The 57671-nt window shown below is 56.2% G+C and carries 51 protein-coding genes (1 of these 51 running past the window's edge); 26 read left to right on the top strand and 25 right to left on the bottom strand.

Annotated elements, in window-relative coordinates:
• Together AC4GMC_RS00255 and AC4GMC_RS00250 are read right to left on the bottom strand one after the other, a co-directional pair.
• On the bottom strand, nt 1-165 hold the beginning of the coding sequence (locus AC4GMC_RS00255; RefSeq protein ID WP_487875900.1) for a carbohydrate ABC transporter permease. The gene continues 708 nt to the left of window position 1, outside the view; only the first 165 of its 873 coding nucleotides appear in the window; it begins with the start codon at nt 163-165; the stop codon falls past the left edge of the window.
• Nucleotides 166-224: 59 nt separating this feature from the next.
• Complete coding sequence (locus AC4GMC_RS00250) at nt 225-1475, bottom strand: ABC transporter substrate-binding protein (protein WP_487876965.1); 1251 nt, start codon at nt 1473-1475, stop codon at nt 225-227.
• A 241-nt stretch (nt 1476-1716) separates the two neighbouring features.
• Here AC4GMC_RS00250 and AC4GMC_RS00245 point away from each other — a divergent pair, with 241 nt between their 5' ends.
• Nucleotides 1717-2454: a response regulator transcription factor gene (locus AC4GMC_RS00245; protein WP_487876964.1), complete on the top strand. Its 738-nt coding sequence runs from the start codon at nt 1717-1719 to the stop codon at nt 2452-2454.
• Entirely contained in the window at nt 2451-3902 is a 1452-nt protein-coding gene (locus AC4GMC_RS00240; protein ID WP_487876963.1) for a sensor histidine kinase, read from the top strand. Before AC4GMC_RS00245 ends, AC4GMC_RS00240 begins: the two co-directional genes overlap by 4 nt.
• Here AC4GMC_RS00240 and AC4GMC_RS00235 read toward each other — a convergent pair.
• Together AC4GMC_RS00235 and AC4GMC_RS00230 are read right to left on the bottom strand one after the other, a co-directional pair.
• On the bottom strand, nt 3882-4079 hold the full coding sequence (locus AC4GMC_RS00235) for a hypothetical protein (RefSeq protein ID WP_487876962.1): 198 nt from the start codon (nt 4077-4079) through the stop codon (nt 3882-3884). The two genes, AC4GMC_RS00240 and AC4GMC_RS00235, sit on opposite strands and share 21 nt — an antisense overlap.
• A 315-nt stretch (nt 4080-4394) precedes the next feature.
• The gene (locus AC4GMC_RS00230; protein WP_487876961.1) at nt 4395-6371 is read right to left on the bottom strand and encodes a DEAD/DEAH box helicase; all 1977 of its coding nucleotides are present in this window, start codon (nt 6369-6371) and stop codon (nt 4395-4397) included.
• Between the two features lie 353 nt (nt 6372-6724).
• On the opposite strand from AC4GMC_RS00230, the gene AC4GMC_RS00225 reads away from it, so the two are divergent.
• The 4 genes from AC4GMC_RS00225 to AC4GMC_RS00210 all read left to right on the top strand — a co-directional run bounded on the left by AC4GMC_RS00225 (nt 6725) and on the right by AC4GMC_RS00210 (nt 9463).
• Nucleotides 6725-7264 (top strand): Arm DNA-binding domain-containing protein, encoded by a 540-nt coding sequence (locus tag AC4GMC_RS00225; protein ID WP_487876960.1) that lies wholly within the window; start codon nt 6725-6727, stop codon nt 7262-7264.
• Between the two features lie 14 nt (nt 7265-7278).
• Nucleotides 7279-8001 (top strand): IS21-like element helper ATPase IstB, encoded by a 723-nt coding sequence (gene istB / locus AC4GMC_RS00220; RefSeq protein WP_487876959.1) that lies wholly within the window; start codon nt 7279-7281, stop codon nt 7999-8001.
• A 264-nt stretch (nt 8002-8265) separates the two neighbouring features.
• Nucleotides 8266-8508: a hypothetical protein gene (locus tag AC4GMC_RS00215; protein ID WP_487876958.1), complete on the top strand. Its 243-nt coding sequence runs from the start codon at nt 8266-8268 to the stop codon at nt 8506-8508.
• Between the two features lie 361 nt (nt 8509-8869).
• On the top strand, nt 8870-9463 hold the full coding sequence (locus AC4GMC_RS00210) for a LabA-like NYN domain-containing protein (protein ID WP_487876957.1): 594 nt from the start codon (nt 8870-8872) through the stop codon (nt 9461-9463).
• Between the two features lie 160 nt (nt 9464-9623).
• On the opposite strand, the gene AC4GMC_RS00205 is transcribed toward AC4GMC_RS00210, so the two are convergent.
• The 3 genes from AC4GMC_RS00205 to rpoN all read right to left on the bottom strand — a co-directional run bounded on the left by AC4GMC_RS00205 (nt 9624) and on the right by rpoN (nt 11719).
• Nucleotides 9624-9761, bottom strand: a complete 138-nt coding sequence (locus tag AC4GMC_RS00205) for a hypothetical protein (RefSeq protein WP_487876956.1) — start codon at nt 9759-9761, stop codon at nt 9624-9626.
• A gap of 43 nt (nt 9762-9804) precedes the next feature.
• Nucleotides 9805-10251, bottom strand: coding sequence for a hypothetical protein (locus AC4GMC_RS00200; RefSeq protein WP_487876955.1), 447 nt, complete (start codon nt 10249-10251; stop codon nt 9805-9807).
• Between the two features lie 124 nt (nt 10252-10375).
• Nucleotides 10376-11719, bottom strand: coding sequence for an RNA polymerase factor sigma-54 (gene rpoN, locus AC4GMC_RS00195; protein ID WP_487876954.1), 1344 nt, complete (start codon nt 11717-11719; stop codon nt 10376-10378).
• A 166-nt stretch (nt 11720-11885) separates the two neighbouring features.
• Here rpoN and AC4GMC_RS00190 point away from each other — a divergent pair, with 166 nt between their 5' ends.
• A complete protein-coding gene (locus AC4GMC_RS00190) occupies nt 11886-12113 on the top strand; it encodes a hypothetical protein (protein ID WP_487876953.1) in 228 nt (75 codons plus the stop codon).
• A gap of 9 nt (nt 12114-12122) precedes the next feature.
• On the opposite strand, the gene AC4GMC_RS00185 is transcribed toward AC4GMC_RS00190, so the two are convergent.
• Nucleotides 12123-12614 (bottom strand): Lcl C-terminal domain-containing protein, encoded by a 492-nt coding sequence (locus tag AC4GMC_RS00185; RefSeq protein WP_487878909.1) that lies wholly within the window; start codon nt 12612-12614, stop codon nt 12123-12125.
• Nucleotides 12615-12718: 104 nt separating this feature from the next.
• Here AC4GMC_RS00185 and AC4GMC_RS00180 point away from each other — a divergent pair, with 104 nt between their 5' ends.
• The 5 genes from AC4GMC_RS00180 to AC4GMC_RS00160 all read left to right on the top strand — a co-directional run bounded on the left by AC4GMC_RS00180 (nt 12719) and on the right by AC4GMC_RS00160 (nt 20902).
• Entirely contained in the window at nt 12719-13480 is a 762-nt protein-coding gene (locus tag AC4GMC_RS00180) for a motility protein A (protein ID WP_487876951.1), read from the top strand.
• Nucleotides 13481-13508: 28 nt separating this feature from the next.
• Nucleotides 13509-14747, top strand: coding sequence for a flagellar motor protein MotB (locus AC4GMC_RS00175; protein ID WP_487878910.1), 1239 nt, complete (start codon nt 13509-13511; stop codon nt 14745-14747).
• A gap of 179 nt (nt 14748-14926) precedes the next feature.
• Nucleotides 14927-16657, top strand: coding sequence for a type I secretion system permease/ATPase (locus tag AC4GMC_RS00170; protein ID WP_487878621.1), 1731 nt, complete (start codon nt 14927-14929; stop codon nt 16655-16657).
• Nucleotides 16654-17967 (top strand): HlyD family type I secretion periplasmic adaptor subunit, encoded by a 1314-nt coding sequence (locus AC4GMC_RS00165; RefSeq protein WP_487878911.1) that lies wholly within the window; start codon nt 16654-16656, stop codon nt 17965-17967. Before AC4GMC_RS00170 ends, AC4GMC_RS00165 begins: the two co-directional genes overlap by 4 nt.
• 196 nt (nt 17968-18163) lie before the next feature.
• Nucleotides 18164-20902: a hypothetical protein gene (locus tag AC4GMC_RS00160; protein ID WP_487875861.1), complete on the top strand. Its 2739-nt coding sequence runs from the start codon at nt 18164-18166 to the stop codon at nt 20900-20902.
• A 72-nt stretch (nt 20903-20974) separates the two neighbouring features.
• Here AC4GMC_RS00160 and AC4GMC_RS00155 read toward each other — a convergent pair whose 3' ends face one another.
• The 8 genes from AC4GMC_RS00155 to AC4GMC_RS00120 all read right to left on the bottom strand — a co-directional run bounded on the left by AC4GMC_RS00155 (nt 20975) and on the right by AC4GMC_RS00120 (nt 31816).
• Nucleotides 20975-22690 (bottom strand): ABC transporter ATP-binding protein, encoded by a 1716-nt coding sequence (locus AC4GMC_RS00155; RefSeq protein WP_487875860.1) that lies wholly within the window; start codon nt 22688-22690, stop codon nt 20975-20977.
• Nucleotides 22687-23592: an ABC transporter permease gene (locus AC4GMC_RS00150; RefSeq protein WP_487875859.1), complete on the bottom strand. Its 906-nt coding sequence runs from the start codon at nt 23590-23592 to the stop codon at nt 22687-22689. The genes AC4GMC_RS00155 and AC4GMC_RS00150 overlap by 4 nt, the downstream gene beginning before the upstream one ends.
• The gene (locus AC4GMC_RS00145) at nt 23589-24557 is read right to left on the bottom strand and encodes an ABC transporter permease (RefSeq protein WP_487875858.1); all 969 of its coding nucleotides are present in this window, start codon (nt 24555-24557) and stop codon (nt 23589-23591) included. Before AC4GMC_RS00145 ends, AC4GMC_RS00150 begins: the two co-directional genes overlap by 4 nt.
• A gap of 54 nt (nt 24558-24611) precedes the next feature.
• Entirely contained in the window at nt 24612-26162 is a 1551-nt protein-coding gene (locus AC4GMC_RS00140; RefSeq protein WP_487875857.1) for an ABC transporter substrate-binding protein, read from the bottom strand.
• 74 nt (nt 26163-26236) lie between these two features.
• Entirely contained in the window at nt 26237-27817 is a 1581-nt protein-coding gene (locus tag AC4GMC_RS00135) for an ABC transporter substrate-binding protein (protein WP_487875856.1), read from the bottom strand.
• Nucleotides 27818-28147: 330 nt separating this feature from the next.
• Nucleotides 28148-28930 carry an FAD binding domain-containing protein gene (locus AC4GMC_RS00130; RefSeq protein ID WP_487875855.1) on the bottom strand — a complete coding sequence of 261 codons (783 nt, stop codon included), beginning with the start codon at nt 28928-28930 and terminating at the stop codon, nt 28148-28150.
• Nucleotides 28931-28945: 15 nt separating this feature from the next.
• Nucleotides 28946-31318, bottom strand: a complete 2373-nt coding sequence (locus AC4GMC_RS00125; protein ID WP_487875854.1) for a xanthine dehydrogenase family protein molybdopterin-binding subunit — start codon at nt 31316-31318, stop codon at nt 28946-28948.
• A 12-nt stretch (nt 31319-31330) separates the two neighbouring features.
• Nucleotides 31331-31816 (bottom strand): (2Fe-2S)-binding protein, encoded by a 486-nt coding sequence (locus AC4GMC_RS00120; RefSeq protein WP_487875853.1) that lies wholly within the window; start codon nt 31814-31816, stop codon nt 31331-31333.
• 25 nt (nt 31817-31841) lie between these two features.
• Between AC4GMC_RS00120 and AC4GMC_RS00115 the strand changes: the two genes are divergently transcribed.
• Nucleotides 31842-32120 (top strand): hypothetical protein, encoded by a 279-nt coding sequence (locus AC4GMC_RS00115; protein ID WP_487875852.1) that lies wholly within the window; start codon nt 31842-31844, stop codon nt 32118-32120.
• 131 nt (nt 32121-32251) lie between these two features.
• On the opposite strand, the gene AC4GMC_RS00110 is transcribed toward AC4GMC_RS00115, so the two are convergent.
• Nucleotides 32252-32965 (bottom strand): TetR/AcrR family transcriptional regulator, encoded by a 714-nt coding sequence (locus AC4GMC_RS00110; RefSeq protein ID WP_487875851.1) that lies wholly within the window; start codon nt 32963-32965, stop codon nt 32252-32254.
• A gap of 185 nt (nt 32966-33150) precedes the next feature.
• Between AC4GMC_RS00110 and AC4GMC_RS00105 the strand changes: the two genes are divergently transcribed.
• The 3 genes from AC4GMC_RS00105 to AC4GMC_RS00095 all read left to right on the top strand — a co-directional run bounded on the left by AC4GMC_RS00105 (nt 33151) and on the right by AC4GMC_RS00095 (nt 36308).
• A complete protein-coding gene (locus AC4GMC_RS00105; RefSeq protein WP_487878912.1) occupies nt 33151-33924 on the top strand; it encodes an SDR family NAD(P)-dependent oxidoreductase in 774 nt (257 codons plus the stop codon).
• Between the two features lie 10 nt (nt 33925-33934).
• Nucleotides 33935-35143, top strand: a complete 1209-nt coding sequence (locus AC4GMC_RS00100) for an acyl-CoA dehydrogenase family protein (protein ID WP_487875849.1) — start codon at nt 33935-33937, stop codon at nt 35141-35143.
• Between the two features lie 133 nt (nt 35144-35276).
• Complete coding sequence (locus AC4GMC_RS00095; RefSeq protein ID WP_487875848.1) at nt 35277-36308, top strand: phosphotransferase family protein; 1032 nt, start codon at nt 35277-35279, stop codon at nt 36306-36308.
• 93 nt (nt 36309-36401) lie between these two features.
• Here AC4GMC_RS00095 and AC4GMC_RS00090 read toward each other — a convergent pair whose 3' ends face one another.
• Nucleotides 36402-37094, bottom strand: a complete 693-nt coding sequence (locus AC4GMC_RS00090) for a GntR family transcriptional regulator (protein ID WP_487875847.1) — start codon at nt 37092-37094, stop codon at nt 36402-36404.
• A 333-nt stretch (nt 37095-37427) separates the two neighbouring features.
• On the opposite strand from AC4GMC_RS00090, the gene AC4GMC_RS00085 reads away from it, so the two are divergent.
• The 4 genes from AC4GMC_RS00085 (at nt 37428) to AC4GMC_RS00070 (ending at nt 41096) form a co-directional block, all read left to right on the top strand.
• Nucleotides 37428-38171 carry an SDR family NAD(P)-dependent oxidoreductase gene (locus tag AC4GMC_RS00085; RefSeq protein ID WP_487875846.1) on the top strand — a complete coding sequence of 248 codons (744 nt, stop codon included), beginning with the start codon at nt 37428-37430 and terminating at the stop codon, nt 38169-38171.
• A 9-nt stretch (nt 38172-38180) separates the two neighbouring features.
• Nucleotides 38181-38492 (top strand): cupin domain-containing protein, encoded by a 312-nt coding sequence (locus AC4GMC_RS00080; protein WP_487875845.1) that lies wholly within the window; start codon nt 38181-38183, stop codon nt 38490-38492.
• A 500-nt stretch (nt 38493-38992) separates the two neighbouring features.
• Nucleotides 38993-40144 (top strand): mannonate dehydratase, encoded by a 1152-nt coding sequence (gene uxuA / locus AC4GMC_RS00075; protein ID WP_487875844.1) that lies wholly within the window; start codon nt 38993-38995, stop codon nt 40142-40144.
• Nucleotides 40145-40217: 73 nt separating this feature from the next.
• Entirely contained in the window at nt 40218-41096 is an 879-nt protein-coding gene (locus AC4GMC_RS00070; RefSeq protein WP_487875843.1) for an NAD(P)-dependent oxidoreductase, read from the top strand.
• Here AC4GMC_RS00070 and AC4GMC_RS00065 read toward each other — a convergent pair.
• The 3 genes from AC4GMC_RS00065 to uxaC are packed head-to-tail and all read right to left on the bottom strand — an operon-like array spanning nt 41093 to nt 44377.
• On the bottom strand, nt 41093-41518 hold the full coding sequence (locus AC4GMC_RS00065; RefSeq protein WP_487875842.1) for a GlcG/HbpS family heme-binding protein: 426 nt from the start codon (nt 41516-41518) through the stop codon (nt 41093-41095). The genes AC4GMC_RS00070 and AC4GMC_RS00065 overlap by 4 nt on opposite strands.
• Nucleotides 41490-42974 (bottom strand): mannitol dehydrogenase family protein, encoded by a 1485-nt coding sequence (locus AC4GMC_RS00060; protein WP_487875841.1) that lies wholly within the window; start codon nt 42972-42974, stop codon nt 41490-41492. Before AC4GMC_RS00060 ends, AC4GMC_RS00065 begins: the two co-directional genes overlap by 29 nt.
• Entirely contained in the window at nt 42971-44377 is a 1407-nt protein-coding gene (uxaC, locus tag AC4GMC_RS00055) for a glucuronate isomerase (RefSeq protein WP_487875840.1), read from the bottom strand. The genes AC4GMC_RS00060 and uxaC overlap by 4 nt, the downstream gene beginning before the upstream one ends.
• Nucleotides 44378-44794: 417 nt before the next feature.
• On the opposite strand from uxaC, the gene AC4GMC_RS00050 reads away from it, so the two are divergent.
• From AC4GMC_RS00050 to AC4GMC_RS00040, 3 genes are all read left to right on the top strand, one after another.
• Nucleotides 44795-45778 (top strand): TRAP transporter substrate-binding protein, encoded by a 984-nt coding sequence (locus tag AC4GMC_RS00050; protein WP_487875839.1) that lies wholly within the window; start codon nt 44795-44797, stop codon nt 45776-45778.
• A gap of 88 nt (nt 45779-45866) precedes the next feature.
• A complete protein-coding gene (locus AC4GMC_RS00045; RefSeq protein WP_487875838.1) occupies nt 45867-46397 on the top strand; it encodes a TRAP transporter small permease in 531 nt (176 codons plus the stop codon).
• Between the two features lies 1 nt (nt 46398).
• Nucleotides 46399-47676 carry a TRAP transporter large permease gene (locus AC4GMC_RS00040; RefSeq protein ID WP_487875837.1) on the top strand — a complete coding sequence of 426 codons (1278 nt, stop codon included), beginning with the start codon at nt 46399-46401 and terminating at the stop codon, nt 47674-47676.
• 160 nt (nt 47677-47836) lie between these two features.
• Here AC4GMC_RS00040 and AC4GMC_RS00035 read toward each other — a convergent pair whose 3' ends face one another.
• From AC4GMC_RS00035 to AC4GMC_RS00020, 4 genes are all read right to left on the bottom strand, one after another.
• Nucleotides 47837-48271, bottom strand: coding sequence for a universal stress protein (locus AC4GMC_RS00035; RefSeq protein ID WP_487875836.1), 435 nt, complete (start codon nt 48269-48271; stop codon nt 47837-47839).
• Nucleotides 48268-50865 carry a TRAP transporter permease gene (locus AC4GMC_RS00030; RefSeq protein ID WP_487875835.1) on the bottom strand — a complete coding sequence of 866 codons (2598 nt, stop codon included), beginning with the start codon at nt 50863-50865 and terminating at the stop codon, nt 48268-48270. The genes AC4GMC_RS00035 and AC4GMC_RS00030 overlap by 4 nt, the downstream gene beginning before the upstream one ends.
• 83 nt (nt 50866-50948) lie before the next feature.
• On the bottom strand, nt 50949-51917 hold the full coding sequence (locus tag AC4GMC_RS00025) for a TAXI family TRAP transporter solute-binding subunit (protein WP_487875834.1): 969 nt from the start codon (nt 51915-51917) through the stop codon (nt 50949-50951).
• Between the two features lie 96 nt (nt 51918-52013).
• Nucleotides 52014-52901 carry a MurR/RpiR family transcriptional regulator gene (locus tag AC4GMC_RS00020; protein ID WP_487875833.1) on the bottom strand — a complete coding sequence of 296 codons (888 nt, stop codon included), beginning with the start codon at nt 52899-52901 and terminating at the stop codon, nt 52014-52016.
• A gap of 108 nt (nt 52902-53009) precedes the next feature.
• On the opposite strand from AC4GMC_RS00020, the gene AC4GMC_RS00015 reads away from it, so the two are divergent.
• Genes AC4GMC_RS00015 through AC4GMC_RS00005 form a run of 3 tightly spaced genes read left to right on the top strand, consistent with a single transcriptional unit; the run spans nt 53010 to nt 57557 of the window.
• On the top strand, nt 53010-55421 hold the full coding sequence (locus AC4GMC_RS00015; RefSeq protein ID WP_487875832.1) for a GcvT family protein: 2412 nt from the start codon (nt 53010-53012) through the stop codon (nt 55419-55421).
• Between the two features lie 2 nt (nt 55422-55423).
• Entirely contained in the window at nt 55424-56188 is a 765-nt protein-coding gene (locus tag AC4GMC_RS00010; protein WP_487875831.1) for a beta-keto acid cleavage family enzyme, read from the top strand.
• Nucleotides 56189-56231: 43 nt separating this feature from the next.
• Nucleotides 56232-57557: an aspartate aminotransferase family protein gene (locus AC4GMC_RS00005; RefSeq protein WP_487875830.1), complete on the top strand. Its 1326-nt coding sequence runs from the start codon at nt 56232-56234 to the stop codon at nt 57555-57557.
• Nucleotides 57558-57671 lie beyond the last annotated feature (114 nt).

The following is a 57671-nucleotide window of genomic DNA, read 5'->3' as shown; positions in this document are numbered from 1 at the left end:
GTCATACTGGATGAACCCTTCAATCTCATATCTTGGCAAAAGCCGCGACCGCGTCAAAGACACCCAAGCCGTCCAAGCGATAAAGCCATAGACGAAGATCAGGACGACGATGAACGAGGGGGCCAAAACCAATTTAGGCATGTGTTCTTCAAGCCACTTGGTCATTGGAATATCCTTAAAGGGCCCTCCCCCACGCGGACGTGGGAGAGGACGGGAGGAGACTTTTACATGCTGTTCGCGATTGCGTCAGCCAACATCTGAACAGCGTCCGCAGAGGCCATATCAGAATTGAAGTGTGCCGTCACAGTATCGGTAATTGCACCCGCCTGTGCACCACGAAGCGCCATGCCGTGGGCATAAGATGGCAAAAGCGACCCACCTTCGTTGCTTGCGGCCATGTCGTCGGCGGACAGAACAGCACAGCTGTCAAAGTTATCCAGTGCAACGTCTGTGCGCACGGGAATAGAACCCTTGTTCAGGTTGAACACTTCCTGAAAGCTTTCACCAACCACTAGTTCGGCCAACAGGGCCTGACCCGCTTGTTTGTCGTCACCATCAACGGCGAACATTGCAAAGCTATCCACGTTGTAAAGAAAGCCTTCGCCCGGTGTGGATAGGCACAGGAAATCTTCGCCAGGCACTTTGCCAGCCGCCATGAATTCGCCCTTGGCCCAGTCACCCATAATCTGGAACGCTGCTTCTCCGTTCATGACCATTGCCGTAGCCAGGTTCCAGTCACGACCAGAGAAATTTTCGTCAACGTAGCCGCGCATGGTGCGCATCTGGTCAAAGACGGCAACCATCTCGTCCGACTTGATTGTGTCCATGTCCAGCTCAACAAACGCCTTGCGGAAACCGTCCGCACCCAGAATGCCCAGAGCAACAGCTTCGAAGACAGTCGCGTCCTGCCAAGCTTGGCCACCGTGTGCGAGTGGAATGGTGCCAGCAGCCAAAAGCGTTTCGGCGGCTGCGTTGAATTCGTCCCATGTTGTTGGCATTTCAATGCCGTTTGCTGCCAGAACTTCGGCGTTTGCCCAGATCCAGTCAACGCGGTGCACGTTTACAGGCGCCGCACACCAAGTGCCCTCACACTGCATGTGGCCCGCGATGGCCTCAGGCAGAATTTTGGACCAGTTGTTAGCCTCAGCAACCGCCGAGATGTCTGCCAAAACACCTTCTTCGAACCATTCTTGAATGGCAGGGCCTTTGATCTGCGCCGCTGTCGGTGCGTTGCCCGCCAACACGCGGGCGCGCAGGGCTGTGCCCGCTGCATCGCCGCCGCCACCAGCAACTGGCATATCCGTCCATGTGCCGCCGTTTGCAGCGAACTCTTCTTGCAGAACCGCGACCGACTTCGCTTCGCCGCCGGATGTCCAGTAATGCAGGACTTCGGCCTCGGGCGACGCGTGACCATCAGCAAATGCGGCAGTCGATGCAACGATTGCCATACCAGAAACTGCGCTTAGGAATTTCATAGTCATTGTTTGATTTCCTCCCAGAAATTTTGTGCCCCGCCTTGAGGCAGACAAGCAAAACACTGGAGAGCGTCGCAGAGCAATGCAATCAGCGCAGAGCAGGTATTCAGGTCCGTCAGCGCATTAATCTGCAATTTTGTTACACGTTGTTACGCAACGCTCGATTTTGTTGCACAGTGTTACATATGGGGCGTTAACTGCTCCACCAGCCTAAAAGTTAAGCATCCGAGAAAGGCATATCATGGGTATCCCGCGGCTCCTTGTCGTTGATGATGATTCCGACATGCGCCAAATGATGACGCAGTTTCTACGTCAGAACGGAATGATTGCATTGCCCGCCTCAAGCGAACGCGAGGTGCAGGCGCATCTAAATGATGGGCGCGTGGATCTGATCTTGTTGGACGTGATGCTAGGGGATGAAAACGGCCTCGAAATCTGTGGCCGCTTGCGCGATGAACAAGACGTGCCAGTGATTATGGTGTCCGCCCTATCGGCCGATCATCAGCGCATGAAGGGCTATGCAGTGGGCGCGGATGACTACATCGCCAAACCGTTTAATCCCGACTTGTTGCTGGCCCGGGTCAAGGCCGTACTGTCACGCGCACGGCGCTCTTCCTCTCTGGTGCACCGTCGCAATACCAAGACCTTTTCCTTTGCGGGCTGGACCTATCACGCCAAAACCGAAGAGGTTTTATCGCCCGACAATGTCCAAGTGGCCCTGTCGCGCCGTGAAACCGCCCTTTTGCAAACCTTGCTGGCCAACCCGCATATTCCACTGACCCGCGCCGAAATTGCGACCGCATTGGATGTTACGGGCACGTCATCACAATCCCCCGAAGCCATAGGCCGGGCCATCGACGTTCTCGTGGGCCGCTTGCGCGGCAAAATCGAAGCAAACCCTAAGGCCCCCCTCATTCTCAAGACCGAGCGCGGTGTCGGCTACGTTTTTTCTGTTGATGTTACGGACCAAGACGGTTGATCGGCACCATCTCTAGCTTGCGCACGATCGGTCTGATCCTTGTGAGTGCTGCCTTTCTGACGGGTGGGCTTTCTGTCTGGCTTTGGACCCAATCGACCGCCAACTGGCGCCATCATCAAAGTACGGCATATATCGCAGGCGTAACGCTCTATGATGCCCTGCAAAACGGGACTGCACCGCCAGCGGGGGTAACACTTCGGGCGCTATCCCATGAAGATCAAGCCTTTGCGACAACAGGCCAGTTCCGCCAAATCACAGGCACCACGTCCGCGTCGCGCCTCACGATTATTCCCATTTCAGCCGATGTCACGCCCCAGCGGGTTGGGGCGCCCTTAACACTTGCCATTCTATCCCCTGACATCACCTACAACATTGCCGATCTGCCCAACCGTGACGGCCAGACAGCGGCGGAAACAACCGGCGCCGTTACGCGCAAGTTCGCATCCTTTTGCAGCGACCCAGTAGTCATCGCAAAATTGGGCGACGCACCTTGGGTTGGCGTCGACGGCTCACAGGCCTGGGGCTGCGAGGCGAGCCCGGCTGACAGACGGCTCTGGGCGGTTTTTCTGGCGGTTGTGTCGATGGTCACGATGATCACCCTGACCCTGAACCTGTCGTCAGACTTTACGGCATTCGCCCATCAATTGCGCAACCGCCGCCGCCTCGGCGGTCCGACACGGTATGATGCAACAGGCCCCCAAGAACTGCGCGAGATTGTGACTGCAGTGAACAGCTACCTAGAGGTGGAACGTGAACAATTGGCCAGCCGCGCCGCGGTCCTGTCGGGTGTTAGCCATGACCTTGGCACGCCTGCGACGCGCCTGCGTTTGCGGGCCGCACTGATCCCCGACAAGGAACTGCGCCAAAAATTCGAAAACGACATTGATAGCATGACAAACATCATCGAAAGCGTGCTGACCTACACCAACGCTGAAATGAATGCAGAAGCTCCCCGCAAGCTTTCACTCACCTCACTCGTGGATGCGATTGTCGCGGATTACCAAGACGTCGGGCGGCCCGTCATGTTGCAACAGGCCGAAGAAGTCATCGTGCAGGGCGGCCGGTCCATCTTTATGTCACGCCAAGGCCAAGGCGTTGTGCCCTCTGAAACAGACATCATTGTCTTTGCCCGCCCTGTATCACTGCAACGCGCCATCACGAACCTGATCGAGAACGCCCTAAAATACGGCCGCCGTGCGCATGTATCGGTCAAGGCAAACGCTCTGACAGCCACCATAGTGATCGAGGACGAAGGCACCCAGACGTCCGCCCAAGACATCGAAGCCCTGATGGCCCCGTTCCAGCGCGGGGAAGACACCGCTACCATTGACGGACACGGCTTGGGCCTGACGATTGTTGCAACAATTGCCAAGCTGCACGGCGGGTCGTTGGTGTTTGAGGACGTTTCTCGTGGCGTGGCTGCAAAGCTAGAAATCCAGCGCAACTGATCCCGTTGTGGGGTTGTCAGGAACTGCCATATCGACGTCTGACAAACGCACAAGGTTCATGTAAACCAATTCGCCTGCACCATCCAGAACGCGCCAAGTGACTACGATCGTAACGGCGGGCCAAGATGCCCCGCCAATCGCCTCGGCAGAGGGCATGGTTAGAGATGGCGAAAACATATCGCCCTATTAACCGGCTGCGCCAACAGTCCATGCAACAGTAGATCTCTTTATCGAAATGCGGAACGCAGTGCCTTACCCCGATGCAAGCCGATCTATCGAAACCCGCCCAAGAAAAATGAGGCGCGTGGACGTGTTTGTAGGGAAGCGAGGCATCTAGGAACCGGCGCATCCGATCAAACTAAGAGCTTTCCGAAACCGGGATCACAGAGCCACTCATGTTAGTGTCCCGACCTCAGCCAAACACGCATCAAAAAAACCGCCCCAAGAAACCTTGGAGCGGCATTTGCAATCGTCACAAACGTCAGTGAAAAATCATTTGCGCTTCGGCGCGGCTTTTCCACCTTTGGCGGCTTTTGCCTCGGCCGTACGGACGCGGTTCTTTTTGCTGTTGGACTTGCCCTTAGGCGGTGGTGGGCCTTTAGGTCCATCGCCGCGCGGCTTGTAGCCACCAGCCTTTTCGCCATCATCACCCGACTTTGGCTTTCCCTTGAAATCACCAGCCGGCTTGTTGGCACGCGCTTTCCACGGGGCATCTGATGGCTCACCTTTAGGCTTCGCTCCATAGGGCGGCTTGGCGGGCTTACGATCTTCGGGCTTGGGCCTGCGCTTGCGTGGCTCGGGCGCGTCGTTCCAATCAACGGGCCGGGTGTCGCCTTTACGATGAGCCGGCTTTGACTTGGGCGCGCGATCTGGGCGTCCACCTTTGAAATCAGGCACATTTGGAGCTTGATCCAGACGTGTGATCACCTTGGTGCCCTCAACCTTCATGCTTGGCCCAATCGACGCAAGGAAACCGTCAACACTGGCCTGACGGATTTCGACGTATGACTCGTTATCCGCGATGCGAATTGCGCCGATGTCGTCTTTGCTCACGCCGCCAGCCTTGCAGATCATCGGCAAAAGATGGCGCGGTGATGCATTATCATTGCGCCCTTCCGACACCGAGAACCACACGCTGGGCCCGAACGGCGCGCGCGGTTTACGCTCTTCGTGTTGGACTGCGCCAATATCTTCGGGTGCGGAATGGCGCGTCTGGTACTGGCGCATGTAGGCCGCAGCGATCTGCTCGGCCGAGAATTGGGCAACCAATTTATCGACGGACGGGCGTTCACCTTCGGTGATCTCCTGCTGCCAATCATCCGCTGCAAGCATCCGCACTTCGTCCCGCTCATAGACTTCTGCAGCCGACGGTGCCGACCCCCAGTTCGCATTCAACTTGGCCATCTTCAAAAGCCGTTCGGACTTCTTCCGAGTGGAGGGCACAACAACCAGTGCGCTGACCCCTTTGCGCCCTGCCCGACCCGTCCGGCCGGAGCGGTGCAACAGCGTCTCATGGTTGTTGGGCAGCTCCGCATGGACGACCAAATCCAGCTTAGGCAGGTCGATCCCGCGTGCGGCGACATCCGTGGCCACACACACCCGCGCACGCCCGTCGCGCATGGATTGCAGCGCGTTGGACCGCTCACTTTGAGTCAGCTCACCTGATAGGGCCACCACAGCAAAGCCACGGTTGGACAAGCGCGCCGTCAGACGCGACACCATTGCGCGCGTGTTGCAGAACACAATCGCATTGGGGGCCTCATAATACCGCAAGACGTTGATCACCGCGTTCTCAGCATCACGCGGCGACACGGACATGGCACGGTATTCAATATCGGTGTGCTGCTTTTGCTCACCCACGGTGGAAATCCGTTGCGCATCGTTCTGATAGGTCGCGGCCAAACCAAGGATCGATTTGGGCACGGTTGCTGAGAATAGAAGCGTCTGACGCTCAGACGGGGTTTGCTCTAGAATAAACTCAAGGTCTTCGCGAAAACCAAGATCCAACATTTCGTCAGCTTCGTCCAAGACCACAGATCGCACAGTCGTCAGATCAATTGATCCGCGCATAATGTGGTCGCGCAGACGTCCGGGCGTAGCCACAACGATATGCGCGCCACGCGCCAACGCGCGCCGTTCGTCGCGCATGTCCATGCCGCCCACACAGGATGCAAGCGATGCACCAGCATCCGCATATAGCCACCCCAACTCACGCTTGACCTGCATCGCCAGTTCGCGCGTCGGTGCGATCACGAGTGCGAGCGGCGTTTCCGCTTGACCGAATGTATCGTCTTCACCCAGCAGTGTCGGCGCGATCGCCAAGCCAAACCCAATTGTTTTGCCCGACCCGGTTTGGGCCGAAACCAATAGATCCCGACCTTGCATATCCGGCTGGGTGACCGCCTCCTGGACAGGGGTCAAGGTATCGTAGCCCTTGCGGGCCAGCACGTCTGCGATCGTTTTTTTCAAGTCGGAAGCTCTTTATATAGGGCAAGTGGTATGCGCCGCTGTGTTCACAGGCATTGCGTCATCCATGGGTGAAGGCCCGGCTCTACCTAATGGGGCGTCTTTTGTATAGGGCTGGTCTTGGGTCCAAATGCCGCGTGACGGGGTTATTTCGCGGATTTTGACCTTCTGGACGGGCAAATAGCACCCAAGGGGCGCTAAATTTCACGCCAACCTGCCGTTACCACATACGCGGCCGCATCACTCTCACTCGAGCCACTGGGACAAAAAGACAGACGCGGCCTAGATCCCGGCACGAAATTTGCTGTGCTACCACACCCAGTTGCTGAACAAACCTCACGAGCTGCCGACACCAGATGCCACTTTCCCTTCAGAAAAAAACGAACTGGCGCCCCGGGGTTTCTTTGCGTCCCGACATATCGGGTGGCCGTATCTGGGTTCAGAACATCAAGATCGATAATAAGCCACGCATCGTTGAACTGGGCCGTTTCCCTGAGGTTGGATTGCCCGAGGCGCGCGCCCGTGCGGAACAGAATAGTCAAAAAGTTGCCTCTGGCGTCAATATTTTATCCACCCTGCGTCGCAGTCATGAACAGTATCTTAAACAGCAGATCGCAGAGTTGAATGCGCGTCTCAAACATGATGAACCTACGCCAGACACTGCAATCAACACCAATGCCAGCCTACCTCAAAAAGAGGCACTCGACACCGCGCCCATATCGCATCCCGCAATAGTGCGCCGTAGTCCCAAGCCCGATAGCTCTGCGCCAGCTATGGTCGAAGCCTCAGCCGCGCACGACGCCCCCCCTCCTCATCCGCCGCTCCGCAGTGCGCCCAAAGACGACGCTCCAACACTTCCGCACAAGAATATCCGCGGTCGAGACTATTTTAGTTAAAAGGAAGATAAGCAATGTCACTCACCGCGACACATGACGCTCTACGTGCCCTCAAACTAGACGGCATGGCCGAGATGTTCAGCGAATTGGCCGAGAACGAAGTCAATCGTCAGGCTGACCCGGTGGAGTGGATACGCCTGATGGCTGAACAAGAGCGGCAGAACCGCGGCGAACGTCGACTGCAGTCACGCTTGCGGGCAGCCAAACTGCGCGATGACACCGCGCGGGTCGACATGATCGACTATGCGACGAAACGAAACTTGGACCAGACGCAGCTTAACTCCCTCGCGCAGGGACAATGGATCGCGGAACATCGAACCGTTTTGATCACCGGCCCCTGTGGCGTGGGCAAATCCTATATCGCCTGCGCCTTAGGTCACGAGGCCTGCCGGCAAGACAAAGCGGTACTTTATTTCCGCATGCCACAGCTGTTGGCCGAACTCGACAGCGCCCATAAGGCCGAACAATTTGACCGGGTATTCAGCAAGGTCGTCCGCGCTGATGTGCTGATCCTTGATGATTGGGGGCCAGACATCATGACGCCCGCCCAACGCCGCGACTTGATGGAGATGGTCGACGCCCGATATGAACGCAAAGCCACCATCGTGACCAGTCAGCTTCCCGTCGACAAATGGTACGACATGATTGCCGACCCAACGCTTGCGGATGCGATTTTGGATCGCTTGGTACACCGCGCGCACCGGATCGCGATGGACGGCCCATCGATGCGCAAATAACAGTGCCCCAAAAAGCGGCGCGCTTTATGCTCTTTGGATAGCACGCCGTTTTCACAATGCGTTCTCAACCAATCTCAACCATTTGTTAACCAACAACTTGTTAGTTGAGCTGTATGCAACGCATTGAAACAGCACGGCTTCTGCACCCTACGACCAACGCTGTGTTCACAAGGCCACAGTTAACCTCAACTATCTTTTGCAAAGTACTGTTCGCAAAGGAAAACCGATATCTTGGCGTCAGTACACAAAGGGTGGCAACACATCATGGCATATCACACCAAGAACGGAAGTGAGTTCGTAGGTCTGCGGGTCAAACACGGCGGACGCATGCAAGTTATCTATGATGCGATCAAAGGACAGCGTTTGATCCTCAACATCACGAGCAAACAGCCCAAAGAGAGCGTGATCCACGAAGCGCTCCGCGAGGGTATCGGGTCGAAAAACGTCCTGCACGGCGTGATGAGCGCGCTGAACGCACGCTCCATTGATGTCGATTTCGCAAGTTAACTCACTTTAGAGAGCGGCTAACTACGGCACTGCATCTCTTTATTACTGAGTGACCCTTGGTGAGCTATCGTTTCACAATATTATCCGCTCATTTATCTAATCCAAATCGAGTGAGCTCACTGCGGATAGATATGTCAGCGCTAACACTGCAGGCGAAATTTCACACCGGCGCGCCCCAATGAGCAAAAGAATGATGACGCTGTGATTAAGATCACATTTAGCGCATTCGTTGCAAAAAACTAGACTATTGCGCCAAACCCTCACCCAAAGCGCAATATCTAACTGTTCTCCACGCAGAGTATATTGTCCGACGAAACGGAACTCATTCACCACGAGTTCCCCTTAGGAATTAGGACAACAAATGTTTTACAAAGGCGAACGCATCGCAGTCTTCATCGACGGCGCCAACTTCTTCTCAGCGGCCAAAGCCCTTAACTTTGAGATCGACTACCGTCTTCTGCGCGAAGAATTCATGCGCCGCGGCAAATTGGTCCGGATGTCTTACCACATCGCTCTGCTCGAAAACGACGAATTCACAACCCTCCGCCCACTTGTGGACTGGCTATGCTACAACGGCTACTCGGTCGCCTCCAAGACAGCGCGTGAATACACGGACCCCCAGGGCCGCCGGAAAGTCAAAAGCAACGTCGCAATCGACATCGCGGTAGCCTCGCTCGAACTATCTCCTCACGTGGACCACATTGTCCTGTTCTCGGGGGATGGTGATCTTCGTCCGTTGGTTGAGGCGATCAAACGCACCGGCGTCCGCGTGTCCATCGTATCCACGATCCGCAGCCAGCCCTCGATGATTTCGGACGAGCTGCGCCGTACTGCGGACAACTTCATCGAACTGGATCAGCTTAAGGCCGTTATCTCGCGGCCCGCGCGCCAGCAGACAGCCGCCGAACATGACGAAACTGAAAGCGACCTCCCTGAGGTAGCCGCTGCGTCATAAACACATAACAATAATCCTATAAAACTGGGGCCCTCGCATTCTGCTGGGGCCCCTTTTTTTTGCTCCGCCATCTACGGCAACCTTCATTGGGCGCACGACACAAAAAAGGGCTCGTAGCCACGTCGGCCGAGCCCATTTTCATCTTGTTACCGAAGTATGATTAAAAGAACACGCCCCAGATGAACAGCGCCCACATCATGATCCCCGTGACCATTGAAAACGCGAACATGCGTGCAACTTTGACGTCATGTTGCGCATCACATTCAAAGTCTTGGCTGGCGAAGGAAGCTTCATGCATCTTAATAACTTTCTTTTGACGTCTGGTAAAATTAGTTTGTAAATCAGGCTGCAATATTTTCGCGATAATGGACGACGCTGTCGCACCATTTGCGGTTGTTCTCGATGGACTCGAACAGAGCGGTCTCAAGCGAGGCGTGCAGAACAGGGCTGCGAAGCGATACATCACCCAGCAGGCGACGCGTCGTATCGAAATCGTTGGTCTCAAAGTCGCCGGAAACCAGGATAACTGGCACAAACGGGAACTCAGTCCGAAGCCGCGCCAGCGTATTGAAGATTTTGACCACCCCGCCAAGACCGTCGATATCAACGAACAGGAAGTCATAGGTAGCTGCTGCCTTGGGTGTCTGACGCGAGAAAGCCTCAAACGACATTTCATCCTGCAGTGGAATACCACTGACGGCTAGCATTTCTTGCATACGAAGGAAGAGACGGTTGCGTGGGCCGATAAAGCCACACTTGACCTGAATGTCTTTCAAAGCTTTGACCACAATAATCTCCAACGCTTGTTGTTAGACTCACATTAGGAATACCTACGATTCGCGTCTCACTAGCTTTTGGTATCAATTTGTATCTTAGGATATCGGCGCATGCTTTCGTGCAATCACTTAGACACTACAAAACCGATGCAATCTTGGCATGACGCCTGCGTTCCGACGACGAAGGAATGCGATCCATCTTGCGGTATTTCGCGACCGTACGCCGCGCAATGCGAAAGCCCTCACCAGTCAGAAGTTGCGTGATCCGATCATCGCTCAGGGGACGCGTGGGCGTCTCACCCCCCACCATTTCACGGATTTTTTCCCGCACCACCCGGGCCGAGGCACCTTCATCGGATTGATCTGTATTGATCGCCGTGCTGAAGAACACCTTTAGCGGAAAACACCCCTGTGGCGTTTGCATCATCATGGACGATGTCACGCGACTAATCGTGCTTTCGTGCACCCCGACAGCGTCTGCAATCGCCTTTAGCTTGAGAGGCCGCATGTGCTGCATCCCATTCTCAAGAAACGCTTTTTGATACCGAACGATTTCTGCGGCAACCTTGATGCTCGTCTCGTTGCGCTGCGCAATCGCGCGGCTCAACCAACGCGCAGTCCCAAGCGATGTACGCACAAATTCACGGTCAGCGTCTTCCATCGTCAGTTTGCGCACACGGCGCCCTAACGCCTCATCAACCTTGATCACGGGCAATGTCGCGTTATTCAACTCAGCCACCCAATCGCCATTCGCATCTTGGTACGCGCGCAAGTCCGGCGCACGCACCGGCATCACATCTGCCCCGCCAAGACCTAAGCCTGGCTTGGGGTCCAACCCGCGCAATTGACGTAACGCTTGGCCCAGCTCATCTTGGGTGCAATCCAACTTGCGGCGTAACGCGCTTAACTCGCCCGCTTGGATCAATGTGAGATTATCAATCAAGGTATGGAGCCGCGCAGCCTCTGCCGCAGGACCACGCACCTGTAGCTTCAGGCACTCTGTCAGATTGCGCGCGAACAACCCAGCCGGCTCTGCCTTTTGCAACTGCATCAAGACCTGCTCGGCACGCGCCCAATCGACACCCATGTTGTCAGCGATGGCATCCAACGGTTCCGTGATCCAGCCGGTTGGCTCAAGATGAGAGGCCAATGCATACCCAATGGCCCGCGACGCCGCATCCGGTAACAAATCCTCCACCTGACGGAAAATTTGCGCCTGAAACGACTGATCAGACGTGTCGGCAATGTGCGCAATCGGGTCATAGTCACCGTTATCCGCCTGCCCGCCGCCCATCGCCAAACGCGGCATCGCCTTGGGCTTTTCCACTTCCACAAACGGATTTTCCTCGGCGACCTTCTCCGCATAGCTCGACAACTCAAAGTTGTTGAGCAGTAGCAATTTGATCGCCTGCTGAAGCTGCGGCGTAAAAACAAGTGATTGGCGCTGCGTAATCTGCGCCTGCATGGATAAATGTAACATCAAAAACCCCTAATCGTGGTTAACGCTAGGGTAACAACGCCAAGGCATTGATTGTTTGTATCTTTTGAGAAAATTAACTGTCTTGAGTTACGCTAAGTCAGTTCACGCATATTAATTGCATGCATCAGCTCAATGGCAATTTTTTAGCCACTCAGGATTTTGCAGCATGAAAAAAATTGACGATCAGACACCACCCTGTCGGCGCTGCATCGCAATCAGGTTCTTTATAGGCGCGGTGGTCGGAACTGCCCTACTCAACCTGCTCAGCCCACAAACATTCGAACTGCTCCAAGGGCAATCGACCCTGACGTTGTCGCTTGGATTTGTCGGCGTGCTAGCCGTTTGTGCGATTGGCAAAGCACTGCTTGAACGACGTGATACACGCGCCCGATAACCTCCTGGCCTAGCGATCCCGCACCAAACGAAACGCAAGCGGCTGCCGCGGCAATGCCCGCGCATAGGCGTGACCTGTGTTAAAGTTTACAACCCAATGGTTACCCCAAAGCAGCCGGTTACGGTTCGATGTCCAATAACTGCCACGATAGGTCCCCGGGAAGTGGGTCTCGTTGATCATAGGCGGTGTGTCATTCATTTCCGCAAGTCGCGTTAACTCTTTGCGCGTGGGCAGGCGCCAGCCATCCCCCGAACTGCGGGATGCCCGCAGAATTACGTCATCCGCGGCTTCCAACGGAGCCTTCAAAACAGTGCCACGGCATCCGCCCCCGGACCAAACCTGCCCCACGCTGCACCGCATCCATTCCAAGCCTTCCAGCAGATCGATCACAATCGGACCTTTCGCCATCCGCCCTGAATTCTCTTGCCCCACTGCCCCTTGCGCATGAACCATGACCCCCAAGGCAAGGCATCCCCCCTTGACCCACTGGCGAAGGCGCATTCTTTGCTTCGTCTCCATCAAATAATCTCTCCCGGACGACATATTCGATTTGGCACTGCGCTTGCATATTCCATGCCGAAACCGTCCATCGCAGGAGAAGCCCCATGGATATCGCATCGATCGTCGGACTAATCGGCGCCTTCGCCATGATCGGCGGTGCTATGATCGTGGGCGGCGGCCTGGCACCCTTCTTTGATGTACCATCAGTGCTGATCGTTATCGGCGGTACGTTCTTCGCCGCGATGTACACCACCCCCATTGGCACGTTTTTCGGCAGTTTTGGCGCGATGGCCAAGGCGTTCCTGCCGCCAGTCAAAAAACTGGACAAAATGATCGAGCGGATGATCGAACTGGCCGGCATTGCGCGAAAGGACGGGATGATGGCCCTAGAAGGCCAAGACGTCCCTGACAAATTCTTTGAAAAAGGTATGCAGCTCTTGGTTGATGGCGCCGACGAAAGCAAACTGGTCCAGCAGTTGAACCAAGAAATCAAATCGATGAAGGCGCGCCACGAGTCGAACCAGAACGTGATCAAAGCATGGATCGATCTGGCCCCTGCGATGGGTATGATCGGTACGTTGATTGGCCTGGTGCTGATGCTTGGCAACATGGAAGACCCCAAAGCCATCGGTCCTGCGATGGCCGTGGCGCTATTAACCACCATGTACGGTGCGATTGTGGCCAACGTGATCTTTGCCCCGATCCTAACCAAACTCGAAGGCTACACAGCTTATGAGGTGATCTACCGCGAAATGATCGTCCTTGGCTTGCGCAACATTGCACGCGGCGAGTCCCCGCGGAACATCCAAGATCAGATGGTCTCGAACCTACCGCCCAAGATGCAGTCCAAGATTGAAGCTGCATAAATGATGTGCGCGCAACGGGAGACCACCCATGGCTGAAGCCATCGAAGTTGTCGAAGAAGAGGACGAAGACGAGGAATGCCCAAAGTGTCCTCCGGTCGGCGCACCTGCGTGGATGGCGACCTTTGCTGACCTTGCGACACTTTTGATGGCGTTCTTCGTCCTCATCCTGTCCTTCGCCGAAATGAACGTGCCAAAGTTCAAACAGATTTCTGGCTCGCTCAAAGACTCCTTCGGGGTGCAGAGGGTCGTACCAGTGGTGGAACAGCCCAAGGGCACCACAATCCTTGAGATGAATTTCAGCCCCTCACCCGCCCCTTCGGTGACCGAGGAAATGACCCAAGAGACAACCGAAATCCGCGAACCAGAGGTCAAAATTCCCTCTGATGATCGCGACATGGACGGCGAAGATGATCTACTCGAAGGCGCCGAAGACAACGAAGGGCTCGGCGGCACGGACGCGGACAGCCAATCCGACAAAGACGGTCGCTCTGATGCCGAACAACTTTTGGACGCGTTGCAAAAGATCGGTGAGGCCGTGAACATGACCGCCGAGATGGTCGACGACAAGGTGGTCGTCGATCTCAACGCCGAAGACGCCTCCCCCCAAGAGATGATCGAAAAGTTCAAGCGCGTTGGCCAAGCGATTGAAATCGCGGGCCTTGCAACAGGCAAATCCGAACAAGAGGTCCTGTTTGGCGGGTTGGATCAGACCCTGAACGAACTGATCAGCATGGTGTCCGAACTTGAACGCCAACAAGATGCCACAGGCGGTGCGCGGGACCAAGAGCAGCTTGATCAAAACGCCCGCGCGGAGCAACTCGCACGTGAGGCAGAGGCAGAGCTGAACGCCAACCTTCAAAATGAGATCGACCAAGGCATGGTCACAGTAGAACGACGCGACAGCACCGTCTTTGTCACCCTTGGGGCGGGTGGCGCCTTCCCGTCCGGTTCAGCCGAACTGACCGGTGCCGCGCAATCCATTGTGGCCGAACTGGCCGCTGTCACCAACGATCCCGGCAGCAAAGTCGTCGTGGCGGGCCATACGGATAACGTGCCCATCGCCTTTGGCGCGCTTTACCGTGACAACTGGGACCTTGCCGCAGCCCGCGCCGCCAGCGTCGTCCAAGAGATCGAGGCCCTAGAAGAGGTGCCCGAGCGCATCATGTCCGCAACCAGCTACGGTGAAACCCGCCCCATTGCCGACAACGAGACCGCAGAAGGCCGCGAACGCAACCGCCGCATCGAAATCGAAATTGATTTCGAATAGGCGCGGGTCTTCCTGCGCCCCCTCCCGGACGCAGGAAGACCGACTTGGATTGACAAAAGTCAAAACCTAGCCGCCCAGCTCCCCTAGCCATGGAAGAGATGGCTCAATCTGTCCCTGCCCCAGCATGCGGATTTCCAAGCGTCATCACCTAAACAACCACGACCCGGTGAGACGACTGCATGAGAAAATCCCCCTTCGGACTGCCGGAACTTCGCAAGGCGCGCCGCTCCGGCGCATGGCTGTTGCTGGCAACATTCGTCTTCAGTGTGTTCGTGAACTTGCTAATGCTGACCGGTCCCCTTTTTATGTTGCAGGTCTATGACCGCGTCCTTGGGTCCCGCTCCGAAGAAACCTTGCTCGCGCTATTTCTGCTGGTGGTGGTTCTGTTCACGCTGATGGCATTTTTGGACTTCGCCCGCGGCCGTGTGCTGGCTCGGTTCGGCGCGCGGTTCCAGTCGTTGCTCGATGGCCGCGTGTTCAACGCGGGTCTCAAACGCGCGCTCTTCCCCCGCGACAGGTCCGAACCCGCAAGCGGCCTGCGCGATCTCGAAACGCTGCGCACGTTGTTCACATCAAACGTCATGACCGCACTGTTCGACATTCCATGGACACCCATGTTCATCGGCGCAATCTTTTTGTTTCACCCATGGATGGGCTGGCTCGCTGCGTTTGGCAGCGCAACCTTGATCCTGATTACCCTCGTGAACAACTGGCTCACCAACGCCAAAACGCTTGAGGCACAGGCCTCCTCGCTCCGCGCGCAAGGACTTGCCGAACAGGTGCGTCGCTCCGCGGAGGTCGTACGATCACAGGGGATGACCGGCTCGGTCGCGGCACGCTGGCTCACCCTACGCGACACCGCTTTGGGGCAATCAATCAAATCGAGCGATTGGACCGGGTTGTTTTCGTCATTTAGCAAATCCAGTACACTCTTGCTGCAGTCTTCAATGCTCGCGCTTGGGGCCTACCTTGTGTTGCAGGGTGAGCTAACCGCAGGCGCGATGATCGCCAGTTCTATTCTTTTGGGGCGCGCTCTTGCGCCGGTACAACAGGCCTTGGGTCAATGGGCCATGGTCCAAAAAGCGCGCGGCGCATGGACAGCTCTATCAGAGCTTTTGCGCTCCACCCCAGAGGATCCAAATTTCCACCGCCTCCCAACGCCAGAGGCAAACATATCGTTCGCAGGCGTGACTGTCGTCCCTCCGGGCGCACGGGCACCCGTTTTGCGCGGCATCTCGTTTTACATGGGCGCAGGCGAAGCCCTTGGCGTCATAGGCAAAAGCGCGTCAGGCAAGACGACATTGGCCAAAACGCTGCTAGGTCTAACAAAGATTGCAGCCGGAGAGGTCCGGTTTGGCGGTGCAACTCTGGATCAGTACAGTCCTGATGCATTGGGGTCCTACATCGGCTACCTCCCACAAGAGGTTGTGCTGTTCACTGGATCCATCAGTGAAAACATCGCGCGCATGTCGACCGAGCCGGACCAAGAAAAGGTCATTGAGGCTGCCAAGCGCGCCAATGTCCATGAAATGGTCCTATCGCTCCCCCAAGGCTACAATACGCTGATCCAAGGCGAAGACGGTCAGCTATCCGGCGGACAAAAACAGCGCATTGGCCTTGCCCGCGCTTTGTACGGCGACCCGGTGCTGCTTTTACTGGATGAGCCGAACTCAGCCCTCGACGCGGATGGATCGGCCGCCCTTAACCGCGCAGTGCGCGACTTTAAGGCCGCGAACCGGGGCGTCATCATTATGACCCACCGCCCCTCCGCGATATCTGAATGCGACCGTCTTTTGATCATCGAGAACGGCCAGATCAAAGCCGAGGGCCCCCGTGATGAAGTTCTAAAATCCATGGTCGGCAACGTTCACGAAATCCGCAAACCGGTCAAAAAGGTAGAACCACAATGACAGCGCATGCCCCCTCGCCCCGCAAATGGAAGGCAACAGGCGCGCTGCTGATCGGCTCAGTCGCCTTGACCATCTTGGTGGGTGTCATCGGTGTCTGGAGTGTTGAGGCCCGTATCGCAGGCGCCGTCATCGCCCCCGGCATGATCCAAGTGGAATCTAACCGCCAAGTGCTGCAACACCCGCAGGGTGGTGTGGTCGGAGCATTATTCGTCAAAGACGGTGATCACGTCGCGGCGGGCGACATCGTCCTACAATTTGACGACACGCAAATGCGGTCAGAGCTGGCCATCATCGAAGGGCAGTTGTTCGAGATTTTGGCCCGCAAGGCCCGATTTCAGGCAGAGCGTGACGGGCTAAATACACTTCCCATCCCCATAGATTTACAAACCCTTGCGCGGGCCAATGCAGACGTCCAATCCTTGATTGCCGGTCAAAAACGTCTGTTTGAGGCGCGTGCCACTTCCCTACGCCAGAATGCCGAACAAATTGATGAACAGATCGCCCAAACGGAAAACCAAATCTTGGGCGTCGGCGCTCAACTGACCGCTCTCGAAAAACAGAACATCCTGATAGAGGCCGAGCTTACCGACACCCAAGACCTGTTCGACAAAGGTCTTACCCCAGCATCCCGACTGTCGTCCCTCCTGCGCGAGCAGGCCCGACTTGCCGGTGAAATCGGGAAAACCACCGCCAGCATTGCCCAATTGCGCGGTCAAATCGCAGCTCTCAACATTCGTCGCATCACGCTCACGACGCGACTGCGCGAAGAGGCGATTTCAAGCCTGCGAGACCTGCAATACCATGAGGTCGAACTGGTACAGCGCCGCCTTAGCCTGCTCGATACCCTGGCTCATCTCGACGTGCGCGCGCCGGTCGCCGGTGTCGTCTACGGCTCACAGGTCTTTGCACTGCAATCGGTCGTCTCACCTGCGGAGCCGATCATGTACATTATCCCACAAGACCAGCCTCTCGTGGTCTCGGCACGCGTCGACCCCATCCACATTGATCAGGTCCACGTCGGCCAACGCGCAACGCTGCGCTTTGCCGCCTTTGATCAGCGCATGACGCCCGATGTTTTTGGCCACGTAACCAACCTATCGGCAGATGTCTTCACCGACGATGCCACCGGCGTGTCGTACTATCAGATAGAACTGATCCCCGCAGAGGATCAGATGGGCAAATTGGGAGATCAGGTCCTGTTGCCCGGCATGCCCGTGGAAGCCTTTATCAAAACCGGAGAAAGGTCACCGCTGGCTTACCTAGCAAAACCCCTGACGGATTATTTTGCCAAAGCCTTCCGCGAGACGTGATCCAATATCCAAGCCATCTGCGGATGCATTTTGTACAAATTACTCAATGTTTGTTCAAAACACCCCCACCACTTGATCAAAATCAACTCGATCACATTCACATATTTAAATTTGAAGACGAGGCAACCCGACGCGAAAGCATACTGAGCTTGGGCTACCTTGGCATCGTTTTGAAGACATATGTTAGGAGGATTAGATGGCAAATTCTGGCAAAGGCCGACCATCAAATGGCCCAATCCCAAGCGCGATTGGCGCAGCAGTCACACCGTTGGGCAGACAAAAGGCTTTGATCGAAGATATCGTCGAACAGATCGCGGCGGCTGATCTATTGGAATTAGACACAGAAGTTCTTGCCAGTAATCTAAGTGTAATCGACGTACCCAATGAGGCTGACAGTAACGAACGCGCCGCCTCTGCGCTTAGTGCCGCGACTGGTGTCTTTGCGCAGGCTGCAAGCCCCAAGGCCATCAGCACAGTCGCCAGTGACGCCGCTCAACAGGCGGGATTGGGCACAAGCGGCAATCCCAACAGTTCTGGCAACTCTGGCTTCGGCGCAGGCGGCAATCCTGCGGCGGGACAAGGCGGCACAGGCAACCCAAATCCCGGAGGTAACAATCCTGGTAACGGCAACGGAAATGGCGCGGGCAATCCTAACCCCGGTGGGATTAGCCCCGGCAACGGGAACGGAGACGGCTCAGGCAACCCCAACGCTGGTGGCAGCGGAAACGGCGACGGTTCAGGCGGTGGGGATGGCGGGTCCGACAAACCAGCACCAGCGCCGACGCCGCCCGACGTCTCGCTTTTGGATGCCGACACAGTCCAATTCAAATCCAGCTATGTGTTCAACGTCGATGACATAACCGTCGGGTTTGACGGCACCACCCTCGCCGATCGACCCGGCAACCTCGACCTCAGCACACAAGTGGTCACCAAGGAAGGGGTTACAATCAACCCAATCGACAGCGAATTCGGCTTTTATGTCGATGACTTTATCGGCGCGCAGCAAAAGGTCTGGGACGGCGACTTTGGCGAAGGCTTCGTAGGCACGCTGCCCGGTGGTGACGGCATCGCAGTCGCCGATGCGCGCACCGATACCTTCTCGACGCCCGCGCGTCTTGGCACATGGCTTGAGGGCATCGGGGGCAACTTTGTCAAAGCATCGACCGAACATTACTCCGTCATGCAAGACATTCTAGCGGAACAAGATTTTCCCGGTGATGATACGGGGTTTTATCAGTTAGACGACGACCTGCGGATTGTGGATTATCAGATCGACGACACCTTCCAGCCAATCCTTGATCCAAACGGTCGGCTGCAACAGGACGTGCTGCACGACTTCTACATTAAGGAAATCGTGACAGCCTTGGAACAGGCAGATGCCGATACGCCGCTGTCCATCGACTTTGATCGCGATGGCACCGCAGACGCATATTCCGCCTTCATGGGCTATCAGGATTTTGAGGGCACAAGCCGCTATGTCGCCATGGTTGATATTGGCAATGACGGTACTGTTGATGTCGTGGACGGCAACCTGAACGGTTTTGGCGTCTTTGGGATTTCGGATATTTTGGCCCCGAACGAAAGCACGATCCTCGCGGATATTGCCGTGGGCAGTGACTACTCCGTCACGCTAAAGGACGACGGCAAGCTGCTCTATCGGTGGGGTAATGCGATCAAGCGACCCAATGATGTGCGCCTCGACGCCAAGATGGACCTGCCCGATGAGTGGACTATCGACAGTGATGGTGATGGCCTGTTGCAACTCTATCAAATCACGGCCGCAGAGTTGGTGGTGAACCACACTGTCACCAACAACCCAAACGACCAAATCCGCCCCGAGGATTTTGAAAACGAGGCCGCGATTGGCGTTTTGCCTGACTACGTTGAGGTCCGCGATCCGTTTGATGCGGACAATGTCCTTTGGGTGTCGCGCAAGAATGTCTACGCGGGTGATGGCACATTTCTGCAAAGCTACCTGTCGGACACACCGACATCGACGGTTGTGTTTGATCTGGGCGGCAACCCGATTGGGTACCTCAACACCTCTCCCTCTGGTGAGGCTATCGGGACGGTTCTGCGCGACTTTTCCTTGATCGATGCGGCTGATGGATCAACCCTGTCGCAGATCGGCGCACTGTCCAGCGACCTGACCGATGGCTTTACGAAAGCATGGTACACGACCATGGACCGTGAGCCTTTCCAAGCGGACCTAACAGACGACGGGTCTGAGTATGAGGTCGGCCCGCGCTGGCGGCTTCAGCCCGACAAATACGGTCAAGACCTGCCCAGTGTCACCATTCCGCAGGACGTCAGCAACCCGCCCCCCGTCACCAACGGACAGGAGAAATACGAGGTCGGGGCAGACACGACCACCGTCCTGAACCTGTTGGATTGGAGCGGGACCTCTCCGCTCACCCTCAGCGCAGGCTGGATAAGCAACAGTGGTGAAGTCTCGGCCAACGGCGTGAACATGACCGACAGCTTCGACGTCGCCTACTATATCAAAGGCGATATGAAGCCGGTCAATCTGTACGATGCGGAACTGTTGATGGAGTACCAAGAAGTCGCCATCAACGATGCCAACACCACGATCAACGGCACGATCTTTGAAAACACACTGGTCGGCAAAGGCGAAAACACCTTTGACCTGAGCGGCGTGGCATTAGACCAAACGGATGGCCGCTCGGACTTGATCGTGTTGGGATATGGTGCCGACACAGCAGAGGATATCGGCTACAACGAAGTCTATGACTTTGGGCTGGATGAAGACGCGTTGGGCTTGATCGGGTTCGATCTGAACCCTGACAACTACAACATCCACATTACCCAGCTACAGACCGACGATGGATTACTGGTCAACTTGGACAATACAAAAATCGCGATGCTGCACGATGTGACCGGTTTCCTGACGGCCGATGATTTCTACTTTGCTTGAATATCAGTAAAAATCTGATGGATGCCGGTCACAAGGTCGGCATCCATTTGTGCCTTGTGCAGGCAGCCCGTTTCAGGTGCGCAGTTCTGCGATTTGCTCCTCGGACAGCTGCTCAAGACGCGGCATCAAATCCAACAACTCGCGGGTGTAATCCGATTTCGGGGCCTCAAACAACGCGCTCGTTTCCTGCACCTCAACCAGTTTGCCCTGTCGCATCACCCCGACGCGGTCGCACATCTGGCGCACCACCGGCAAATCATGGGAGATAAACAGCATCGTAAGGCCCAAATGCTCCTGCAAATCCTTCAAGATATTTAGGATTTGCGCCTGGATAGATACATCAAGCGCCGAAGTCGGTTCATCACAAATCAGGAACCGGGGCTGTGTCGCAAGCGCGCGCGCAATCGAAATACGCTGGCGTTGACCACCTGAAAACTCATGCGGGTATTTACGATACGCATCAGATGCCAGCCCGACGCGGTCCAGCAATTCCCGCACCCTTGGGCCAATTTCAGCCCGGCTGAGCAGTTTGTGATGGGCAAGCGGTTCGGCCACGATATCCCCCACCGACATGCGCGGATTTAGGGATGAGAACGGATCCTGAAAGATCATCTGGATTTGTTTGCGATAGGCCGAAAGCTGCTTTGCATCCATGCCCGTGACCTCATCGCCATCGAAAGTCACGGTGCCGCCATCGACAGGATAAAGCGTCGCAAGCATGCGCGCGACAGTGGACTTGCCTGACCCGGACTCGCCCACCAAGCCAAACACCTCACCATCTTTGATGTCGAACGAGACATCATCCACAGCGGTAAAATAGCGCCGCTGAGACGGCAGGATTGAGCCCTTTGCCAAGAACCGCTTGGTCAGGCCTTTCACCTCTACGAGGGTGCCGGATTTTGACGCTGTCGAACGGTCCCAGTTGCGGGCCAAGTCTTCGATCTTAAACGCTGTCTCTCGCCCACCATAGCTGACCTGTGGAAAGCGGTGCAGTTTGACCTGCGGACGGGGCACGGCGGCGATCAGGCTTTTGGTATATTCATGCGTCGGCGCGCCGAGGATTTGGCTGGTCGTGCCCTGCTCGACCACGCGACCCTCATACATCACGGTGACCTCATCGGTCGTATCTGCAATCACGCCCATATCATGGGTGACAAGGATGACGCCAACCTGACGCTCGCGCGCGAGTTCCTTGATCAGGTCCAACACCTGCGCCTGAATACTGACGTCCAGCGCGGTTGTCGGCTCATCGGCCACGATAACAGACGGCTCAGAGCACAGCGCCAACGCGATAACCACACGCTGCCGCATACCGCCCGAAAACTGGTGGGGGTACTGGTGAAACCGTTCCTCGGGGTTGGGAATACGCACCCGGTCCAAAAGCGCAATCGCACGCGATTGTGCCTCGGACGATGAAAGCCCCAGATGCAATTGGATCGTTTCAACCAACTGCTCGCCCACGGTGAACAGTGGGTTGAGCGAGGTCAGCGGATCCTGAAAGATCATGGCGATTTCGCCGCCCCGGATCCGGCGCTTTTGCTCCGCATCTAGCTGGTCGATGCGCCGCCCGTTTAGCCAAATTTCACCCTCGGAAACCCGCGCAGGCGGGTCGAGCAGGCCAATCACTGCGTTACCGGTCATGGATTTACCCGCACCGGATTCGCCCACGACCCCCCGAATTTCACCGGGCCGAATATCATAGGACACGCCCTGAACCGGTTTGAACAATCCGCGGCGTGTAGGGATTTCAACCGTCAGGTTACGTATGGATAGGACAGGTTCTGTCATCGTAGCCTCGGGTTCAAAGCGTCACGCAGCCAGTCGCCCAACAGATTCACGGCCAGCGCCAGAACGAGCAATGTGCATGCAGGAAAAAGAAGGATCCACCATTCGCCCGAGAACAAGAAGCCCTGGCCGATGCGGATCAATGTGCCTAGCGACGGCTGAGTTGCCGGCGCGCCCACACCCAAAAAGCTAAGCGTCGCCTCGGCTATAATAGCCAGCGCTAGTGAAATCGTCGCGATGACCAGCACAGGCGACAGGACGTTAGGCAAGATGTGCCGGATCATGATCGTTAGTGGTGACCGCCCGATGAGGCGCGCAGCGGCTACGTAGTCCTTGGACTTTTCGACCAATGTGGCCCCACGCACAACACGCGCGAACTGGACCCAATCCGACAAGCCGATCGCAAGGATCAGCACCCAGATTGCCATCTGATCGCGGTACTCCACTGGTGTCACGCCCTTGGCCACACCAAAGATCAGCATCGCCACAAGAATGGATGGAAAGGTCAGCTGCACATCTGCTGCGCGCATGATGATCGTCTCGGTCCAGCCGCCGACATAGCCGCTCAGAAGGCCCAAAAAGATGCCGATCACCATCGCCAACATCACAGCCGCAACCCCCACAAAGAGCGAAATGCGCAAGCCGTACAGAATGGTCGAAAACACATCGCGACCTTGATCATCGGTGCCAAGAAAGAAGCTCTCGCCCGTGAAGGCGTTCGGTTCCATTGGGGCGGTGAACCCATTCATCAGGTTCAAACTCGCCGGATCAAAGGGGTTGGTCGTCGCAATCAGCGGCGCAAAGACCGCCGCGAGGACCATCAGGACCGTAACGAAAAACGAGACAATCGCCACAGGACTGGTCCGGAACGCATAGAATACGTCACTGTCGAGAAAACGGTTCATGATGCTGCCCTCAAACGCGGATCAATCATCGCGTACAAGATGTCCACAATAAGGTTGATAGCCACAAACATCACCGAAATCAGCATCAGATAGGCGGCCATAACGGGGATATCGACGAACTGGATCGCGTTGATAAACAACAGCCCCACCCCGGGCCACTGAAACACGGTTTCGGTAATTATCGCGAAGGCGATAATAGATCCAAGTTGCAGGCCAATCACCGTAATTACCGGCACCATCGTGTTCTTGAGCGCGTGACGAAAATTGACCACCCGATCGCCAAGCCCTCGGGCGCGGGCAAAGCGGATGTAGTCTTGGCGCAGAACCTCTAACATCTCAGAGCGGACCAAGCGCATGATCAGCGTCATCTGATATAGGCCCAATGTGATTGACGGCAGGATCAAAGCCTTGAGCCCAGATTCCGTTAAAAAGCCCGTAGACCAGCCGCCAATTTGGACCGTCTCACCGCGACCAAAGCTCGGCAACCAACCCAGCTCAACGCTAAAAAGATAAATCAACAGAATGCCGATCAAAAAGGTCGGCAGCGACACCCCGATCAGAGAGATGGACATGATCAGATTGGCTGCAACCCCATTGCGGCGGATCGCAGTGAAAACGCCCAAAGCGATGCCCATCGCAATAGCCAACACCCCCGACACCGCGGCCAGTTCCAGCGTGGCAGGTGCGCGCTCCATCAAGATTTCAGCGACGGGACGGCCTTGGCGGTACGATATACCAAAGTTCCCTTGCGCCGCTTGTTCAAGAAAGCGGAAGTACTGAACAACAAACGGCTTATCGAGACCAAGCTGCGCACGCAGACGCTCAACGTCCTCCATCGTGCGTTCTTGGCCCAGCATGTTGTCGATGGGGTCCCCGACGAAAGTAAACATCGAGAACGCCACAAGGCCCGTAACCAGAAGCACCAAGACAGATTGCCCGACGCGTTTGACAATAAAAGAGAGCATAGAGGTCTTTCTTGGACAACACCCCCGAGCCAAAGCCCGAGGGTGTGGGAGGTCTTAGTTAACTGTGACCCAACGCAGGATAAAGAAGTTATCCGGGCGCTGTGTAACGTTGATGTTCGCGCGTGCGCCCCAAACCAAGGGCTGCACATACAACGGCACGTAGGCCACCTCGTCTTGCATGATTTTGGCGACCTCGTCGAGCATGCCCTGACGGACAGTGTCATCGATTTCGGACTGGATCATCGGCAAAAGCGTGTCGATGCGATCATTCGAATAGGCCCCGAAGTTCCACGAGCCTAAACGCTTTTCCTCATTTGGGGTGGAGCCGAGGAAGCGAATGGGATGCTCGGCATCAAACGTGCCCGGCGACCATCCAAGTAGGTACATATCGAAGTTGTCAGCGCGCAGCTCAGGCCAATAGTTAGACACGGGCATCGCATCCAGCGACACGTCCATCCCCGCCTGCGCGAGCATGGCTGTGACGGCTTGGCAGACGGCTTCGTCGTTCAGGTAGCGATCATTCGGACATTTGAGCGAGATCGTTTGCCCTGTCAGACCCGCTTCAGCCGCCAAGGCACGTGCGGCGTCCGGGTCGTAGGCATAGGGCGCGGCTTGCGCGTCGGAATAGCCGCGCATTGCGGGGCTGACCAACTGGCTTGCCACCTCGGCGTTGCCGCGCATGATGGTCTGCAAGATAGCCGGTACATTCACCGCTTTGGCCACGGCTTCACGCGCGCGGGCATCTAGGAACATATCCGATCCGCCCTGCCCGCTTTCGGCGGCACCTGGTTGCTGGTCAAACCCTAGCATTATGACGCGTGCCTCGATCCCTTGGATCACCTGCACATCTGGATTGCCTTGCAGCCGAGCGGCATCCTGAATGGGCACAGGGTTAATGAAATCAACGTCACCCGACAAAAGGGCAGCAAGCGCTGTTGCGGAATTCTGGATCGGGGTCATTTCGACCCGCGTGAGGTTATGCTCCACCTCATCCCACCATCCGGCGTGCGGCTCAAGCACGGTGCTCAGATCCGGCTGACGCGCTGCGATTTGGAATGGGCCAGTGCCATTGGCATTCAGCGTAGCATAGTTGCCTTGTTCTTTGTCGGGGCGTTCGGCGTTGTTTGCCGCAGCCCAACCGCTGTCCATCATCATCCAGTTGGCGATGGAGTCTGGAAAAATAGGGTTCGGCGCGCTGGTCATGATGTCGACAGTAAAGTCGTCCACTTTGATCACATCACTCACTGGGGCGAACCAACTTGAGGTATCAGCCTGCTCGGAGGAGGCGCGCTCGTACGAGAAAATCACATCATCCGCATCAAAGGCCGATCCGTCCTGAAACGTCACCCCTTGGCGCAACACAAAACGCCAGCCTTCGCCATCACCAATAGGCGACCAGCTAGTGGCGAGCGATGGCTCAATCGCCATGTCTTTGCCGCGGCGCACCAGGCCTTCGTAAACGTTGTTCAGAAACCCAAGAACCGGGGCGGAGTTCACCGCATGCGGGTCCATCGTTTGCGGATCCGTGGTAACGGCGAAATTGAACTCTTCGGCAGAGGCAGGCAGCGCCAGCACCAAAGCGATAGCAGTAGACAAGCGGAACATCTAAATTTCCCTTTCTTGAGCGTTTTGCACGGACCAAAAAAGGGCCGCCCGCGGATGCGGGCAGCCCAATGTGTTTAGTTCATTGTGAAGTATTTCACTTTGGGCTGATCTTCGGCGTCAACGTCGATACCAACGCCTTCGGCCATGCCCCAGTTCAGCACTTGGTGGTGGACGGGGATATAAAGCGCCTCATCCTGAACCACACGCCAGATGGCCGCGATGTCAGCATTCCGCGCAGCAAGGTCCGTGTTGGACGAAAGGCTCGCGATTTTGGCGTCGATTTCGTCGTTGTCGAAGCCTGTACCGTTCCATGTGCCAATGTCGCTTTCGCGGCCGTGAACGAGGAAGTTAAAGATGTACTCGGAATCGTACGTCGGCACGCCCCAACCCAGCATGTAGAAGTCGGTCTTGCCGTCGGTGATCAGCGGGAAGTGCTGCGCCTTGGGCTTGGCATCAAGGTTCACAGTGACGCCGATTTGACCCAGCATACCGACCGCCGCCTGACAGATGGCTTCATCGTTGATGTAGCGATCGTTTGGGCAATCCAGACGGATCGAGAACCCATCGGCATAACCAGCCTCGGCCAGCATCGAACGCGCCATTTCGACGTTGGTCGAGCTTTCGGCATCCATTTCAGCGGTCCAACCGTTCACGAACGGCGGTGCAATCATGCCTGCTGGCTCAGACTGCCCACGCATTACGACGGTTTGGATGGCGTCGCGGTTGATTGCCATGGACATCGCTTTGCGCACGCGCACATCGGCCAGCGGGTTTGCGCCGTCGATGTTGTCGGCTTCGATGTCATCCGCGCCTTGGTTCATACCGAAAAAGATCACACGGTTTTGTGGGGCCTTTTTCACGGTCAAGCCATCTGCGTCGTTCACACGCACAAGGTCTTGAACCGGCATGTCCTGAAGGAAGTTCACCTCACCCGACAGCAACGCCGCCACGCGGGTCGCCGCATTCTGGATTGGGGTGTAGATGATCTCAGAGACCTCCATCGGGAACTGATCCCGACCCCAATAGTTTTCGTTCCGGGTCATCACCGTGCGCACATCAGGCTCACGCGATGTGAGGACATAGGGCCCAGTACCGTTGGCATTGGTGGTGGCGTATGTGATCTCACCGCCCTCAAAATCCTGCACGTTGACGGTATTGTTTGCCTCGGCCCAGCCTTTGTCCATGATGAACAGGTTGGTCAGGTTGGACGGCAGAATCGGGTTTGGACCGTCGGTTACCATCTCAATGGTATATTCGCCTACGGCGCGAACTTCGGTGATCGAGCCGATCAGCTCTTTCATGTCGGAGTTTTCTTGCTTCGCGCGTTCAAACGAGAAAACCACGTCCTCAGCCGTGAATGTTTCACCGCCGTGGAAAGTCACGCCTTGGCGCAGCTGAAAAATCCAGACGTTTGGATCGGATGCGCTGGGGGCCCACTCGGTCGCAAGAGCGGGCTCAAACGCGCCCGTAGTGTCGCGCACAAGCAGAGGCTCGTACATTTGGTGTCGGATTGTGTGCGTTGGGCCTTCGTTTTGTGCGTGGGGGTCCAACGTAAGCGCGTCGCCCGCACGTGCCCAACGAAGGGTCTCCGCTGAAGCAACCGCTGTTGTGGACAGCAGCGCGGCAATGGCCATCAAGCCTGTCAACTTGGTCATAGAAAACTCCCTGAGTGTGTCGTGCCCCTCTGACGTCGCAGGGGCGGTGGTTCACCTCATCATGGGAGCGCGGAATTGCCAAGGGTAAGCGTGCGTTTTTCCCGCTTGGATTTGCAAGACCTATCAGTCTCGGTCCTTGGTGCTTTGAGAACAAGCGCCGTGACGCAGACTTGCTCAAAAACAGTCCCAAACAGATCGCCGCAACAAGGAGGTGCGGTTGCCGCCGTACTAGCCATCTCTGCGCACAGCCCAGCGCGCGGCCGCATAGGTTTTGCAACGAAAAAGGGCGGAACGATTGCTCCGCCCTTTGTCATAGTGTTGTGAAAAGACCTAGCTTGCGGCAGTCACCGCACGTCCCGTGATGACCTTGATCAGATGCGCACGGTATCGTGCCGTGCCATGCAGATCTGAGATCATGTCATCCTCTGAGACATTCAGCCCCTCAAGTGCCGCTGCGCTGAAATCACGGCTCAGGGCCTCCTCCGCTTCGGTCCAGCGGAACACACCGTCGTTCGAAGCCCCTGTCACCGCGACACGCACGCCGTCGGCATATTTGGCCACAAACACGCCGACCAAAGCAAAGCGTGAGGCAGGCTGGACGAACTTTTGGTAATTCGCCGCTTGCGGGATCGGAAAGGACACAGCGGTGATGATCTCACCCTCTTCCAGTGCCGTCTCGAACATGCCTTGGAAGTAGTCATCCGCAGCAATCTCACGCGTGTTGGTGATGATGGTTGCGCCGCTTGCCAAAGCAGCCGCGGGATAGCAGGCCGCCGGGTCATTGTTGGCAAGACTGCCACCAATGGTGCCACGGTTGCGAACCGCCGGATCACCAATTTGCCCTGCCAGTCCGGACAGCCCCGGAAAACGACCATCCGAAGCCACAGCATGGTGGGTCGTGGCCCCGCCAATCCGCAGCGTGTCGCCATCTTTGGTGATGCCTTGCATCTCGGACACGCCCGACAAAGAGACCAGCGTGTTCGGGCTCGCGAGGCGCTGCTTGAGGGTGGGGATCAGTGTCTGCCCCCCACCGAGCGCTTGCGCCTCATCCCCGGCCATCGCTGCGGCGGCTTCCGCAATTGTGCTCGGTGTTACTACGTCGAAATTATACATCTGAAGCCTCCTCTCTTATTTGGCGTTCTGCATGGCTTCCCACACGCGCACGGGCGTGACGGGCATGTCGATATGGGTGATGTTGTGGCCACCCGATTGAAGGGCATCCACGACGGCATTCACCACAGTCGGTGGCGAGCCGATCGCTCCGGCCTCACCACAGCCTTTCACGCCAAGCGGGTTGTGCACACAGGGCGTGCCTTGGCTGTGATCCACTTGGAACATCGGCAAATCATCAGCCCGAGGCATGGTGTAGTCCATATACGACGCGCTAAGCAGTTGGCCGTATTCATCGTAGAATGTCTGCTCAACCAGTGCCTGCCCGATGCCCTGCGCCAGACCGCCATGCACCTGACCAGTCACGATCATCGGATTGATAACATTGCCAAAGTCGTCAACGGCGCACATCCGGTCCACCCGGACTTTGCCTGTCTCCGGGTCTACTTCCACCTCGCAGGCATAGGCGCCTGAGGGGTATGTGAAGTTCGCCGGGTCGTAGAACGCAGTTTCCTCAAGCCCTGGCTCAATGCTTTCGAGCGGATAGTCATGGGGAATGTACGCCTTGAGCGCGACTTCACCAAAGGTTACGGATTTGTTCGTGCCCTCAACCGAGAACACACCATCGTTCAACGAGATGTCCTGATCGGTCACTTCGAGCATGTGCGCCGCGATCTTTTTGGCTTTGACAATGATCTTTTCGGTCGCACGGACCACCGCGGAGCCACACACCGCAAGGCTGCGAGAGCCGTACGTGCCCATGCCAAAAGGGATCTTGGAGGTGTCGCCATGGACGATATCGATGGTGCTGGCATCAATGCCCAGCATATCGGACACCACCTGTGGAAATGCGGTTTCATGGCCTTGGCCGTGGCTGTGTGCGCCGACCATAACACTGATGTTACCCGTTGCGTTGACCCGCACTGTAGCCGCATCATACAGCCCCACGCGGGAACCCAACACCCCCACAAGGTTCGACGGAGCGATCCCGCATGCCTCAATGTAGGCGTTCACGCCGAGACCGCGCATCATACCCTTGGCTTCGCTCGCCTTGCGGCGGGCCGCAAACCCAGACAGGTCTGCAACCTCTTCCATCTTGTCCATCAGCGCATCGTAATTGCCCGCGTCGTATTCCAGACCTGCCGCAGAAGCGTATGGATACTGGTCCGGTTTCACGAAGTTTTTGCGGCGCAGTTCGATCGGGTCCATGCCCAATTCGCGCGCGGCTTTGTCGATGACCCGTTCGATGGAATACGTCGCCTCGGGCCGCCCGGCCCCGCGATAAGCATCCACAGGGGCGGTGTTTGTGAACACGGCTTTGACGTTCACATAGACCAAGGGAACCGTGTAGTTCCCCCCCATCAGCGTGCCGTGCAGGAACGTGGGCGTCGCCGTTGAGAAGTTGGACAGATAGGCCCCTACGTTGGCCTTTGTGTCGGTGCGGAACGCAAGGAAATTGCCCTCTGCGTCCAGAGCCAGTTCGATCTTGGTGACGTGGTCGCGACCGTGGGCATCCGTCAGGAAGGATTCCGTCCGATCAGCTGTCCACTTGACGGGGCGGCCGACCTGCTTGGCCGCGGCCAATACCAGTGCTTCTTCACCATAGTGATAGATCTTGGACCCAAAGCCACCGCCCACATCGGGCGCAATCACCGTCAGCATGTTTTCCGGGATTCCCAAAACAAAAGCGGAGATCAAAAGCCGGGTCAAATGTGGGTTCTGCGAAGTCGTGTGCAGCGTGTATTCACCCGTGCTGGCCTTGTAGCTACCGATTGAGGCGCGCGGCTCCATCGCGTTGGGCACCAGTCGGTTATTGACCAGCTCCAGCGTGGTGACGTGATGCGCGTTCTTGATCGCGGTATCTGTCGCCTCACGATTGTCTTCGATCCAGCCCCAGTCAAAACACTGGTTCGTCTCGATCTCATCATGCACGAATGTGCTGCTGGAGAGTGCCGCATTCATGTCAATGATGGCGGGCAGTTCTTCGATATCAGCCTCAATGGCTTCAACCGCGTCGCGGGCTTGCTCAACCGTTTCGGCGATCACGGCCGCATAGGCATCGCCCACATGGCGCACTTTGCCATGGGCCAAAACGGGTCGTTTGGGTTCTTTCATCGGCTCGCCATCGCGAGAGTTGATCAACCAACCGGCGGGATTACCGCCGACATCGACGAAATCGTCACCTGTGAAAACGGCCAGAACGCCGGGCATCTGCGCGGCGGCAGACGTGTCGATGGACTTGATTTTGCCACGGGCCACGGTCGAGCGGGCAAAGACCGCGTAGGTCTGCTTTGCGAGAACAATATCGTCGGTATATTCGCCCGTCCCGGTGAGGAAGCGGACGTCTTCGCGGCGCACGGTGGCGGCGCCAATCCCTGTATCTCTTGGCATAATGTCTTCTCCCTATTCGGCAGCGATAGCGGTCACGTCCTGCCCAGAGGCGGCCATGATAGCTTTGACAATGTTGTGATATCCGGTGCAGCGGCAGATGTTGCCTTCTAGGTACTCGCGGACTTCGGCCTCTGTGGGCGTCGGGTTTTCCTTAAGAAGGGCTGCCGCCGACATCACCATGCCCGGGGTGCAGAAACCGCACTGCAAGCCGTGGTGATCTTGGAACGCCTGCTGGATGACGTTGAGCGACCCATCCGCGTTGGTCTGTCCCTCAACGGTGTCGACTGCGGCACCGTTTGCTTCTCTCGCAAACATTGTGCAGGATTTAACCGCCTTGCCGTCCACATGCACCACGCATGCACCACACTGCGACGTGTCACAGCCAACGTGGGTCCCAGTCAGGCCCTGATCTTCGCGCAGAAAGGCGGACAACAGTGTGCGCCCCTCTACGTCCCCTGAGACGGCCTTGCCATTCACCGTCATGGTTATTTTTGTCATTCTGTCCTCCCTAAGAACATCTGTCGTGTCTTTGCGCCGAGCCGAGCAATCGATTGGCCTGATTTTTCAGGTCTCTGACGATTGCGGCGCGCTGTTTTTAAGCAGGCTGGATGCCCACGAAATCTTGAAAAACGTTAAGTCACTGGTCTGTCACTTGGGTAGCAAACCCATCGATGATCCAACTGTCAAGTTTCGCAAATTTGCGCGCGCTCTTTTAGAAGGCTACGCGGCTGGGCGAAATTACACCGCGGCAGATGTTGGAATTGCGTTTACCCGCGCAGCTGAATTGCCAAGTGACGAATAAAGCTCAAATCCCACACGAGTAGAGAAACCTACGAATTCTGCCGTCATGCGCCCCGTTCAAAAACACGCGCAGTCCCGGCGCAGAAACACCACCGCTTCGTCAGAGCAAGCACCCAAATCCGAGACGGTTGACTAATCATAAAAGACTTCAGAATCGCTCGGCTGCGGCGCCCTGGCACCGGGCACGGTCATTGCCGTTACAATAGCTTGGACCGACGCAACATAGGTCCGAAGATTGATCACACGGCGGCGATACTTTTGCCGCTTAACGTACCAATCTTGGATCAATGGCTTAATGAGCACCGGGAATATTTTGGGCACACCAGGGCGCAACAATCCTTGGCAATGCGCGCGCTCGCAGACTTCTGAAAAGTAGCGCTCCGTCAGCTCTTCGCTCTGCGTAGCCATGCGCCGCTCCGCCGGCGGAAAACTCTTGGCTTCCATGAACGCGAATACAAACCACGGCAACATTCTTTCCGTAAGCCGAATGTGGTGTTCGATCAGCCAGTTCAGATGGACAATCGGGTCTTGCGCGACCTCTTGCGGTGGGTTTGATAGTTCACGTTCCACGGCGCGGGTGACTTCACCAAGGATCATTCCCAAAAGCGTCGTCTTGGTATCAAAATAGGCATAAAGCCCGCCCATCGAGATGCCGGATTCTTTGCTCAGATCCCGAAGAGACATTGCCTGAAATCCCTTTTTATTCGACAAGCGCAAAGCCGCATCAATAATGACCGTCAGCTTCTTGATCGCGATCTCGGGATTGCGGATCGAAATCGTCTCACTGTTGTGCTCAAGGATCGACCGGCACAGGGCTTCATGATCAAATGACTTCTCGGCTTCCATCAAAGGCCCCTTCTCAAAAAAACCACTCCTTGAGTGTCGTCATCAGACCAGCTGCGCCTTTGGATAAACCGAAAATCAAAGAAAAAATAGGCACTAGGTCGCCAAAAATCGAGCGAACGCTCGATTGACATGCAGCAACCTTGGCGCGATGCTCGGGTATTCCGTTGGTTTGGGAGGACTGCGGCGTGTCACTAAATAATAGCTCAATGTTTTTGGCATCGGGGATCAAGGGCGCCACGGCTCTGGTGACCGGAGCATCCTCTGGGCTGGGCATGCACTTTGCCCGGCTGCTGGCGAACCAAGGCGCACATGTCGTTATCGCCGCACGCAGGCGCGACAAGGTAGAGGCGCTGGCATCCGAAATCATCGATCACGGTGGGGCCGCCACTGCCCTCGAAATGGACGTTGCATCCGCTCAGTCCGTCCAATCGGCATTGGATGGCCTGTCGCTGGATATCGTAGTGAACAACGCGGGCACGACACGCTCTGCCTCATCGCTTGGCCACGAGCCGGCAGATATCGACGCCATTCTAGATACAAATCTCAAAGGCGTTTTTTACGTGGCCCAAGCCGCCGCAAAGGGCATGATTTCACGCGAAAAGGGCGGCTCAATTATTAACGTGGCGTCCATTCTTGGCAGCCGCGTTGCGGGCCACGCGTCGGCCTACGCGGCCTCAAAAGGTGGGGTGCTACAGCTGACGCGTTCGCTTGCACTCGAATGGGCGCGCTACGGCATTCGCGTCAACGCCCTTAGCCCTGGATACATCGAGACCGACCTCAATCGCGATTTTTTCGCGACCGATGCAGGCCAAGCGCTGATCAAGCGGGTGCCACAGCGCCGATTGGGCCAGCCGCAAGACCTTGACGGGCCACTTTTGCTTCTGGCCTCGGACATGGGGCGGTTTATGACCGGCTCAGATGTCGTGGCCGATGGCGGCCATCTCTGCTCCTCTCTTTAGGGAAAACGCTATGGATTTTACGATCTCACCCGAACTGGAATACCTCCGCGCCCGTGTCGCACGGTTTGTTGAGCGCGAAGTTCTGCCGGTTGAAAGTGATCGGACCAATTGGGACGAACACGGAAACATCGGCTTGCCGGCGCTAGCCCCCTTGCGGGCAAAAGCGAAAGCCGAGGGGCTATGGTGCCTACAGCTGAAGAAAGAAACCGGCGGGCAAGGCTTGGACAAAACCGGCATGGCGGTTTGCTATGAGGAAATGAACCGATCCATTTTTGGCCCGGTTGTCTTTAATTCCGCAGCACCGGATGACGGCAACATGATGGTCCTCGAAAAAGCAGCGACCAAGGCGCAACAAGAGCGATGGCTTGCCCCGATTGTTGCGGGCGACGTCAGTTCCTCCTTTGCGATGACCGAACCGCATCCCGGTGGTGGATCTGATCCCGGCATGATGTTGACGACTGCGACCCGCAAAGGCGACACATATGTGCTGAAGGGGCGGAAATGGTTCATCACCGGCGCCGCAGACGCAAGTCACTTCATCACGCTTGCGCGGACCTCGGATGATCCACGCCGCGGCTTGACTGCTTTTCTGCACCACAAAGACGAAGCCAATTGGCGCATTGAACGCCGCATCGGCATCATGGGTCCCGAAGAGCACGGCGGCCATTGTGAAATCGTTTACGACAACATGGAATTGCCCGCAGATCGTGTCTTATTGGGTGAAGGGTTGGGGCTAAAACTGACGCAAATGCGTCTGGGGCCTGCGCGCCTGACCCACTGCATGCGGTGGCTGGGCCTCGCCAAGCGTTGTGCGGAAATTGCCAGCGATTACGCTCAGAACCGGCATGGATTTGGAGTGCGCTTGTCGGACCGTGAAAGCATCCAGATCAAGCTAGGCGATCTGGCGATGCAGATCGAAATGGGGCGCCTTTTGGTGATGAAGGCGGCGTGGGCCATCGATCAAGGCAGCTTTGCGAAAAAGGAAGTGTCGATGGCAAAAATTCATGTGGCAAACCTGTTGCACAAGGCCGCCGATGTCGCAATCCAGATCAACGGAGCGCGCGGCTACTCGACCGATACGGTTCTTGAGTGGATCTACCGCTACGCCCGTCAGGCACGGCTCGTGGATGGCGCTGATGAGGTGCACCAGATGGTCCTGAACCGTCACCTACAAGATGAGGACAGGGGCTTTTGGAAATGGCAGCCCGCCGCGAAGTGAAAGCTTTTTCATCCCTGACAGATATCACTGCATGCATGTGACTGAACTGCTCCGGTGTCAGAGAGCATTTGGATTGAGCGAAGAACACACCGACGACATCCTCCGCGCGATCCAGCCAAGGAGATAACATTGAATGAACACTCCTGATCTTGATGCGCTGACAGCGTGGCTTTCGCTAAAACTCCCGGACGAAAACGGCCTTACCGTCGAACCCATCAGCGGCGGTCAGTCAAACCCCACTTGGTTTGTGACATTCGGCAGCAAACGCATGGTTCTTCGCAAGAAACCGGATGGCCCCATTCTGCCCGGCGCCCACGCGGTAGAACGCGAATACCGCGTATTGCGCGCGCTTGCCAAAACGGATGTGCCCGTGCCCACGGCCCTGTGGTTAGAAGAGGATCTCGGCGTACTTGGCACACCGTTCTACGTGATGGAACGATTGGAGGGGCGGGTTTTTTCAGATTGCAGCCTACCTGGCATATCGGCGGAGCACCGTCAGGCCATGTATCTAAGCATGGCCCGCACGATGGCCCAGATGCACGCCCTACGCCCCAAGGAAATCGGGCTGGGGGATTTTGGTAAACCGGGGAATTACTTTGAACGGCAAATCGCGCGGTGGTCACACCAATACAACCAATCGCAAGGACCACGCATTGCGGCCTTGGACGACCTTATGGACTGGCTTCCACATAACTTACCCGCTGATGACAATACAATCTCTCTCGCGCATGGTGATTATCGACTTGGAAACCTGATGTTTCACCCGACCGAACCACGTGTCATCGCCGTCATGGATTGGGAGCTCTCGACCCTTGGTCATCCACTTGCTGATCTAGGCTATTGCGTGATGCCATGGCTAACGGCACCTGATGAATACGGGGGCATCCTCGGGACGCCATGGGAGCAAAGCGGCATTCCGTCGATGGACCAATTTGTTGCTGAGTATTATGACCACGCAGGCCCAACGGCAAAGCTTGAACCGTTCCACGTAGCGTTCGCACTCTTCCGATTTGCAGTGATTTTTGTCGGTATTGCAGACCGAGCACGCGCCGGAAACGCCGCCGCGCGCGACGCATCCGATCTGTCCCCATTAGCAGAGAAATTCGCCAATCGCGCTGTCGATGTAATCAAAGCGCCGCATCCAGCTCTGCAGCAGGAAACTTAGCTTTAGGCGACAGATGATCTATCGAGCATTGCAACACGCGTGCTCACGCACGGCCAAAGCGCCAGAACCGACGTCAGAATAACCAAACGCGCGCTAGCCACCCAGCGGTTCAAAGTAGCTGGCATTTGTGCTGATAATTCCTTTGATCGTTTCATCCAGCCGGGACAGGTGTGCCCGCCCTGCTTGAATAGCGCTTTTGGCGTCATGCGCTTTGACTGCCTCTGCGATCTTTTGGTGATCATTCAAAAGTTCTGGCATTCGCTGTTCTTTGGACAGCCCAAGACGGCACAGCCGGTCAACTTTGGCTTTTTCTTTCATAATCACATCAAACGCGAAATCCGCACCTGCAATTTCACAAAGCGTTTCGTGGAATTCGTAGTCAAGGCGCCCAAAACCATCCACATCATGCTCTTGGATCGCGCGTTCCTGCAGCTTTAGCGCCGCGTCCAATTTGGCAGCTCCCTCATGATCGCATTTCTCAGCGGCCCGGCCCAGCACTTCGTTTTCAACCGCTGCACGCACAAATCGTGATTTTTCGATTTCTCTCATCGAGAACCTTTTCACCTCGGTCGCCCGCTGCGGACGGATCAATAACAAATCCATATTCGCCAAACGACTAAAGGCGTCGCGCACGGGCTGGCGTGAGATACCAAATTTTGCGGCCATGTCAGCTTCGGACAGTTTGTCACCGGGCAGCAGCTTTAGCGTCGCAATCTCATTGTGAAGATAGTCGAAGACTTCATCGACGCTGGTACGCCGCTCAGTCAGTTTAGATAAATTCGCCATGCCACTGCCTTCTCTTAGTCCGTTCGCAAAATTCCGTCGGCCCGGGGGCACTGACACAGATCGGCCGACACGTAAAATAAGCGCCCAGCACTCCTTGGAGTGATAGAATACAGATGTCTAGGGCATACCCTACACACAAAAATACTAGTATGCTAATTATCAGGGGCGGCCGATTCTGGCAAATTGAGACGATGAGGCATCGTCAAACGGCACGGTGACATCCGAAACGGCCCTGCACACGCGGCTTCAAAGGCACCCGCCGGCCAAGTCGCTCACATAAATCTGAGAGCCCGTGTCGCGATTGTGCGGCCATACTAAGTAGAAAGAAAACTGATGAAACTCGCAGGAAAAACCGCAATCGTTACCGGCGGCGGCCGTGATATCGGCGCAGCAGTCGCGCTTAAACTGGCCGCTGAAGGCGCAAACGTTGCCGTGAACTACTTTGCCAGTTCAACTGGCGCGGATGCGGTTGTCGCCAAAATCAAAGCAGCGGGCGGCAACGCGTTTGCCGTTCAAGGCGATCTCAACACTCAAGCGGACGTCGACAATCTGGTGAGTAAAACAGTCGACACTTTTGGTGGCCTCGACATTTTGGTGAACAACGCGGGCGGATTGATCGCACGCAAAACCTTGGCCGAGATGGATTTGGCGCATTGGAATGCGGTCATGTCGCTTAACCTGACCAGCACGTTCATGATGACCAAAGCATGCCTTGAGCATATTAAATCTGGCGCCATTGTTAACCTCGCCAGTCAAGCGGCCCGCGATGGTGGTGGCCCCGGTTCCGTCGCCTATGCATCATCCAAGGGCGCGATTGTCACCATGACACGCGGCCTCGCAAAAGAACTTGGGCCCAATGTCCGCGTCAATGCGTTGTGCCCCGGCATGATCGACACAGATTTTCACAACATCCACACGCCCGACGCAGGTCGTCGCGGGTATGAAGCCAACGCCCCGTTGAAACGCCAAGGCACTGTCGAAGATGCCGCCAACACTGTGCTGTTTCTTGCTTGCGATGACAGTGCGTTCTTGACGGGCACAAATATCGATATCAACGGCGGTATGCTGTTTAGCTAAGGATCATAGATGAACGATTTCCCCATAGTTTCGACCGGCGAGAACGTGACACGTCAGGTTCTCTCTGATCATCCCGATATGATGGTTGTGGCGTTTCGGTTTGCTGAAATTGGCGCGACTGGCGCCCTGCACAACCATCCTCACGTCCAATCAACCTACGTAGAGGCGGGCCGCTTCCGGTTCACCTTGGGGGAAATCGAAAAGGACGTCGGCCCCGGTGATAGTTTCGTTATACCCTCTGGCCAAACGCATGGCTGCGTTTGCCTTGAACCGGGTACGTTAATCGATTGCTTCACGCCGCGGCGCGACGACTTTCTGTAGAAGCGGTATGCGCATTCTATCTATCGGCGAATTCCGGACCAAGATGTCCCCGCAGGACGATGCGGGGACAAACAAGCTAGGATTCACCAGCGGTAGCTTTAACACGGCTTGATATTCCGAGCGGGTCAGACCCGGCCTATTGCAACATGAGATCAATTCCCCACTACAATCACGGGTGCAAAAATTGATGACCCCTTTTGCAGTTGGCATGGCCGGTCAGCAGCACGTCAGTTTACCGCAGATATCGATCCATTGAAGCGCGCAGTAACTCCCACAGATGACGGGACGGTTCCCATCGCCCCAATCGAAAACGTGGTAGACACCACCGCTACAAGCGATAGCTTTCATCCAGCGATCGTAACGGGTTACACAGACATACATCCATTGCCAAACAGCAGCACACGGGCACGCAGTTCATGCGGCCCCGTCGTTCAGGGCTGCGGGGCACGGGTAAACATAGACACCACATCGTCCAAAGACGTCTAAGAAGGACCAAAAAGATGCAAGAAACATGGCGATGGTTCGGTGAATTCGACCCTATCTCACTCAATGAGGTCGCACAGACCGGAGCCGCAGGTATTGTCAGCGCCCTTCACGCAATCCCCTACGGGGAGGTTTGGTCACGCGGTGAAATTTCAAAACGTCGCGATGAAATTGCTGCGGCCGGGTTCACGTGGGATGTCGTCGAAAGCCTGCCCGTCCATGAAGACATCAAGCGCGGATCTGGCGATCTGAGCCGCTTATTTGCAAATTATCGCCAATCACTCGCCAACTTGGCCGCCGAAGGTATCACAACCGTTTGTTATAACTTTATGCCTATCCTTGATTGGACACGGACGGATCTAACAGCACCTGTCGCGCGTGGCGGGACGTGTTTGCATTTTTCCGCGGCCAAGATGGCAGCTTTTGAGATCCATATGCTTGGCCGTGAAGGCGCACACAATGACTACCACCCCGAAGCGATCAGCGAAGGGCGCGTATGGTTCGAATCGGCGTCGGAAAGCGACCAAACAGATCTATTGCACGCAATTATGTCTGGGCTTCCGGGGGCATACGACAAATATGACATCAAAGGCCTGCGCGATGTTTTGAAGTCTTACCACGGGCTATCGCACACCGATCTACGCGCGAACCTCGCTCGGTTCTTGGCCGAGGTTGTCCCAACCGCGGCGGACCTTGGCATCTGCATGTGCATCCATCCCGATGATCCACCTCGTGACATTCTCGGCTTGCCACGAATTGTGTCGCACAAATCCGACATTGAGTGGATCATGCAGGCACATCCTGATCAGGCCAATGGGCTCACGTTGTGTGCCGGCTCGCTCGGATCCGCGCCTGACAATGATGTCGCGGAAATCGCTCGCACATTTGGCGACAGAATTCACTTTGTTCATTTGCGCAATGTCTCCAAGTTCCCTGACGGATCTTTCAGCGAAGCGGCCCACTTGACCGGTGATGTCGATATGGTCAGCGTCATCGACGCACTGCTCAAGGCCGAACGCACGCGCGGTGTAGACATTCCGTTTCGCGCAGACCATGGTCATGCGCTTTTGTCGGATGCGAGGACGAAAACACAACCAGGCTATACTCTTATCGGGCGTTTAAGAGGGTTGGCTGAGTTGCGCGGGATCATCGCAGCGCTGAAGCACTGATTTCCCACTGGTATACTAGTCGATTAAATCCTAAGTTTGAAGTCGACACACGACGGATGCTTAGGAGCAAAGAATGGAAAACCCTGTAATCGGCTTTATCGGCCTTGGCCTCATGGGCAGCAATATGGCCGAGTGCCTTCAAAACAACGGCGTAGATCTTGTCGTAATGGGGCGCAACAAAAACGCGGTCAGCGCTGTCGTTGCCCGAGGCGGTCGCGAAGTCGCCACCCCCAAAGATATGGCAGAAGCCTGCGATATCATCATGCTTTGCGTGACAACATCCGAAGTCGTTGAGAGTTTGGTATACGGCGACAATGGCCTGCTGGCAGGCATCAAAAAGAATGCCGTTGTCATTGATTTCGGAACGTCCATTCCCGCCTCTACCCGCAAAATTGGTGCAGACCTGAATGCCCAAGGCGCAGACATGATCGACGCACCACTGGGCCGCACACCCGCCCATGCCAAAGACGGTTTGCTCAACATCATGGCCGCAGGCGATGAGGGGACATTTGCCAAGATCAAGCCGACTTTGGACATACTCGGCGAGAACGTCTTTTACGTTGGGGCTCTGGGTGCAGGCCACACGACCAAGCTGATCAATAACTTCATGGGCATGACCACCGTCAGCGCGATGAGCCAAGCATTCGCTGTGGCGGACCGTGCTGGCCTAGATCGCGCGCAACTCTTTGAGATTATGTCAGCGGGTCCCTCAAACTCCCCATTCATGGGGTTTTGCAAGAAATACGCTGTCGACGGTATCAGCGATCTGGGGTTTTCAATGGCAAACGCCAATAAGGACGTCGCCTATTTCCTCGCTATGGTCCAAGATCTTGGGACACGATCAGAAATTGCTGAGGGCACATCGCACAACCTGCAATCCGCAGTAGATGCAGGAATGGGCGACGGCAATGTGCCCGAAATATTCGATTATTTCATCGGCTTAAAAAACTAAGCGTATTTTGCCGTGAACGCATCAACACCGGCCTGAGCGACTTCTAAGTCTTGGGCCGGTGTTCCCGAACTCACCCCGATACCCCCGACAACTTCACCATCGACAAGAATCGGCAAGCCACCGGCGATGACAACCATGCGCCCCGCATGGGCCGATGTCAGCCCGTAAACAGGGTTGCCCGGCATACTGGGTGTCGCCAAATCGTGCGTGGGTTTACGTGTTCCCGTGGCGGTAAAGCATTTATCGATCGCAATCGTGATGCTTGGGACTTTGCCGCCGTCCATCCGCATGAAACCCAGCAGGTTGCAGCTTTCGTCCATGACCGCGATGCACATCGGAACGCCAATCGCCTCTGCTTGTTTCACGGCCGCAGAAATGATGGCTTGGGCATCGTTAAAGTCTAGCCTGTTTTGAGTCCGCATTTAGGGATCTTTCTGTTGTGTTGTTTGTATTGGTGAGGGTGCTTTCCACAGCGCCGCGCACGCCCAGCGCCCATACCTGTCTTGCCGCAACTGTAAGGGGTTCTTTCAACCGGTCCGCCAAGTCTTGGGGGAAAATCGCGCGCATATTCAAAAGCGTTGCCACGGTGTCATCAGGCCCGTTTGCCGCGTGCGCGCGTTCCCGCAATTCACCAGCCAGCGGGTCGCGAACATCGATGGCATTACCGGCCTCATCAACGCCGCGCACATAAAACATCCACGCAGCAACCGCCAAACACAGGAAAGGCGTTTCCCGACCCGCAGCCAAAGCGTCACGCATGGTTCCAAGAATTCTTTGCGGTAGCTTTTGGCTGCCATCCATCGCGATTTGCCACGTCCGATGCCGAATATTCGGATTGGCGTAGCGCTCAAACAGGGACGAGGCATAGTCATCCAGATTCACACCTGTTGGCGCCTCGACCGCTGGAATAATCTCAGCCCAAAGACTGTGCACAAACCGTTCCATCACCGGGTCGGCTACCGTTTGTGAAATCGTCTCGTACCCCGCCAGATACCCCACATATGCCAAAGCGGAATGGGTTCCGTTCAACATGCGCAGCTTCATATCCTCATGGCATGAAACGTTTCGCACCAATTCAACTCCGGCGGCGGCGAAATCCGGCCGCGCGTTGTCGACAAACGCGTCCTCAATCACCCACTGTGAAAACGGTTCATGAACCACGGGGGCTGCGTCATAGACGCCAGTCTGATCCGCAATGCGCACGATGTCGTCTGCCGTGGTTGCAGGTGTGATCCGATCAACCATCGTTGAGGGGAAACATCCATTTTCGGCAATCCACGCCCGCAATTTGGGATCAAGCATTTCAGCGAATTCAAGCACGAGCCCCCGCACCAGCTGTCCGTTTTGCGGCAGGTTATCACAAGTCATAACAGTGAATGGTCGGGTGCCTGCGTACATACGTGACTTCAACGCATGCACGATAAATCCAATTGCGGACTTCGGCAGGGGGCTGGTCAAATCGTGGGCAATGTCGGGATGTGTGCGATCCAACGCGCCTGTGGCCGGTATATGGCAGTACCCTTTTTCCGTCACAGTTAGCGTCACGAGGCGAACACTGGGATCCTCCATTGAGCGCAACACGGCAGCAGGGTCTTCGGGCGCAACAAGTACATGGTTCAACGCCTCAATGACGCGTGACGTTTCCCTATCCGCACCCATTGAAACAGCGGTGTAGGCCCAGCCTTGATCACGCAATGCGTCCCGAATTCCTGCGCTGCGCAACGACACACCTAGGATGCCCCAATCACCCCCACTGGCGGCCATTGCATCGCTAATTGCCGGCACACCGAATGCACGAAAAAAAGCACCAAGGCCAAGGTGGACAATGCCCGTCTTGGGACGCGGATCAACAGATCGTTCAAGGCGTTTGGCGGTCATAGTTTATACGCATTCTTCGCAAGACCGTATGCGAGATCATGCGCAACCTCTGACGCTTCATCAGGGTCGAGGCGCCCTGTCTCGACCAAGTTCGCCAAGAACCCGCAATCGATACGCCGCGCAACATCGTGGCGCGCTGGGATGGAACAAAACGCCCGTGTGTCGTCATTGAACCCAACAGTATTATAAAAACCTGCCGTTTCTGTGACCGTTTCTCTAAACCGTTTCATCCCTTCGGCACTGTCATGAAACCACCACGGCGGCCCCAATTTTAGAGCGGGGTAGACACCGGCCAAGGGGGCTAGCTCGCGCGACAAAGACGTTTCATCCAAAGTGAAAACAATGATCGTCAGGTCGCGCTCACGACCAACGGCATTCAGCAGCGGGCGCAAATCGTTCACGTAATCCGTTCGGGTGGGAATGTCGTATCCCTTGTCACGTCCAAACCGTTCCATAATCGGCGCGCTGTGATTGCGATACGATCCTGGGTGAATTTGCAAAACCAGCCCATCGTCCAACGACATACGGGCCATTTCCGTCAACATATGGCCCCGGAACGCATCAGCCTCATCCGCTGTACAGCTACCCTGCAATGCTTTTTGAAAAAGGGCCGCGGCCGCGTCTAGTGGCAAATCTTCGGTACGCGCGGTTGGATGGCCATGGTCCGTCGATGTCGCCCCGAATTCCTTGAAATAGCGCCGCCTGTTGCGATGCGCGGCAAGGTACCCTGCCCATGTCGTTGTATCCTCACCAGACATGTCCCCCAGTTTGGCGACATTCGCGGCAAATCCCTCAAATGCAGGATCAACTACAGCATCAGGGCGGTAGGCTGTCACGACACGCCCCGACCAACCGCTATCGCGGATCATTTTATGCCAACGCAAATCGTCAATCGCGCTTTCGGTGGTAGAAATGGCTTCGATGTTAAACCGCTCAAATAACGCCCGGGGACGATAAGCCTCCTGCGCCAAGCATTCATTAACTTGGTCATAAATGGCGTCTGCCGTGATCGCCGACAAACGATCTGTGACACCAAAGACCTCTTGCAGGGCATGGTCGATCCAAATGCGCGACGGTGTGCCACGAAACAAATAATAGTTCGCCGCAAACAATCGCCAAATTTTGCGTGGATCTTGCTCAACTGGCCCTCCGTCCACGCGGGGCACCCCCAAGTCCTCTAGGGCAATCCCCTGAGAATGGAGCATCCGGAAAACATAGTGATCCGGTGTGACAAACAATTCAGAGGGATTGGCAAAGGCTTGGTTTTCAGCGAACCAACGTGGATCAGTATGACCATGCGGGCTAATGATCGGCAGATTGCGCACACTGTGGTAAAGTGAGCGCGCCAAATCTCGAACCTTTGGCTCAACGGGAAACAAGCGATCCGGGTTCAGTAGGGTCATAGAGCAGCTTTCGTCATGATGCGAACTGGTAGCCCAGTATCTCGCGCATAATCTGTCACTACGCAACACATTCAATTAACGGCCTCTTTTGCTAGCGAGGCCAGATTTGCGCGTAGAATCTAGAGTTCGATGAGCCAGAGCGTCATGACCAGCCATCAGCGGCGACCAAACACAACAACGGCCTTAGATTCCGCTGACCACTCGTCGTAGCCGTAGGTGTGATCGCCCAATGTTGCATTGCGCACCCGCCCCAAACCCAAGGATTTAAGGTGATAACGCGGAAGTTTCAGACTTTTTCATGAGGATAATTGACTCACAAAAATAGTTTAAATACTAGTATACCTGTTGGCGCTGGTGAGTGGTTGCGATACCTCACTCCCCCGCTGCGAACAGTCAAAAGCATCTGGGAGGATCACAATGACATTAGGTTTCACACTTCGCAGCGCCCTGCTCGGCAGCTGTATTGCGCTTGCAGCCTCATCCGTTGCAGCAAAAGAACTTCGCGGCTGGAACATTCACGTTGAAGACTACCCCGTCTCAATCGCAATGGATTCCTTCGCAGACGCCGTTGCAGAAGCGACAAACGGCGAACTCACAGCGAAAACATTCCACAATGGTGTATTGGGCAGCCAGCCTGATGCAATCGAACAGCTTCGCCTCGGCGTTCTGGACTTTGGCGAATTCAGCCTTGGCCCCTTCGGAACCTCCGTGCCAGAAGCGAACGTCGTCTCCCTGCCCTTCATCTTTGCATCCATTCCACAAATGTATGAACTGATGGATGGCGAAGTCGGTGAAGCAATTTCCGAAGGCATGCGTGCGCGTGGTGTTGAGCCTCTGGGTTGGTATGACGCCGGTGCACGGTCCTTTTATAACTCGGTTCGGCCGATCAACACGCCCGCCGATGTTGATGGCCTCAAGATCCGCGTCATGAACAACGATCTCTTCGTCAAAATGGTTGAATCCATGGACGGCAACGCGACACCGATGGCATTTGCTGAGGTGTATCAGTCGATCCAAACCGGCGTTGTCGATGGTGCGGAAAACAACCCACCTTCCTATGAATCCACCAGCCACTTTGAAGTCGCAAAGTACTACTCGTTGACAGAGCACCTGATCATTCCAGAATGCCTGTGCATGTCCAAAAAGACATTTGACGCATTGACGCCTGAGCAACAGAAAATCGTCAAAGAGGCTGGCCAAGCATCTGCTCTTTTGCAGCGTGAGCTGTGGCAGGCACGTGAAGCGGCATCGATGGATATCGTGAAAGCTGGCGGAACAACGGTCAACACGATCGCGGACAAAGGTCCGTTTCAAGCTGCAATGGCCCCTGTCTATGAGACCTTCCTTGCCGCGAACCCAGATCTCGCGCCTTTGGTCAATATGATCCGCAGCGCTGACTAATTCAGTATTGCGACCATGAAGTGGCCCGTGCCGGTACGGTGCGGGCCACTTCATATGCAAGAACAATCAATGACCTAACGAGGCCAAAATGAGTGGTAGACGAACCGCCCTGCAACGTTGTGAAGCTGCACTTGCGGCCATTCAGTGGGTAAGCATTTTCACAGCATGTGTTGCCCTAGTCGTATTGATTGTAACCTTCGGTTGGCTGGTGTTTGGGCGGTACGTCTTGAACGTGACCCCTACCTGGGTTGAGCAACTTGCGCTGCTTTTGATTTGCTACATTGCCTTTCTGGGGGCAGCTGCAGGGGTGCGCGATGAAACGCACTTGGGCGTGACGCTGTTTCGGGATGCGGCGCCCATCAACGTACAAAAGATCACCATCATTATCATCGATTTCATCTTGGCCGCGTTTGGCAGCATCATGTTTTACGCAGGCACCCAATTGATGGCCTTCGGTTGGGATTCCAATCTGCCAATGCTCGAAATTCCCGAAAGCTTCCGCACCCTCGCGATCACGCTGTGCGGGGCGTTAATCGTCCTGAATGCAGGTGCACGCGGAATTGTGCGCCTTCTTGCCTATTCCGACTGGCACCCCCAACATCAAACACAGGAGCCTTGATATGGGCCTGACAATCCTTTTGCTCGTGTTTGCCGTTGGCGTTGTCATCGGTATGCCTGTCGCCTTCGCCATGGGGATCGCCGCGGCATCGGCTTTCTGGATCGAAGGCTTCCCCATGCTTATTACCTTTCAGCGCGCGACTGCGGGCGTGTCGGTTTTTTCCCTACTGGCGATCCCATTCTTTGTGCTAGCCGGCGAAATCATGTTGCATGGTGGGATCGCGGTCCGGTTGGTAAAGCTTGCCTCTGCCCTTGTGGGACACCTGAAGGGTGGTCTTGCGATGGTTAATATCTTTTCGTCTATGCTCTTTGGCGGCATCTCGGGCTCCGCTGTGGCGGATATCTCCGCGTTGGGGTCGATCCTTGTGCCCGTCATGAAAGAGCGTGGCTATCGCCCTGATTTTGCGGTGAACGTCACTGTAACATCCTCTATCGCGGGGATCGTCATCCCCCCCAGCCACAACATGATTATCTTTGCAGTGGCCGCAGGGGGCGGGATATCTGTCTCTAGCCTGTTCCTGGCTGGTGTTATTCCGGGAATGATCATGTGCGTCAGCCTCGCGATTGCCGCCTATATCCTCTCGATCAAACACAACTATCCAGCCGAGCCTTTCCCCGGCTGGCGCGAAGTTGGCCGTAGCGCCGCTGATGCGATCCCCGGCTTTTTCACTGCCGTTATCATCGTGGGCGGAACGCTTTCAGGGGTGTTCACTGTCACGGAATCTGGCGCATTCGGCGCGATCTATGCGATTTTGCTCACAAAGTTCTACTACCGCAGCCTAACGTGGCAATCGTTCAAAATAGCTCTCGTTGGCACAGTGCGCACAACCTCGATGGTGATGATCCTGATCGCATTCGCCAGTTCATTTGCGTACCTTCTGGCGCTTTACCAAGTGCCTGCACGCCTAAGCGAAGCCTTGGTCCTCATTTCAGACAACCCAATCATCATCTTGTTGATGATCAATGTCATCCTGCTGATCCTCGGCATGATCATGGACATGGCGGCCCTGATCCTGATCTGCACTCCGATCTTCCTTCCGATCGCCAAAGGGCTGGGTATGGACCCCACTCAGTTTGGGATCATGATGTTGATGAACCTTGGTTTGGGCCTTTGCACGCCCCCCGTTGGGACATGTTTGTTCGTTGGCTGCGCTGTGGGTAAGATCAAGATCGAAGAAGCGCTCAAATCGATTTGGCCCTTCTACCTCGCGATCCTCGGAGCTTTGATCTTGGTGACCTATGTCCCAGCAGTTTCGATGTGGTTGCCATCCGTCTTCTGATCCTGCGGCGTTTGCCGGAATCAAAGGCCTAGCTAGGCTTGAGTCACATACGCGACAGCATCTTGAGTTTCAGGCCATCGAAATGGCCTGAGATTCTGGCGTAGGTCCTACTAGTGAAGGGCTAGTCTGGGTCGTGCCCGGCGATGAGTTTCAAATAAGGCTAGTCCCTTAGGACGAGTACAGAGCAGTTTGAATGCCGCACCACGCGGGCTGCGTTTGGACCAAGCAGATAATCCCGAAAATCCGGGCGATGCGCGGCCATCACAATCAGAACGGCGTTAAACTTGTCTGCCGCGCCAAGGATCTCTTCGTAGACGGCGCCATGGCACACGACATGTTTGATTTCGTCATCTGCCGTTTTCCCCAAAATGTCCGTCGCGACTTGGTGCAGGGCTTTGGCCGCATCTTTAAGCACCTTTTGCTCAGCGCCTTCTTCAAAGTACGTCCCAATGATGCTCATCCCAAAATCCGGGATCACGGTCACCAGCGTAAGTGAAGCACCGCGCAGCTTGGCCATAACTTGTGCTTCGGTCAGGATTTTCTTGTGATTTTCGGGATGCGCCAGATCAATCGCCGCAAGAACAGTACCGGTCATACCGTGGCCTCCTCTGGAATACGTGCAGCGCGACGCCGCTGAATAAGTGCGATCAAGCCCAAAAGCAGCAGTGCTGGGATATAAAACAGCTCCTTCGGCAAACGATCTGCCTCGACCTCCAGACGGGTCACCGTCCAGTCAAAATCAATGCCCATCCCCTCAGCCGCACCGCCAAATGTCAGCATATCCACGATGACCTGCCCATCGCGCTCCACGAGGGTCAGGCCAGCCGACTGTTCCAGCCGCGCAAATCCATCCGCACCCGCGTTGCCCAGCGGTAGCAAAAAGGTTGATGACATGAAGTCACCGTCAAGTGTCATGCCCTCTAGGCCGACCCTAAGTTCGCCTCCGGGCGGAGCTGCCTCGGCCATCGCGAAAATCTGTGCCGCGGGCATGCTTTCGTACGGCGCTTGCATTTGATCCAACCAAAATCCCGGTCGGAACAACGTCAAAGCGACAACCACAAGAACGGCAGACTCCCACAGGCGGGATCGGGTGACAAACCACCCCATCGTTCCAGCCGCAAACACCAACATGGCAAAAAGTGCGACGATAAATACTAGGATCGCCTGAACAGGCCCCACATCGATCAGCAGCAGATCAGTATTGAAGATGAACAGGAACGGTAAAAGCGCCGTCCGGATCGAATAGAAAAACGCCTGAAAACCTGTGCGCAACGGGTCCCCGCCTGAGATTGCGGCAGCAGCAAAACTGGCCAAGCCCACAGGCGGCGTCACGTCCGCCATGATCCCAAAGTAGAACACGAACATGTGCACGGCGATCAGCGGCACGATCAGCCCGCTTTGCGCACCCAGTTCCACCACCACTCCAGCCATCAGCGAAGAGACGACGATATAGTTAGCGGTCGTCGGTAACCCCATCCCAAGGATGATCGAAATAAGCGCCACAAAGATCAGCATCAGCATCAAATTGCCGCCGGACAGGAATTCAACGAATTCTGCCATCACCTGCCCCACACCAGTCAATGTGACAGACCCCACGATTATGCCCGCAACAGCCATCGCGCAGGCCAGACCGATCATGTTGCGTGCACCGATGATCAAACCATCCGCAACCTGCACCAGCCCTTCTTTGAGCAGAGCGATCACTTGGCCCTGCCCCCGGAAAAACGACTTGAGCGCGTCTTGCGTCAGCAAGATTAGAAGCATGAAGGACGCAGAATAGAACGCTGAGAAGCCCGGCGATTTGCGTTCAACCATAAGCAGGTACATCAGCAAAAAGATCGGCAGCAGATAGTGAACGCCGGATTTAAAAATCTCCCGCGTGGGTGGGAGCGCCTGCATCGTGTCGACCGATAGAGCAAGGTCAGGCCCCTGTGCAGCAAAGCGGACAGCAAATACGTAGGCCAGTAAGAACAGCGCACTCAGAACAAGCGTCGATGCCCCGCCCAACACAGCCTCTGCACCGCCAACCACAAGCCCCGCTAGGTACAGCGTGCCACCTGCAATCACGATCCCGACGCAAATCATAAAGACCGCAGACAGAATGAAGATCACAGGGTTCATCCGACTGGTGCCCTTCATCCCCATCTTCAAAGCCTCAAGGTGCACGATGTAGACAAGCGCCACATAGGAAATGGCTGCAGGCACGATGGCCGTTTTGACGACTTCTACGTAGGACACGCCCACATATTCGGTCATCAGAAAGGCAACTGCGCCCATGACGGGCGGGGTCAGCACACCGTTGATCGACGAAGACACCTCAACCGCGCCTGCCTTGGACGGCGAAAAGCCGACCTTTTTCATCAGCGGGATCGTGAATGTGCCGGTTGTGACCACGTTAGCGATGGACGAGCCCGAGATCAGGCCAGTCGCCGCACTTGCGATCACCGCAGCCTTGGCCGGCCCCCCGCGCAAGTGGCCCAGCGTCGCAAAGGCCAGCGACAAAAAGTAATTGCCCGCGCCCGCTTGATTGAGAAGTGCTCCAAACAGGACAAACAAGAACACAAAACCCGAGGAAACGCCCAGCGCGACGCCGAACACACCCTCGGTGGTCAGCCACATATGGCTCATCGCGCGCTCGACTGACGCGCCACGCCACTGGATCACATCCGGAAGCCACGCGTAGGAGCCAAAGAAAACATAAGCCAGAAAAACAGCCGCCACAGCCATCAGCGGGAAGCCCAGCGAGCGTCTCGCGGCCTCCATCAACAGGACTACGCCGATAACTGCGGCGATGATATCCATCTGCGACGGGGCGCCAGAGCGATCCGCCAATCCGTCCCAGAACAAAAATAGATAGCCCGAACAGAACGCCCCCAAGAGGGCGACAAGCCAATCCTGAATGGGAATGTAAGTGCGTGGGCTGCTTTTCAGTGTCGGAAAGGCCGTGAAGGCGAGAAACACCGCGAATGCGAGGTGGATCGATCGAGCCTGTGCGTTGTTAACCACGCCAAAGCCGACTTCGTAAGGGATAGGCGACGCGATCCACAGCTGAAACAGCGACCAGATCAGTGGTACGCCCCACAAGACATTACGCGAGAAACCACCATTCGGCGTGCGTGCGCCGGTATCGGCTTCTGCGATAAAGTCATCGACCGCTGCGGTCTCGGGTTGCGCTTTGGTGTCGCTCATAGTGCCGCCCTTTGCGATCGGTAAATACAAGAAAGGGCCGCCCGAAGAAACTTCGGATGGCCCCATATCAGTTCAGTAACGGCTTACTCGACCCAGCCGCGCTCGCGGTAGTAGCGCAGCGCGCCGGGGTGGATTTCAGCAGTCAGACCAGAGGTAATCATTTCTGCTTCGACAAGGTTGCCGAATGCTGGGTGCAGGCGTTTGAAGTTGTCGAAGTTTTCAAACACAGCGGACACAACGGTGTAAACCATGTCATCCGAAGTATCGGCGGATGTCACGAACGTTGCGCGCGGGCCCCATGATGACACGTCGCTGTCGTTGCCGGGATACAGACCACCGGGGATCGTCGCTGCGGCGTAGGCTGGGTTGTCGCCCAAAAGCGCTTCGAGGGGTGCGCCTTCGATTGGGATCAACACAACATCACATGTGGACGTCGCTTCTTGTGTGGAGCCGTTTGGCAGACCAGCGGCCCAGATCGTCGCATCGATATTGCCATCACACAAAGCCGAGGCTTGCTCAGCGGAGCTGAGTTCAGCAGCGAAAGACAAATCGTCCACCGAGATGTCATGGTACGCGAGAAGCGCCTCTGCCAAAACCCGCGTGCCCGAGCCGGGGTTTGCGATGTTGACGCGTTTGCCCGCCAGATCCGCAACAGATGCAATGCCTGCGTCAGCATTGGCCATCAGGTGCATTGGCTCTGGGTGGATCGAAAAGAGCGCGCGCAGTTCAGGAAACGCTCCGTCGTCCGTAAAGGCGCCTGTACCAGCAATAGCGGCTGCTTGGACGTCAGATTGGACAACACCAAAGTCCAGTTCACCCTGACGGATGGTACGCGTGTTAAAGACCGAACCACCTGTGGATTCAACCGAGCACCGCAGACCGTGATCAGCACGACCAGCATTGACCAAACGGCAGATCGCGCCGCCTGTTGGGTAATAAACACCCGTCACACCGCCCGTACCGATTGTGAAGAACTCTTGCGCCGATGCCGACGCGCCCATGCCAAGCGACGCGGCAAGCGTCAGCCCTGTGAGCACTTTATGAAATGTCATATGTGACCTCCGAATGTGGTGTTTTGTTATTGTACAAGACGATATGCATCTGTGTCTCGTCCAGCGCATGGTTCGGGATACGTGCCGTGATGTCATCTAAAAACTATTGTTTTTTTTGGCCGACCAATAGGCGCGGTAACCGTTGCGTAGCTGTTCGTATGTTTCGATTCTTTCTGCCGCCTCAGATCCCCCAATTTCAACCAACATCGCAAGCAACAGTTCCAACACGGCCATGGCACCCGCGTTACAGGCAAAGTGGTGCGTCGAATTGGTTGAAACCAGAAGCGTGTGGTCGGCATTCAGGCCGGGTGCCACGATTTCACTGTCTGACACCACAACCAAACGCATGCCCCGTGACTTTGCATAGATCATCGCCTCGATAGTTTCGTGGCTGTAGGGGGTAAAGGTGATCGCGATCAGCACATCTTCTGGCCCCGCGTCCGTCAACTCATCAATGGCCGAAGACATTTGACGCGGCACAATTTGCAATGACTTCAGTGCCATACGTCCGACGTATTGAAAGTTATAGGCCAAGCCATAGCTGGCCCGCATTGCCGTTACGTAAACATCGCGGGCAGAAGTCATGAGCTCCGCGACCTCCCGAATACGGGCAGGTGACTGGCGCTCAAGGGATCGCGATACGATGGCGAGGGAGTTTGAAGCAGCCGTCGCCAGCGCCCCAGTGTCGGCCCCCTGCCATTTTTCCAACCACGGGACCTCGGCGGCAGGGGCATTTAGAGATACTAGGGCATGCCGAAACGGTTCGCGCAGGTCTTCGAACCCAGAAAAGCCCAGCTGCCGGGAAAGCCTAACAAGCGTGTAAGCGCTCACGCCAGACTTGCGCGCCGTCTCACGAATGGAGTCGAGGCCGAAGTCCGCCTCGTTATCCAAAATGTACTTCGCCGCGACCTGCAGCCGCGGCGAAAGATCGGGCGTGGCCTTCTTAATACCTGAAATCGTACGTGTTTTTAATGTGGGGTCCAACGAATCGCCCTCCCTAATTGAAAAACGTTTGTTATTTTTCTGAGTCGTTGACGCAATGTGAATTTTTCCTCACAAAATGCATCAGTCACCAAAAGCAGGAATTACCCAATGGCCCAAGACGTCCCCGCCCACGCATCCGTCGTTGTAATCGGGGGCGGCATCATGGGCGCCTCGACACTCTACCATTTGGCCAAGATGGGTGTGACCGACGCGGTCTTGCTTGAGCGCAACAAGCTGACATCTGGCACCACATGGCACTCCGCCGCTCAGGTGCGCGCGCTTCGCCATTCCCGCAACCTAACACGTATGATCCAATATTCAGTCGATCTGTACAGCCAGCTTGAGAAAGAGACCGGCCAATCAGTAGGCTGGATTCAGGAAGGATCGCTGTCGATTGCGACAACAGAAGATCGACTGACACACGTCCGCAGACAGGCGGCGCTGGCACAGGCCTTTGGCGTAGAAGCGAATGAAGTTTCGGTCGCGGAAGCCAAAGAGCGCTGGCCGCTTATGAACGCGGATGACGTTCTGGGCGCAGTTTGGTCCCCCGCAGATGGGCGGGTAAGCCCCTCAGACGTATGTGCAGCACTCGTGAAAGGTGCAAAGGCGCTCGGGGCGAAACTGTTTGAAGACACCGGCGTCACCGGCATTTTGACCGAAAACGGTCGTGTGCGCGGCGTTGAAACGACCTCTGGAACAATCACGTGTGACGCAATCGCGCTCTGCGGCGGCCTCTGGTCACGTGAATTGGGCGCGATGGCCGGTGCAAGCGTGCCTCTTTGGCCTTGTGAACATTTCTACCTGCTGACCAAGCCCATCGACGGCATCACGGGCAACACGCCCACCCTCAGCGACCATGACAATCACCTGTATATTCGCGACGATTCCGGCGGCCTTCTGGTCGGCTGTTTTGAGCCGATGGGCAAAGCAATACAGCCCGGTATTCTTGATGAAAGCTTTGAGTTCGGCTTGTTGCCCGAAGATTGGGATCACTTCGAGCCGATGATGATGAACGCGCTCAAACGTCTGCCAGCACTTGAAACGGCAGAAGTTAAGATGCTGCTCAATGGGCCCGAAAGCTTTACGCCAGACGGTACATTCATGCTCGGCGAGACTTCCGAAACCAAGGGTCTGTTTCTGGGCTGTGGCATGAATTCGGTAGGTATCGCATCGGGCGGTGGCGCTGGCATGAACCTAGCCCACGCCATCGTCCACGGGCGCACCGCATATGACCTGTCTGAGGCGGATGCAAAACGCTTCGCCCCTGTGTTTGACAGCATCGAACATCTGATGGCCCGGACGCCCGAAATCCTTGGGACACACTACGAGATTGCCTATCCCGGCCGCCAGCTGAGTACAGCACGCGACCTACGCCGCCTTCCGCTTGATGCCGAGTACCGCACAGCCGCCGCGCATATGGGGCAGGTCTATGGATGGGAGCGCCCGCTTTATTTTGGCAAAACAGCCGAGCCCACCATGACCTTCGGAAAACCCAACTGGTTTGATAACGTCGCAGAAGAGGTCCGCGCCGCTCACGAAAGTGCCGCCATTTTCGACGCGTCGCCTTTCGGCAAGATCGACGTGCAGGGGCCCGACGCCGAAGCGTTTCTGCAATATGTTTGCGCAGGCCAAATGGGACGTGCGCCCGGTTCGGTCATCTACACTGCAATGCTGAATGCACGCGGCACCTTTGAATCTGACCTGACAGCCCAACGCATTGCGCCTGATCATTATCGCCTTTTCGTCGGAACTGTTGCGATTGCACGGGATCTATCTTGGCTCCGCAGCCATTCTGATGGTTTCAACGTCGCCCTCACAGACTGTACCGAAGACTATGCAGTCCTTGGGTTGATGGGCCCAAAGGCCTCTCGCATTGCCGCGACCTGCGGAGCAGATGGCATCGACGACATCGCGTATTTCAAACACGCAGAAATCAACATGGCGGGCGTCCCGGTACGCGCTGCTCGTTTGTCTTACGTCGGAGAAGCAGGCTGGGAAATCACCTGTGCGGCCAAAGATGCGCCTGCGCTTTATGCCGCCATGAGTGCTGCTGGCGCGGTGCCTGCGGGGCTATTTGCGCAAACCTCCATGCGGATCGAAAAAGGCTTCTGCGCGATGGGCCATGAGTTGGACGCTGACACCAACCCCATCGCGGCAGGTCTGGATTTCGCCCTGCGCAAAACCGGCGGCTACATTGGGGCAGAAGCGATTGAAAATGCACGCGCTGAGGGGGGTGGTTCTCGTATCGTCACGATTTTGCTAGATGACGTAACTGCGGTACCACTGGGCCACGAGCCGATCTACAGCGGTGAGACAATCGTGGGCGAGACAAGCTCGGCCGCCTTTGGATACCGGGTGGGCTGTCCAATCGTTCTGGGCCACACGCGCCAGCCGTTGAAGCACGACGCAAGCGTTAGCGTGGATATCGCGGGTCAGCGGTATCAAGGGCGCGTTGTCATCGGCGCCGCGTTTGACCCCAAAGGCACGCGCATGCGCGCCCAAGCGCGGGTGGACAGCTGATCATGTCACGCCCCTTGATCATGGTGGCACCAAACGGGGCGCGTTTGGGCAAAGCCGACCACCCTGCCCTGCCCCTAACCGCCGGCGAAATCGCACAAACAGCCAAAGCTTGTCACGTAGCTGGGGCTGACGCGCTGCATCTACATGTCCGCGACAGCAAAGGTGATCACTCCCTCGATCCAGGCCTCTACCGTGAGGCACTGGCAGAGGTCTCCCTAGAAGTCCCCGACATGCCTGTGCAGATCACAACCGAAGCCGTGGGTCGTTTTTCAGTTGAGGAACAGTTTGCTTGCCTGTCATCCTTGACGCCTCAATGGGCCAGCGCGTCGGTACGTGAAATGTCGCGCGATTTGGATGTGGCGCAACGGCTTTATGCCTTTGCCCATGACGCAGGCACCCGCATTCAGCACATTCTCTATGACACCTATGACGCCACACTTTTGAGCCAATGGCACGCCAGTGGTGTTATTCGGCCCGATCAAAATGAGGTCATTCTTGTCCTTGGGCGCTATGCCGATGGATTGCCCAGCGATCCCGAGGCGGTTGGGACGTTTCATGCGGCCCTTCCCGAAAACACACCTTGGATGATCTGCGCCTTTGGCCCAAGCGAGCACGCGTGCCTTCGCGAAGCGGCTCGGCTTGGGGGCGATCTGCGTGTCGGGTTCGAGAACAGCCAGAACCCCGCAGATGGTACGAGTTGGGCAGACAATGCCGCCTCAGTCGGTGCACTCAAGGCATCCCTCGCATCAGTCGACGAAACATCCTGATGCGCTGCGTTTACCCTCTTAGTCCCCTCAACGAGGTATAATCATGTCCCATGTCTTCCCCCGCCATTGCCACAGCACACTCCCTAAGGCCGTCGCGGGAGACGGCTGTTACCTGATTGACGCTAACGGCAAGCGCTATTTCGACGGCTCGGGCGGTGCTGCCGTTTCCTGCCTGGGGCATTCGAACCAGCGCGTCATTCAGGCAATCAAGGACCAAGTCGATCAACTCGCCTTTGCTCACACTGGCTTTTTCACAACAGAACCCGCAGAAGAGTTGGCCGACATGCTGATCGCCCAAGCACCGGGGGATTTGGATCGGGTTTACTTTGTTTCAGGTGGGTCCGAGGCCGTTGAGGCCGCAATCAAGTTGGCGCGGCAATTCCACATCGAAAACGGGGAGCCTGAACGCCGACACCTGATCGCGCGCCGTCAAAGCTATCACGGCAACACGCTGGGTGCGCTGGCCGTGGGAGGCAACGCCTGGCGACGGGCGCAGTTTGCCCCTTTGCTCATTGACGTAAGCCACATCAGCCCCTGCTATGAGTATGCCGAGCGCGCAGAAGGCGAAACGCTAGAAGCCTATGGCCAACGCGCCGCACAAGAGTTGGAGGACGAGATTTTACGTCTTGGTCCCGATCAGGTCATGGCGTTTCTGGCGGAACCCGTTGTTGGCGCGACCCTTGGGGCCGTGCCCGCCGTAGACGGCTATTTTGCACGTATCCGAGAAATATGTGACAAATACGGCGTGCTCTTGATATTGGACGAAGTCATGTGCGGGATGGGCCGGACTGGACATTTGTTTGCTTGCGACGCTGACGGCATCGCGCCCGACATACTGTGTATCGCCAAAGGCTTGGGCGCTGGTTATCAGCCGATCGGAGCGATGCTCTGTACCAGCACAATCTATGATGCCATAGCTGAGGGCACCGGCTTTTTCCAACATGGCCACACCTATCTCGGCCACCCTGTTGCCGCCGCCGCCGGACGCGCCGTGTTGCAAGAACTTCATGATCACTCACTTGTTCAGCGCGTGCGCGAGGTTGGTGATACGTTTCAAAAAGCCCTACACGATACATTCGCGCAGCACCCTCATGTTGGGGATATTCGAGGGCGCGGGCTGTTTTGGGGCATTGAGTTTGTAGCCGACCGCGAGACACGAACCCCCTTTGATCCGCAAAACGGCTATGCAGGCAAGCTCAAGAAAGCTGCCTTTGCGGAGGGACTAGTTTGTTATCCAATGCCTGGAACCCGGGACGGTCAGCATGGTGACCATGTCCTGCTCGCACCGCCTTTCATAATGTCGGACAGCCAAGTAGACGAAGTCACATCGCGTCTAGGACGCGCGGTAGCGGCAGTTTTTCCCGGATAGATTCCGAGTTCCGTCCACCGGACGGCATGCAGTTTCAACTGATCCAAGGTCAAAGGATGATTTGGCGCAGGCGTTTTTTAGTTCTACCACAGCCCAAAAGCTACTGCGGTCTGG

This window comes from Thalassobacter sp. (assembly GCF_982993085.1).
This window is presented reverse-complemented; position numbering and strand designations above follow the sequence as displayed.

Coding starts and splice junctions, on each gene's coding strand:
- AC4GMC_RS00250 (WP_487876965.1), bottom strand. CDS start 1,475: ATGAAATTCCTAAGCGCAGTTTCTGGTATGGCAATCGTTGCATCGACT.
- AC4GMC_RS00245 (WP_487876964.1), top strand. CDS start 1,717: ATGGGTATCCCGCGGCTCCTTGTCGTTGATGATGATTCCGACATGCGC.
- AC4GMC_RS00235 (WP_487876962.1), bottom strand. CDS start 4,079: ATGTTTTCGCCATCTCTAACCATGCCCTCTGCCGAGGCGATTGGCGGG.
- AC4GMC_RS00225 (WP_487876960.1), top strand. CDS start 6,725: ATGCCACTTTCCCTTCAGAAAAAAACGAACTGGCGCCCCGGGGTTTCT.
- istB (WP_487876959.1), top strand. CDS start 7,279: ATGTCACTCACCGCGACACATGACGCTCTACGTGCCCTCAAACTAGAC.
- AC4GMC_RS00215 (WP_487876958.1), top strand. CDS start 8,266: ATGGCATATCACACCAAGAACGGAAGTGAGTTCGTAGGTCTGCGGGTC.
- AC4GMC_RS00210 (WP_487876957.1), top strand. CDS start 8,870: ATGTTTTACAAAGGCGAACGCATCGCAGTCTTCATCGACGGCGCCAAC.
- AC4GMC_RS00205 (WP_487876956.1), bottom strand. CDS start 9,761: ATGCATGAAGCTTCCTTCGCCAGCCAAGACTTTGAATGTGATGCGCAA.
- rpoN (WP_487876954.1), bottom strand. CDS start 11,719: ATGTTACATTTATCCATGCAGGCGCAGATTACGCAGCGCCAATCACTT.
- AC4GMC_RS00190 (WP_487876953.1), top strand. CDS start 11,886: ATGAAAAAAATTGACGATCAGACACCACCCTGTCGGCGCTGCATCGCA.
- AC4GMC_RS00185 (WP_487878909.1), bottom strand. CDS start 12,614: ATGCGCCTTCGCCAGTGGGTCAAGGGGGGATGCCTTGCCTTGGGGGTC.
- AC4GMC_RS00180 (WP_487876951.1), top strand. CDS start 12,719: ATGGATATCGCATCGATCGTCGGACTAATCGGCGCCTTCGCCATGATC.
- AC4GMC_RS00175 (WP_487878910.1), top strand. CDS start 13,509: ATGGCTGAAGCCATCGAAGTTGTCGAAGAAGAGGACGAAGACGAGGAA.
- AC4GMC_RS00170 (WP_487878621.1), top strand. CDS start 14,927: ATGAGAAAATCCCCCTTCGGACTGCCGGAACTTCGCAAGGCGCGCCGC.
- AC4GMC_RS00165 (WP_487878911.1), top strand. CDS start 16,654: ATGACAGCGCATGCCCCCTCGCCCCGCAAATGGAAGGCAACAGGCGCG.
- AC4GMC_RS00160 (WP_487875861.1), top strand. CDS start 18,164: ATGGCAAATTCTGGCAAAGGCCGACCATCAAATGGCCCAATCCCAAGC.
- AC4GMC_RS00155 (WP_487875860.1), bottom strand. CDS start 22,690: ATGACAGAACCTGTCCTATCCATACGTAACCTGACGGTTGAAATCCCT.
- AC4GMC_RS00150 (WP_487875859.1), bottom strand. CDS start 23,592: ATGAACCGTTTTCTCGACAGTGACGTATTCTATGCGTTCCGGACCAGT.
- AC4GMC_RS00145 (WP_487875858.1), bottom strand. CDS start 24,557: ATGCTCTCTTTTATTGTCAAACGCGTCGGGCAATCTGTCTTGGTGCTT.
- AC4GMC_RS00140 (WP_487875857.1), bottom strand. CDS start 26,162: ATGTTCCGCTTGTCTACTGCTATCGCTTTGGTGCTGGCGCTGCCTGCC.
- AC4GMC_RS00135 (WP_487875856.1), bottom strand. CDS start 27,817: ATGACCAAGTTGACAGGCTTGATGGCCATTGCCGCGCTGCTGTCCACA.
- AC4GMC_RS00130 (WP_487875855.1), bottom strand. CDS start 28,930: ATGTATAATTTCGACGTAGTAACACCGAGCACAATTGCGGAAGCCGCC.
- AC4GMC_RS00125 (WP_487875854.1), bottom strand. CDS start 31,318: ATGCCAAGAGATACAGGGATTGGCGCCGCCACCGTGCGCCGCGAAGAC.
- AC4GMC_RS00120 (WP_487875853.1), bottom strand. CDS start 31,816: ATGACAAAAATAACCATGACGGTGAATGGCAAGGCCGTCTCAGGGGAC.
- AC4GMC_RS00110 (WP_487875851.1), bottom strand. CDS start 32,965: ATGGAAGCCGAGAAGTCATTTGATCATGAAGCCCTGTGCCGGTCGATC.
- AC4GMC_RS00100 (WP_487875849.1), top strand. CDS start 33,935: ATGGATTTTACGATCTCACCCGAACTGGAATACCTCCGCGCCCGTGTC.
- AC4GMC_RS00095 (WP_487875848.1), top strand. CDS start 35,277: ATGAACACTCCTGATCTTGATGCGCTGACAGCGTGGCTTTCGCTAAAA.
- AC4GMC_RS00090 (WP_487875847.1), bottom strand. CDS start 37,094: ATGGCGAATTTATCTAAACTGACTGAGCGGCGTACCAGCGTCGATGAA.
- AC4GMC_RS00085 (WP_487875846.1), top strand. CDS start 37,428: ATGAAACTCGCAGGAAAAACCGCAATCGTTACCGGCGGCGGCCGTGAT.
- AC4GMC_RS00080 (WP_487875845.1), top strand. CDS start 38,181: ATGAACGATTTCCCCATAGTTTCGACCGGCGAGAACGTGACACGTCAG.
- uxuA (WP_487875844.1), top strand. CDS start 38,993: ATGCAAGAAACATGGCGATGGTTCGGTGAATTCGACCCTATCTCACTC.
- AC4GMC_RS00070 (WP_487875843.1), top strand. CDS start 40,218: ATGGAAAACCCTGTAATCGGCTTTATCGGCCTTGGCCTCATGGGCAGC.
- AC4GMC_RS00065 (WP_487875842.1), bottom strand. CDS start 41,518: ATGCGGACTCAAAACAGGCTAGACTTTAACGATGCCCAAGCCATCATT.
- AC4GMC_RS00060 (WP_487875841.1), bottom strand. CDS start 42,974: ATGACCGCCAAACGCCTTGAACGATCTGTTGATCCGCGTCCCAAGACG.
- uxaC (WP_487875840.1), bottom strand. CDS start 44,377: ATGACCCTACTGAACCCGGATCGCTTGTTTCCCGTTGAGCCAAAGGTT.
- AC4GMC_RS00050 (WP_487875839.1), top strand. CDS start 44,795: ATGACATTAGGTTTCACACTTCGCAGCGCCCTGCTCGGCAGCTGTATT.
- AC4GMC_RS00045 (WP_487875838.1), top strand. CDS start 45,867: ATGAGTGGTAGACGAACCGCCCTGCAACGTTGTGAAGCTGCACTTGCG.
- AC4GMC_RS00040 (WP_487875837.1), top strand. CDS start 46,399: ATGGGCCTGACAATCCTTTTGCTCGTGTTTGCCGTTGGCGTTGTCATC.
- AC4GMC_RS00035 (WP_487875836.1), bottom strand. CDS start 48,271: ATGACCGGTACTGTTCTTGCGGCGATTGATCTGGCGCATCCCGAAAAT.
- AC4GMC_RS00030 (WP_487875835.1), bottom strand. CDS start 50,865: ATGAGCGACACCAAAGCGCAACCCGAGACCGCAGCGGTCGATGACTTT.
- AC4GMC_RS00025 (WP_487875834.1), bottom strand. CDS start 51,917: ATGACATTTCATAAAGTGCTCACAGGGCTGACGCTTGCCGCGTCGCTT.
- AC4GMC_RS00015 (WP_487875832.1), top strand. CDS start 53,010: ATGGCCCAAGACGTCCCCGCCCACGCATCCGTCGTTGTAATCGGGGGC.
- AC4GMC_RS00010 (WP_487875831.1), top strand. CDS start 55,424: ATGTCACGCCCCTTGATCATGGTGGCACCAAACGGGGCGCGTTTGGGC.
- AC4GMC_RS00005 (WP_487875830.1), top strand. CDS start 56,232: ATGTCCCATGTCTTCCCCCGCCATTGCCACAGCACACTCCCTAAGGCC.